The organism is Candidatus Eremiobacteraceae bacterium (genome assembly GCA_035295225.1).
Classification (GTDB): domain Bacteria; phylum Vulcanimicrobiota; class Vulcanimicrobiia; order Eremiobacterales; family Eremiobacteraceae; genus JABCYQ01.
The window spans coordinates 1-57,671 of sequence record DATGJI010000031.1 but is presented as its reverse complement, the minus strand read 5'-3'; the positions used below and the strand labels follow the sequence as shown (position 1 = coordinate 57,671).

48 protein-coding genes (1 of these 48 running past the window's edge) are annotated in these 57,671 nt (G+C 61.6%); 19 read left to right on the top strand and 29 right to left on the bottom strand.

The window, feature by feature from the left end:
• The 6 genes from VKT51_05605 to VKT51_05580 form a co-directional block, all read right to left on the bottom strand.
• Positions 1-1,265, bottom strand: the beginning of a protein-coding gene (locus VKT51_05605) for an adenylate/guanylate cyclase domain-containing protein (GenBank protein HLJ83631.1). 1,447 nt of this gene lie to the left of the window's left edge; 1,265 of the gene's 2,712 nt are visible here — the first part of the coding sequence; the start codon lies at positions 1,263-1,265; its stop codon lies off the left edge, out of view.
• Positions 1,266-1,422: 157 nt separating this feature from the next.
• Positions 1,423-1,863 carry a hypothetical protein gene (locus VKT51_05600; GenBank protein ID HLJ83630.1) on the bottom strand — a complete coding sequence of 147 codons (441 nt, stop codon included), beginning with the start codon at positions 1,861-1,863 and terminating at the stop codon, positions 1,423-1,425.
• 111 nt (positions 1,864-1,974) lie between these two features.
• Positions 1,975-2,799, bottom strand: a complete 825-nt coding sequence (locus VKT51_05595) for a UbiA family prenyltransferase (GenBank protein ID HLJ83629.1) — start codon at positions 2,797-2,799, stop codon at positions 1,975-1,977.
• Positions 2,800-2,804: 5 nt separating this feature from the next.
• The gene (locus VKT51_05590) at positions 2,805-3,167 is read right to left on the bottom strand and encodes a hypothetical protein (GenBank protein ID HLJ83628.1); all 363 of its coding nucleotides are present in this window, start codon (positions 3,165-3,167) and stop codon (positions 2,805-2,807) included.
• Between the two features lie 12 nt (positions 3,168-3,179).
• On the bottom strand, positions 3,180-3,623 hold the full coding sequence (locus tag VKT51_05585) for a hypothetical protein (GenBank protein ID HLJ83627.1): 444 nt from the start codon (positions 3,621-3,623) through the stop codon (positions 3,180-3,182).
• Position 3,624: 1 nt separating this feature from the next.
• Positions 3,625-4,038, bottom strand: coding sequence for a hypothetical protein (locus VKT51_05580; protein HLJ83626.1), 414 nt, complete (start codon positions 4,036-4,038; stop codon positions 3,625-3,627).
• 57 nt (positions 4,039-4,095) lie between these two features.
• Here VKT51_05580 and VKT51_05575 point away from each other — a divergent pair, with 57 nt between their 5' ends.
• The 4 genes from VKT51_05575 (at position 4,096) to VKT51_05560 (ending at position 6,666) form a co-directional block, all read left to right on the top strand.
• Positions 4,096-4,647, top strand: a complete 552-nt coding sequence (locus VKT51_05575) for a PadR family transcriptional regulator (GenBank protein HLJ83625.1) — start codon at positions 4,096-4,098, stop codon at positions 4,645-4,647.
• Positions 4,584-5,597 carry a DUF4346 domain-containing protein gene (locus VKT51_05570; protein HLJ83624.1) on the top strand — a complete coding sequence of 338 codons (1,014 nt, stop codon included), beginning with the start codon at positions 4,584-4,586 and terminating at the stop codon, positions 5,595-5,597. Before VKT51_05575 ends, VKT51_05570 begins: the two co-directional genes overlap by 64 nt.
• 106 nt (positions 5,598-5,703) lie before the next feature.
• Positions 5,704-6,078, top strand: coding sequence for a hypothetical protein (locus VKT51_05565; protein HLJ83623.1), 375 nt, complete (start codon positions 5,704-5,706; stop codon positions 6,076-6,078).
• Positions 6,079-6,168: 90 nt separating this feature from the next.
• Positions 6,169-6,666, top strand: coding sequence for a TQO small subunit DoxD (locus VKT51_05560; GenBank protein ID HLJ83622.1), 498 nt, complete (start codon positions 6,169-6,171; stop codon positions 6,664-6,666).
• Positions 6,667-6,679: 13 nt separating this feature from the next.
• On the opposite strand, the gene VKT51_05555 is transcribed toward VKT51_05560, so the two are convergent.
• From VKT51_05555 to VKT51_05535, 5 genes are all read right to left on the bottom strand, one after another.
• Complete coding sequence (locus VKT51_05555) at positions 6,680-7,621, bottom strand: alkaline phosphatase family protein (protein ID HLJ83621.1); 942 nt, start codon at positions 7,619-7,621, stop codon at positions 6,680-6,682.
• Positions 7,618-8,136: a YqeG family HAD IIIA-type phosphatase gene (locus VKT51_05550; protein HLJ83620.1), complete on the bottom strand. Its 519-nt coding sequence runs from the start codon at positions 8,134-8,136 to the stop codon at positions 7,618-7,620. Before VKT51_05550 ends, VKT51_05555 begins: the two co-directional genes overlap by 4 nt.
• Positions 8,133-9,080 (bottom strand): lipid kinase, encoded by a 948-nt coding sequence (locus VKT51_05545; GenBank protein HLJ83619.1) that lies wholly within the window; start codon positions 9,078-9,080, stop codon positions 8,133-8,135. Before VKT51_05545 ends, VKT51_05550 begins: the two co-directional genes overlap by 4 nt.
• Before the next feature lie 84 nt (positions 9,081-9,164).
• A complete protein-coding gene (locus VKT51_05540) occupies positions 9,165-10,442 on the bottom strand; it encodes a hypothetical protein (protein ID HLJ83618.1) in 1,278 nt (425 codons plus the stop codon).
• A 62-nt stretch (positions 10,443-10,504) separates the two neighbouring features.
• Complete coding sequence (locus VKT51_05535) at positions 10,505-11,719, bottom strand: patatin-like phospholipase family protein (protein ID HLJ83617.1); 1,215 nt, start codon at positions 11,717-11,719, stop codon at positions 10,505-10,507.
• Between the two features lie 73 nt (positions 11,720-11,792).
• Between VKT51_05535 and VKT51_05530 the strand changes: the two genes are divergently transcribed.
• The 4 genes from VKT51_05530 to VKT51_05515 all read left to right on the top strand — a co-directional run bounded on the left by VKT51_05530 (position 11,793) and on the right by VKT51_05515 (position 21,062).
• Positions 11,793-13,448, top strand: a complete 1,656-nt coding sequence (locus VKT51_05530) for a DUF4231 domain-containing protein (GenBank protein HLJ83616.1) — start codon at positions 11,793-11,795, stop codon at positions 13,446-13,448.
• A gap of 79 nt (positions 13,449-13,527) precedes the next feature.
• Positions 13,528-15,048: a toll/interleukin-1 receptor domain-containing protein gene (locus VKT51_05525; GenBank protein HLJ83615.1), complete on the top strand. Its 1,521-nt coding sequence runs from the start codon at positions 13,528-13,530 to the stop codon at positions 15,046-15,048.
• Positions 15,049-15,052: 4 nt separating this feature from the next.
• Positions 15,053-19,366 (top strand): WD40 repeat domain-containing protein, encoded by a 4,314-nt coding sequence (locus VKT51_05520; GenBank protein ID HLJ83614.1) that lies wholly within the window; start codon positions 15,053-15,055, stop codon positions 19,364-19,366.
• Entirely contained in the window at positions 19,356-21,062 is a 1,707-nt protein-coding gene (locus tag VKT51_05515) for a DUF6531 domain-containing protein (protein HLJ83613.1), read from the top strand. The genes VKT51_05520 and VKT51_05515 overlap by 11 nt, the downstream gene beginning before the upstream one ends.
• On the opposite strand, the gene VKT51_05510 is transcribed toward VKT51_05515, so the two are convergent.
• Together VKT51_05510 and VKT51_05505 are read right to left on the bottom strand one after the other, a co-directional pair.
• Positions 21,037-21,486, bottom strand: a complete 450-nt coding sequence (locus VKT51_05510) for a hypothetical protein (GenBank protein HLJ83612.1) — start codon at positions 21,484-21,486, stop codon at positions 21,037-21,039. The genes VKT51_05515 and VKT51_05510 overlap by 26 nt on opposite strands.
• Before the next feature lie 18 nt (positions 21,487-21,504).
• On the bottom strand, positions 21,505-22,080 hold the full coding sequence (locus VKT51_05505; protein ID HLJ83611.1) for a hypothetical protein: 576 nt from the start codon (positions 22,078-22,080) through the stop codon (positions 21,505-21,507).
• 293 nt (positions 22,081-22,373) lie between these two features.
• Between VKT51_05505 and VKT51_05500 the strand changes: the two genes are divergently transcribed.
• The 3 genes from VKT51_05500 to VKT51_05490 all read left to right on the top strand — a co-directional run bounded on the left by VKT51_05500 (position 22,374) and on the right by VKT51_05490 (position 24,996).
• Complete coding sequence (locus tag VKT51_05500; protein HLJ83610.1) at positions 22,374-22,928, top strand: hypothetical protein; 555 nt, start codon at positions 22,374-22,376, stop codon at positions 22,926-22,928.
• A gap of 173 nt (positions 22,929-23,101) precedes the next feature.
• On the top strand, positions 23,102-23,917 hold the full coding sequence (locus VKT51_05495; GenBank protein ID HLJ83609.1) for a class I SAM-dependent methyltransferase: 816 nt from the start codon (positions 23,102-23,104) through the stop codon (positions 23,915-23,917).
• A complete protein-coding gene (locus tag VKT51_05490) occupies positions 23,914-24,996 on the top strand; it encodes an NAD(P)/FAD-dependent oxidoreductase (GenBank protein HLJ83608.1) in 1,083 nt (360 codons plus the stop codon). The genes VKT51_05495 and VKT51_05490 overlap by 4 nt, the downstream gene beginning before the upstream one ends.
• A 55-nt stretch (positions 24,997-25,051) precedes the next feature.
• On the opposite strand, the gene VKT51_05485 is transcribed toward VKT51_05490, so the two are convergent.
• Together VKT51_05485 and VKT51_05480 are read right to left on the bottom strand one after the other, a co-directional pair.
• Positions 25,052-25,663: a general stress protein gene (locus VKT51_05485; protein HLJ83607.1), complete on the bottom strand. Its 612-nt coding sequence runs from the start codon at positions 25,661-25,663 to the stop codon at positions 25,052-25,054.
• Positions 25,664-25,799: 136 nt separating this feature from the next.
• Positions 25,800-26,543, bottom strand: a complete 744-nt coding sequence (locus VKT51_05480) for a hypothetical protein (protein HLJ83606.1) — start codon at positions 26,541-26,543, stop codon at positions 25,800-25,802.
• Between the two features lie 107 nt (positions 26,544-26,650).
• On the opposite strand from VKT51_05480, the gene VKT51_05475 reads away from it, so the two are divergent.
• Entirely contained in the window at positions 26,651-28,771 is a 2,121-nt protein-coding gene (locus VKT51_05475) for a hypothetical protein (protein HLJ83605.1), read from the top strand.
• A 23-nt stretch (positions 28,772-28,794) separates the two neighbouring features.
• Here the strand turns inward: VKT51_05475 and VKT51_05470 are convergent, their stop codons facing one another.
• Positions 28,795-30,426 carry a peptide ABC transporter substrate-binding protein gene (locus tag VKT51_05470; protein HLJ83604.1) on the bottom strand — a complete coding sequence of 544 codons (1,632 nt, stop codon included), beginning with the start codon at positions 30,424-30,426 and terminating at the stop codon, positions 28,795-28,797.
• A 135-nt stretch (positions 30,427-30,561) separates the two neighbouring features.
• Between VKT51_05470 and VKT51_05465 the strand changes: the two genes are divergently transcribed.
• Positions 30,562-30,945, top strand: a complete 384-nt coding sequence (locus VKT51_05465; GenBank protein HLJ83603.1) for a hypothetical protein — start codon at positions 30,562-30,564, stop codon at positions 30,943-30,945.
• Here VKT51_05465 and VKT51_05460 read toward each other — a convergent pair.
• From VKT51_05460 to VKT51_05435, 6 genes are all read right to left on the bottom strand, one after another.
• Complete coding sequence (locus VKT51_05460) at positions 30,931-31,629, bottom strand: DUF4386 domain-containing protein (GenBank protein ID HLJ83602.1); 699 nt, start codon at positions 31,627-31,629, stop codon at positions 30,931-30,933. The two genes, VKT51_05465 and VKT51_05460, sit on opposite strands and share 15 nt — an antisense overlap.
• Entirely contained in the window at positions 31,626-33,452 is a 1,827-nt protein-coding gene (locus VKT51_05455; GenBank protein HLJ83601.1) for a gamma-glutamyltransferase family protein, read from the bottom strand. Before VKT51_05455 ends, VKT51_05460 begins: the two co-directional genes overlap by 4 nt.
• A gap of 14 nt (positions 33,453-33,466) precedes the next feature.
• On the bottom strand, positions 33,467-33,925 hold the full coding sequence (locus tag VKT51_05450) for a hypothetical protein (GenBank protein HLJ83600.1): 459 nt from the start codon (positions 33,923-33,925) through the stop codon (positions 33,467-33,469).
• 67 nt (positions 33,926-33,992) lie between these two features.
• Positions 33,993-34,661, bottom strand: coding sequence for a hypothetical protein (locus tag VKT51_05445; protein ID HLJ83599.1), 669 nt, complete (start codon positions 34,659-34,661; stop codon positions 33,993-33,995).
• Between the two features lie 79 nt (positions 34,662-34,740).
• Positions 34,741-35,754 (bottom strand): transketolase C-terminal domain-containing protein, encoded by a 1,014-nt coding sequence (locus tag VKT51_05440; protein ID HLJ83598.1) that lies wholly within the window; start codon positions 35,752-35,754, stop codon positions 34,741-34,743.
• Positions 35,747-36,625, bottom strand: coding sequence for a transketolase (locus VKT51_05435; GenBank protein HLJ83597.1), 879 nt, complete (start codon positions 36,623-36,625; stop codon positions 35,747-35,749). The genes VKT51_05440 and VKT51_05435 overlap by 8 nt, the downstream gene beginning before the upstream one ends.
• A 112-nt stretch (positions 36,626-36,737) precedes the next feature.
• On the opposite strand from VKT51_05435, the gene VKT51_05430 reads away from it, so the two are divergent.
• Positions 36,738-39,797 (top strand): FAD-binding and (Fe-S)-binding domain-containing protein, encoded by a 3,060-nt coding sequence (locus VKT51_05430; GenBank protein ID HLJ83596.1) that lies wholly within the window; start codon positions 36,738-36,740, stop codon positions 39,795-39,797.
• A gap of 78 nt (positions 39,798-39,875) precedes the next feature.
• Entirely contained in the window at positions 39,876-42,635 is a 2,760-nt protein-coding gene (locus tag VKT51_05425) for a tetratricopeptide repeat protein (GenBank protein HLJ83595.1), read from the top strand.
• Positions 42,636-42,687: 52 nt separating this feature from the next.
• Here the strand turns inward: VKT51_05425 and VKT51_05420 are convergent, their stop codons facing one another.
• Positions 42,688-43,074 (bottom strand): hypothetical protein, encoded by a 387-nt coding sequence (locus tag VKT51_05420; GenBank protein ID HLJ83594.1) that lies wholly within the window; start codon positions 43,072-43,074, stop codon positions 42,688-42,690.
• Between the two features lie 158 nt (positions 43,075-43,232).
• Positions 43,233-43,724: a hypothetical protein gene (locus VKT51_05415; GenBank protein ID HLJ83593.1), complete on the bottom strand. Its 492-nt coding sequence runs from the start codon at positions 43,722-43,724 to the stop codon at positions 43,233-43,235.
• A gap of 511 nt (positions 43,725-44,235) precedes the next feature.
• Here VKT51_05415 and VKT51_05410 point away from each other — a divergent pair.
• Positions 44,236-46,863 (top strand): BTAD domain-containing putative transcriptional regulator, encoded by a 2,628-nt coding sequence (locus VKT51_05410; GenBank protein HLJ83592.1) that lies wholly within the window; start codon positions 44,236-44,238, stop codon positions 46,861-46,863.
• 30 nt (positions 46,864-46,893) lie between these two features.
• Here the strand turns inward: VKT51_05410 and VKT51_05405 are convergent, their stop codons facing one another.
• Positions 46,894-49,635, bottom strand: coding sequence for an adenylate/guanylate cyclase domain-containing protein (locus VKT51_05405; GenBank protein HLJ83591.1), 2,742 nt, complete (start codon positions 49,633-49,635; stop codon positions 46,894-46,896).
• Positions 49,636-49,794: 159 nt separating this feature from the next.
• Here VKT51_05405 and VKT51_05400 point away from each other — a divergent pair, with 159 nt between their 5' ends.
• Positions 49,795-51,471, top strand: a complete 1,677-nt coding sequence (locus VKT51_05400) for an FAD-dependent oxidoreductase (GenBank protein ID HLJ83590.1) — start codon at positions 49,795-49,797, stop codon at positions 51,469-51,471.
• 5 nt (positions 51,472-51,476) lie between these two features.
• Here VKT51_05400 and VKT51_05395 read toward each other — a convergent pair whose 3' ends face one another.
• The 3 genes from VKT51_05395 to VKT51_05385 all read right to left on the bottom strand — a co-directional run bounded on the left by VKT51_05395 (position 51,477) and on the right by VKT51_05385 (position 53,620).
• Complete coding sequence (locus tag VKT51_05395) at positions 51,477-51,761, bottom strand: DUF3175 domain-containing protein (GenBank protein ID HLJ83589.1); 285 nt, start codon at positions 51,759-51,761, stop codon at positions 51,477-51,479.
• Between the two features lie 125 nt (positions 51,762-51,886).
• A complete protein-coding gene (locus tag VKT51_05390) occupies positions 51,887-52,399 on the bottom strand; it encodes a hypothetical protein (protein ID HLJ83588.1) in 513 nt (170 codons plus the stop codon).
• 165 nt (positions 52,400-52,564) lie between these two features.
• On the bottom strand, positions 52,565-53,620 hold the full coding sequence (locus VKT51_05385) for a hypothetical protein (GenBank protein HLJ83587.1): 1,056 nt from the start codon (positions 53,618-53,620) through the stop codon (positions 52,565-52,567).
• A gap of 199 nt (positions 53,621-53,819) precedes the next feature.
• On the opposite strand from VKT51_05385, the gene VKT51_05380 reads away from it, so the two are divergent.
• On the top strand, positions 53,820-54,293 hold the full coding sequence (locus VKT51_05380; protein ID HLJ83586.1) for a hypothetical protein: 474 nt from the start codon (positions 53,820-53,822) through the stop codon (positions 54,291-54,293).
• 87 nt (positions 54,294-54,380) lie between these two features.
• Positions 54,381-54,770 (top strand): DUF4260 domain-containing protein, encoded by a 390-nt coding sequence (locus VKT51_05375; protein HLJ83585.1) that lies wholly within the window; start codon positions 54,381-54,383, stop codon positions 54,768-54,770.
• Between the two features lie 59 nt (positions 54,771-54,829).
• Here VKT51_05375 and VKT51_05370 read toward each other — a convergent pair.
• A partial coding sequence (locus tag VKT51_05370) for a TonB-dependent receptor (protein HLJ83584.1) occupies positions 54,830-57,671 on the bottom strand: 2,842 nt, incomplete at its 5' end.

Genomic DNA, 57,671 nt, shown 5'->3' with positions numbered 1-57,671 from the left:
TCGTCAAGGCGATCCGCGAGCTGGCGCGGGCTGAAGATCTTCACACGGGGAGCAGCGAGCTCGATCGCGAGCGCGATGCCGTCAAGGCTGCGGCAGATCTCCGCGACGGTCGGCGCGTTCTCACTCGTGAGTTGAAAGCGGGGATCAGATGCTCGCGCCCGCTCCGCGAAGAGCGCGATGGCGCTGAACGTCAGCGCATCTTCCAGCGTGAGCTTCACGTCTGCGCTCGGCATCGAGAGAGCCGGCATACGAAAAATGTGCTCGCCGTTTATCGCAAGAGCCTCACGGCTTGTCGCAAGGATCTTCACGTTCGGACAGTGACGTAAAATCGCGTCCGCCACTCGTGCGGCCTCGGCTACGACGTGCTCGCAGTTGTCCAAGATGAGAAGCGTTTTGCGCAGACGGAGGTGGTCCACTACCTCCTCAAGCGTGCTTCGACTCTCGCTCTCGCGGACGCCGAGCGCATTGGCCAACACGCTCGCAACGAGAATCGGATCGGCGATGGGCGCCAGGTCGGCAAACCATACGCCGTCCGGCGCGGATTCAAGCATGTCTGCCGCGACCTCGAGCGCCGCCCTCGTCTTGCCGATACCGCCCGTGCCGACAACCGTCGCGATCCGCGTTTCTTCCATCAACTTCCGCAGCGCAGCGACCTCGGCTTCTCGGCCGACAAAACTCGAGAGTTGGAGCGGGAGATTGTTCGGCAGCGAATCGACCGAACGCAGCGCGGGGAATTGTCCGCGCAGATCATCGGCGACCACCTGATAGACCTGCTCGGCATTTGCGAGATCGCGCAGCCGATGCGGGCCGAGATCGCGAAGCTGCACACGCGCAGACGGTGCACTCTTGATCAGACCGGCCGCCGCGCTCGAGAGGATGATCTGGCCGCCGTGCGCGATTGAAAGCAAACGCGCGACGCGGTTGACCGTGGGGCCGAAATAGTCACCGTCGCGCTCGTCTGCAAGTCCGGCGTGAACCGCCATCCGCACGGTCAATCCCCCGATAGTCTGCCAGTCCTCGGAACTCACCGCGCGCTGTGCGGCCATCGCCGCTGCAACCGCTTCCGGTACGCGGTGGAACGCCGCACAATATGCATCGCCGATCGTCTTGAATATGTGTCCGTCATGCGCAGCGATCGCCGCCTTCATGAGTTCGTCATGGCGGCGAAGCGCGGTCTGCATCGCTTCCGGATGCGACTCCCAGCGCTTCGTGCTGCCCTCGATGTCGGAGAACAGAAACGCGATCGTGCCTGATGGGCGCGGCATTGCTTCGGTTCGTCGTTTTCGGCTCGCGCGCTCTGGCATACGCAGCCACTGTTCGAGCGGCCTAGCGTGTGTTACTCCACATCGCAGATAGGTCCCGACTTTAAAAAAAAGGGCCGACTGGCGTCGGCCCCTTCAGATCAGTCGGCCCATCGATCAATCAATACGAGGACGCGGCTTGCGGCTTTGCGACGAACGAAAACGTACTGGTGAAAGGCGCAGTGCCATCCAAGTTCGTGTCCGGCATCGTCGTGGCGGTGCCGACGAGCGATCCGTCGGTATCGACGCGGCCGTAGATGTGCAGATCGGTCGAACCGGCGATGTCGAGCCAGTACGAACCATTCTGCTCTCCGCCCGTGACCGGCACGAAACTGCCGTCGTATTCCGGGATATAGTATCCGCTGATGATCCCATCCGGCGAGATGCTGAGCTGCAGTTTGCCGTCGTATTCACCAGCCGTCGGACCCGGCTGGACCTGCGTGATCGTCGTCGAGTACGTCGTCGGCGACGCCGCCAGCGCTGGGGTCACGGCCATCGCAAGAACCGCGGCGCACGCGAGGCCCGCTATCGCACCGCCATATTTCGTCAAGATCTTCGTCATGGTATCTAGGCTCCTTTTGAGGCCTATCGCCCCTGATCATGTATACCGTTTCTATCGACGACAGCACTGTACGCCAGATGAGAGGGCGGTAAGAATCTAGGAAGCGCCGGATTAAAGCTTGTGCATCAACCGCGCCGCGGTGAAGATGACGAATGCGCCGATGTAGACCAGTGAAGCTCGCGACAGCAGCCTGTCCGACCACGCCGCTCGAGCGCCGTAGGCGATCGCTGCGACGGCGACGAGCGCGACTGAAGCGCAGAGCGCAGGCCATTGCCGTAGGAGCGCGGTGATCGTCGCCAAGGCTAGCACGACAACGAACAACATCGCTCGCACGTATGCCGGACCGCGCGCGCGGATCAAAACGGGCACTGCCGCGGGATAGCGCAGTGACGATTCGGTGAGGGCGATCGACCACGTGTGGAGCGTCGTCCAGCAAGCGACGAGGAGAAAGATGAGGATCGGCACGGGTGAGAACGGCTTCCCGGATGCGGCCCAGATCGCCAGAACCGGTGCTCCCCACACGGCGCCGCCGAGAATCGTGTGGTACGGCGTGACCGGCTTGATCAGCCGCGTGTACACGATTGCATAGACGATAACGGCGAGAAGGGTGACGATTGTGACCGCAATGCCGGCGAGGAGCAGCAATACGGATGCGCAGGTGAGCAACGCGGCCGAAAAGACAAGCGCCGAAGCAGGCGTCACCGCACCAGTCACAAGCGGTCGCGAACGTGTCGATGCGCACGACGCGTCCAGATCGCGTTCGAAATACATGTTCAAAGCGTTGCCTGCAGCGGCCGCGGCGATGCCGCCGACGAGCGCCAAGACGACGCGCGGCCACTGCAATGCCGTGAGCGGCAACACGACCAACACTCCAAGCCCGGCGCTTGCGAGTAAGCGGTATAGCTTGGCGGGCTTTGCGAGCGCCAGTAGTGCCATCGTCGTCAGCTCGCCCGTATGCGTTTCAATAAGAGTGCAGCGGCGAGCGCGCTAAGCGCGCCGTGAAAGAGCGCGAACGCATCCCACGCTCGCACGATGTCGTATACGACCCAGAGCAAGCCGGCGAAGGTCGCAGCCGTGAGTCCGCCGATCGCAAACGCGGCGGACCGCCGAGTCGCAGCTCCGGCCAGAAGAACGATCGCGAGCACGAGCATCGCGACACCGAGCGCAAGCCGTACATCGTCGGGCATCCCGAGCACGCGCTCCATGGCCTTTGGGGTTGCGATATAGATGATGCCCGACATCAGCCAGGCTCCCGCTAGCCCGACCTGTGCGACCGTGACGAGCCACTTCGGCAGTATTTTCATAGAAGGCGACACCTACAATCCCGGCGCGTTCAGAACGGTATGACCCAGCGCCGTCAACACAAGCCCGATCATCGTCCAGAAATGCGCGCGACGAAGCAGCGGCCGGCGAGCGCACCTCTTTTGGGCAAGAGCAGCACCTATGACGAGCTGACAAAGTGAGAGGACAAGAGCGGCCGCTGCGAGCCAGATACCGGTTCGATCGAGTTGCGAGAACCCGCCGGCGCGCATCGCGTCGAGCGCGTGCATCACGATCACGCAGGCGATACCGTACCCCAACCACATGTGCGGGCGCATGCGCGCGAGCATCGCGCCGCCGCGTTCACCGAGCAGCCCTAGCGCATGCGCGAATCGCGTCGGCCGGAAGAGGTACGGGGTCACGATCGCCGCTGCGATGAGCACCCAGACGAGCCAGGCGCTCGCAACGGATAGGTAGATCAACGCAGAGGCTTCGGTCACGTCAACGAAGCCGAAGGTAGCCGGTGAGGATGACGACGCGGCCGGCTTCGATCGTCGCGCGCGCCGCTGTCCATGTGCCTTTTACGCTCACAAGTGCCCCGGGCCGGATATCCGCAAGCCTTCCCATCCCGAACGAAGTTGAAGTGCTCATCCGGACGAGCACGACGTCCGCCGTCCGCGAGTAGGAACCGTCCGGATCTGCCTTCAGCAGCGTGCCCTCGACGAGACCGTCCGAGCCGGTCGACGCGACGTGCATGACGACGTCGACCGCCGTTCCAGAGTGAGCCGAGCGCAACGTTTCGGCCGAAAATGCGTTTGGCGCGATCTTCATGTCGCGCATCATGAGGGCGGGGATCGCGATTGCCGCGATGACCGCGAGGAAGAAGATAGCGGTGAGCAGCCTTTTAGTCAGCATTGACTTTATGCCCGTCAGTATAGAGGAATTGCATCCCTAAAGTCAATACTGACTATCATGCATAAAGAGCTGCTGATCCTCGGCTTCGTCGGGGACAGCGGTCCGATCAGCGGCTACGATATCCACCGCATCGTGCGGGCGCACGGCGAACTGTTCGCCGACCTCAAGCGTCCGAATATGTATTATCTGCTCGAGCGGCTCGCCGGCGAGAAATACCTTCGCGTGCGCGCCGAAGCCGGCACGCGCGGCAGGCGCGGCGAACGCCTGCTGTACGCGCTGACCGCTGCGGGAAAAAGGCGCTTTCGAGAGCTGCTCGATTCTGAGGTGACGCGCTTCGGCACCGTGCATACCGGTATCGAAGTCGCCGTCATCTTTCTCGCGCAGCTCACGCCGGCGGCCGGTATTGCGCTGCTGCAGAAACGGCTGCAGATCGTCGAGCTTCATCGCAAGCGGGTGGCCGCGGCCTTCGGCGACGTGGGCAAGCGCGGCCCGCATGCGCGCATTGCCGCCGATCACATGCTGACGCTCGTGGACGCCGAGATCGGTTGGATAAAGCGATCCATAGCGACGCTCCAAAGCGAGAGCGCATCAGCGGGCAGCCGGCGTTGAGAGCGGCGTGCCGCCGTTGGTATGCGGCGCTCGAACGATTCGGTGCCCTGATGTTCCGCCGGCTCGACGCGGCGTATAGCGGCGTCTTGCGATTGCGTTCGGGGAGCGCGCCGGGCGACGTGGTTTGGCCCGTCGTACCCGGGGCGTATGTCGTCGGTGATCGCGCGGGATCCGTAGCGGTCTGCACGTTGACGAGCGCCGCACTTGCCTCGGAGGTGGCGGCGCTTCAGGGTGTCGCGATCGCGGGGCGTCTGTACACGTGCAACCTCGGCATCGAGAAAATCGTGACGAACGTCGTCGCGAACGAGCGCATCCGCGCGCTTCTTCTGTGCGGCAAGGACTCACCGTTATTCCAACCGGCGCAGGCTCTTCGGGCACTCGTCGAAGGCGGGTTCGATGCCGAACGCCGCATCAACGGCGCTGCGGGCTACCTTCCTGTGCTCAGCGGCATCGACGCGCACACGATCGAGCGTTTCCGACGCCAAGTCACTCTCGTCGACCGCACCGGTAAGACGGATTTGCGCGACATCGAAGCGGAAGTGCGAAAGCTCGTCGCCGAATTTCCCGCCGCTGCAAGCGTTGCGCTACCGCAAACGTCCGAGCGGCCGAATCTCGCCCAGTCGTCAGAGCATGAGGACGCGCGCTTCAAAACGCTGCTGCCGGGCGGCAGACGCGAGCCTCTTGCGTATGATCCCAAAGGCTTCGTCGTGATCGACGTCGAGCGGGCAGCCGCGCGTATCATCGCCCGGCACTACTTGCCGGACGGGTCGCCTGCTCACATCATGCGCGGCCGATCGGCAGAGGGCATGACGCTTGCGTTCGTACGCGAAGGACTCGTGACGCAGCTCTCGCACGCCGCGTACCTCGGCGCCGAGTTCGAAAAGGCCGAGACCGCGTTACGGTTTGGTCTCGGATACGAGCAGGATAGGCCCCTCGAGCAGAAGCGGTAGGGCGGCACTTCGCGGACAGCCGCTAACAAGCATTGGACGCGCGAACGAGAGGTTCTCGCTTGATGGCACCGTAACGGCTGTCGCAGCTGGAGGAAAGTGAGAAGCGATGAAAACTGCCGCCGTCTTTCTGCAATGGATCGTCAGATTGAGTTTTGCCGGGCTTGTGATCTTAGGAATCGCCTTCTGGACGGGTCACGCCTTCAATATGGTCCCACTGCATATGGCTCTGGGAATAGCGCTCGTCGTCGGATTATGGATCACCGCTATTCTCGGTTTTGCCGCGCGGGTGCCGATCGGCCAGCCACTTCTCGCGATCGTCTGGGGATTCGTCGTCGTCGGCCTTGGGATGGCGCAGACAAGCCTCCTACCCGGTTCATCGCACTGGGTCATACAGTTGCTTCATTTGCTGGTCGGGATGGCGGCGGTCGGGATGAACGAAAGCCTCGCGCGCGCGATCAAATCAAAGAGTGAAGGAACGTAACGCCAATCGCGCCTTCTAGATTACCGATTGGTTAACGAAAATAGGACCGGGTCGACGGGCTAAGAACGGAAATCCGTTCGGAGGCGCGCCATGAACGACGACCGGACGAGAAGCTTGCTCACGGTTCTGCGTATCTATGTCGGCGCGTTATGGCTTGCGTACGGATCGTCGAAGTTAGAGCCCAATTGGGCCGCGCCGAACGGCGAGTTCTACGAGGCCGCGAAGTTCAGCGCCGGCTCGATCCATGGCCCGATGCACGATTTCATCGCGAACGTCGTTCTGCCGCACCAGCAGCTATTTGGGCTGCTCATTGCATACGGCGAGACCCTGGTCGGAATATCGCTCACACTCGGCTTGTTGACGCGTGCCGGCGCCATCGGCGGGATGTTCCTATCGGCAAACTACTTCTTCGCGCAGGGAAAATATCAGGTCTATCTCGGGATCGAATCGATTGAAGCTTTGTTGTTCGTGTGCTGCGCTCTCTTGCTAGCAGGCCGGACGGGCGAATATGCAAGTCTCGACGCGCTTCTCTTCAGACGTCGGCGGGACGAGACTGTCGACGAGAAGCTCGTCGAGAAGGCGTCCTAAGGCGCGGCACGCACTACGATGCCCGCCGCGTCCGCGCTTGGACCACCTTCCAGATATCGTCGATCGGCGCCACGTTCGCGGAATACCCTAAGTATGGTAGTCCGTACAGCTCCTCGATCGTGCGAAGAACCCGGTAGTGGTCCACGCGCTCGGAGTACGTGCCCGGCTTCACCCTGGCTCCGGCGATGATGAGCGGCACGCTGTTGCCGTAGGTCGTATCGCTCTCATCCCAAGCCACGATAACGAGCGAATTGTGAGCATTGGCCCATGTGACGATCGGTTCCACATGCCGGCGCAGCCATGCGTCCGCCTTCTCAATGCTTCCGGAGTGCATGTCGTTTTCGAGATCGGGGATGATGAAACACACCGTCGGAAGCTTGTCGAGAGACGGGAGGCTGCTAAGCGGAATATTCGACGAAGGAGGAACATCCGCGAAGTTCACCCACGGTGCGTGCTTTCGAGCATATTCGTCGTTTCGATCGCCGCCGCTGCACCCGGTGAATCCGGTTCTGGGAAGTGCTTCCGCGTAACCAGAAAATGTGAGCCTGGATCTCATCAGCGCGCCGCCAAGACTGGGTGCGCTCGAGGGCACGGTCTTCTCTGGGCAGCTGTCTGCATCGGAGTTCGTCTGCCCGGCGAAGAGGGCGAGATAATTGGGTTGGCTCGGATGCGCTACGCCGGTCGCATTCACAAAAAGCGCGCTCGCGCGCGCTAGCTGGTTCAGGTACGGCGCTTTTGCATTCCCGATGATCGTGCCGTTCGATTTGTTCTCCTCGACTATTACGATCACGTGAGCGGGTCGAACGCTCCTTAGAATGCTGCTGCGCGTATTGTTCGGGATGAGCGGCGGCACTTCGGTCAGTCGTGTTGTATCTCCGAAGAAGTATCTATAGGTCAGCCATGCCGCGGTCAAGAGCGCGATGACCGCGGCCAGCCATATGAGGGCGCGAATCACGGCGATTTCTTCGTCGAGCTCGCGAGGATGAAACGCTCGAACGCGCGGATGAGCGACATCGCTCGGTGCTCACGCTTCACGATCGGTTCTGTGAGAATCGCCCGGATACCCAGCAGTTTCGCCGCGAGCACGTCGGCAAAAAGCTGATCCCCGACCACCACAGTCTCCGATCGCCGGACGCGCAGTTGCTTGACCGCTTGGATGACCCCGAACGGGAGCGGTTTCAACGCCGTGTGCACAAACGTGACGATCCCGAGCCGCGTCGCAACGGATTTGACCCACGCGCGAACGTTGTTGGAGACGATGGCGACTGCAAAGCCGCGGTCGAGGGCCGCGCGGACCCACGCGGCGACTTCGGGCGTCGGCTCGAGCAGCTTCCAGCCGACGAGCGTATTATCGAGGTCGATCACGATGCCCCGAATGCCCTCGTCTGCGAGCTCCTGCAGCGAGATGCTGCTCACCCCGGCGACAAAACGAAACGGGCGCATCAACTGGCGCGGGTTGCGCAACTTCACGGAGAGGGAGCCTCGACGACCGGCGCGGGCACGAAGACGGAAATCGCATGCGGAACGATTTCGAACACGGCGGGCGTTTGCGTCACGAGTTCTCCGTCGGCTTCGATGCGCTTAGGCTTGCCGGTGCGGATTTCGAAACGCCTTCCATGCAGCGTTCTCACGCTGCGGGCCTCGTCGTATTTCCGCCGCAGCAGGGTGATCATCGCATCGAAGTAGCTCCAACCGTTCTCGAAGCCGACGCTGTAAAGGTCGAGAAGTCGGTCGTCGATGGCGCCGTCGTCAGTGGCGATGAAGCCGCCGAAATTCTGGCTATTTCCGACTGTGAGCTGGGCGGTCCGCAGCGCAAATTCATCTCCGCCATCCATGCGAACCAACGCACGAAAGCGCCTCATCTTGATCAGAAGCCGCACAGCGTTGTAGAGAAGCGCGAGGATGCCGAAGCGCTTTTTCTCCTCGCTTGTGATCTGCCGGCACAGCGTCGCGCTCAATCCGATGCTCGCCTCGTTGAAGTAGTACACGCCGTTGACCCGCCCAACGTCGATTCGAACCTGATGCCCCGCCGCGATGACGTCGCACGCGCCGTCGAGGTCGCTCGGGATCTTCAGCGTCCGCGCGAGATCGTTGGCCGTGCCGAGCGGCAGCAGACCGAGAGGCAGGCCGGTGCCAACCAATCCCTGGAGCACTGCGTTGAGCGTCCCATCGCCGCCGCCGGCTATGACGAAATCCACGTCGTGCTGCCGGGCGCGGATGGCCTCGGCAAGCGCGGATCGCGAAGGAGCCGCCGGACGAACGATTTCGAAGCCGCGGCGCTCGATCGCATCGAGCATCCGCGTCACATTTGGCGCTACCCGCCGTGCCCTGTCGTTGAAAAGCACCAGCGCTCTGCGTAATGCGGGCGCGGCCCTCGGCACTTCGCCGGGCGGTGCAACCAGATCGTCTTTCATCTCACGGACATATTCCCACTCTGCGGATGCGGCAATCGGGGAAGTGCCCGTTTATCGCGACGTGGCTCGCAGCCGAGCTAGCCGCTAGGGTGACGTCGGCAGCTTCAAGGCCTTGCAGATATTCTGCGCTGAGTTCACCTTACAGAACGCGTCAAGCCCATGAGCCAGCGAGGTCGACCAGGCTTCGAACGTGTGACGGAAGGTGAGTCCGGAGGACGGATTGCCGAGGGCCAGCGAGCTTGTGTTGGCTGCAAATGTTCCGAGCGCCACATCTGTTTGATAGTTGATGTACGTGCTGAGCACGCTCGGAGAAGAAGACGGATTTGGCGCGGGCAGCGATGCCTCTTTGGCGGCTGAGTGCGCTGCTATCAGAGTGCCGGCGAGCGCGATCGGGAAGAACGACAACGCCGTCGTCTTATTGCCGTTGGAGATGTTGTCGGACCAAACTGTCGAGAGGAATGGCGCCGAGCCGGAACTGCACTCCACAGCTTGTGCGGAATAGTTCGCTTCGCTGCTGCCGTAGACGGTGAACACCGCGAACGTGCCGTCGGCCGTGACGGTCGAACCATTGAGGACGATCGCGCCGAGCGTGCCATGTCCTGCCGGCGACCGATTGCCCGGGCCGCCGTACGGATTAGCCGGGTCGTTCGCCACATACGGGTCATCGGCGCACTGCGTCCGCAGATCCTCGAGATTCCACGTCGATTCGGGCAAGACAGCGACCGGATGCTGCGCGTCGCAGTCCGCCATCGAGACGCCGCTTCGAGCGCAGATGTCGCGCTCGAGCCGCTGCGCGACGAGGAAGAGCAAGAAGTATGCCGGGTTATCCACGCTGGATCCAGTTGACGTGCTGCCTGTGGCGCCGCCGCCGCCGCCGCCCTTGCCGCCGCCCCCTGACGATTGACCCCCCGGTGGTCCGCCCGGGCCCGCACCGACGCCGAGGACGACATAGAATGTCGGCTCCTGCGCCGAGACGAGCGGCACGCCCGATTTTGAAAGCGGCGTGAGACCGAGCACGCCTTCGCAGAACTTCAATTGCTCCCACAGCGCGTGAGGGTCGGACTCGCGAGGAGCCGGGGAGCACGCGGTCGCGGCGGCGGGTCCGGCGTGTTCCGCGCATGCCTGAAGACGCCCGGTGAGAAGCTGCGCGAGGTACGACTTCACGCCGGCGGGTACGGACGTGGGCGCGCTTCTGTATGTCGGCGAGTCGAAGTCGTAGATCGCGACGACCCCGGCAAGGTCGCCGGTGCCGCAGATCGATGGGGAGAGCGTTTGTGACGAACCTTGCGCTCCCGCTGGACCCACAGCGAGCGAGGCGATCAGGCTGCAGGCGGTAACAAATGCAAAAGCCTTCAGTGGCATAACGCGCACCCTCCCGCGGCAAGCGGTGCTTGCCCTACAACGATGGGCAAGCGATGCCTGCCCTACGCGAATCCCGCGAAATCTTCGGGCGAAACACAACGACGAGCCGCCGTCTTACCCACGGTCTGCAAGTCGTCGAGATGCTCGATGTCAAACGGCTGAACCGCTTTCTCGTCGATGGCGTTCAACCCTAGCCTATCCAAACCTTGCCGCGAGAGGTCGACATTGTAGCGCGCATATGTGAAGAGCTTTTCGGAAAGCGGCGCCCGATTGCCGACGAGATCGCCGACCTCGGCGTCGAGCGCGTCGCCGGCTCTCGTCTTGCCGAAGACGCGGCACAGCAAGTCTTGTTCCACGGTCGCGGCGTGGATCAGCGCAGCGGGAAGAGACTGCACATTGTAGAGCAGATTCATCTCCTGCGCGCGCAGCCGCAAGTTCACGTTTTCGCTCAACCCGGTACCGACTGAAACGAGGAGCAGCTTATCTTCACCCGTCGGCCACTGCAACTCGTAAGGGGGCAGCGTCGCCATGAGAAAGAGCAGAAACGCCGGATTGTGGTAGACGGTCACGGCGCCATCCACGAAGACGAACTGCTGATCGCCGATATTGATCACTTCGGGCGGGAAGAAGACGGGCGCCGCCGTGCTCGCTCGGACGAGTTGCCAGAGCGGCAAGTCTAAGTTGCAGTCCGGCAGCCCGCGGCGATTGAACTTCGCCCGCGGGTTGTTCGAGATCGGCCAGGGAGAGTCGGATGATGCGTTGCGCATGACGATGAGCAGTAACGTACGAAGCTTGCTGGTCCCGAGCGTGGCTTCGACGTCTCCGTCGGTGCCGATGACCGACTTGATCTTCGCCGCAAGCGCTTTCTGCGTGTACATCGCAGACGACGTCAGCATTCCGATCGAATTCAACAGTTTTGCCCAGATCGAGTTTGGGGAGACTTTGCGTTCGAGCCGCAGAAAAACATTCGACGGATCGAACATCGTGTGCGCGCCGGTCACGTAGAATTCGCGGATCTCCTTCGTCGCGAACCCCATTGAGATCAAGGTGGCGACGATCGCCCCAGTGCTTGTGCCGCCGACGTAGTCGAAATAGTCGCCCAGCACCAAGTCGGAGCGGCCTGATCTGTCGCGCAGAATGGCTTCAATGCGGCTGAGGAATTCGATCGCGATCAAGCCGCGAATTCCGCCGCCGTCGATCGAGAGCAGCTTCTTCGGGCCGGCGCCGTCGATGAGCTTGTCGAGATGCGAGTCCATTTGACGCCGGGCTTCGGGCATCGCGCCGCCCGCTCATCTTGCGAGGCGCGGCGCCGCACGGGGTTCGGATGACCGCACACCGAATTTCAAGATCGTGAGCTTGCAGTTTGAACTGCTTCCGCTTGTCGTCGGCGTGACCGGACACCGCGATCTTCCAGCGGAGGCCGAGGAACCGTTGCGCGCGCGATTCGGGGATGTGCTCGAACGACTGCAGCAGCGGTTTCCTTCGATGCAGCTGCTCGTGTTATCGGGACTCGCGGCGGGCGCCGACATTCTCGCGGCAGAGGAAGCGCAGCGACGCGGTATCGCGGTCTTCGCCTGTCTGCCGATGCCGCAATCGGAATACGAGAAAGATTTCTCACCCGACGAGCTCGAGCGTTTCCGGCGCGTGCTGCCGCGTTGCGCGGAGGTCGCGGTCGTCGGAACTTCGTCGCGACGCGAAGGCGGCTACGTCGACGTCGCCGACTTCATCGCCTACTACTGTCACGTGCTGGTAGCGTTTTGGGATGGCTTGGAGGCGCGCGGCCCCGGCGGAACGGCGCAAGTCGTCGAGCTTCGAAAGGGCGGCGTGCCGAGCAGGGTCGGCGACGCGCTCGTCGCGTACGTCCCCGACGTCGGCCCCGTCTTCCAGATCGTGACGCCGCGCCGCGGTCAGACGCCGCCTAGCGAAAACCTTTCCACTCGCGAGATCTACCCCGAGCGTCAAGGCTGGAAAGCGCGCACGCGCACTACTGCTCTCCGGGCTGGGGAGCAAGAATTCGAAGACGCCATCGCACACGTCGAGCGCTTCAACCGCGACCTTTCGCGCGAGCCGGTCTCGGCGGAGCCGAATCGGCTAGCCGCTCTGAGCGATCGCGTGGACGCGGCGTCCAATCGGCAGCAACACTTGACCCTTCGCTCGCTGCGCGGACTGTATATCGCAGCGGCATTGGCCGGTGCAGCGCAATTGGTGCTGCCGACGGATGGATCGTTTCATATCCCGAGTTGGGCCGGTATCGCCGCACGAGTGGGTTTTCTTGCGATCGCGTTCATCGTGTTCGCGGTCGCGAAGCGGAGCGACTACGAGAACCGCTATCAGGACTATCGGGCGATCGCGGAGGCCCTGCGCGTTCAGTACGCGTGGTGCTGCGCCGGTCTGCGCAATCGCCTCGTGGAAGCCTCGTATCTGCAGATGCAGCAGAGCGAACTTGCGTGGATCCGTCTAGCGCTTCGGACCGCCTACTTGATCACCGGCATCGGCGCCGCCCAAGCCGGCGACTCACCGTCTCATCCGGCCAGCGTGCGCTGGGTCGACGGCCAAGTCGAATACTACGAAGCCGCTGGGAAGCGCGAAGAAGCGAACCTGCACCGAACCGAGCGAGCGACCGTCGCGGCAGCCGCCGGCGGCTTTGCCGTCTCTGCGCTCGCATTCATCGTCGGCTGGATGCTGTCGCATCACATCGTCTCCGCGAATTTCGCTCTGCCCGCGTCTTCGCCGGGCGCTCTGGCTTATTGGGAGACGATGCCGCTCGCGCTCGGGAGCATGCTCGCGCTCATCATCCGGTTCTATGCGCAGCAGCGCGGCTTCACCGAAAACGCGCGGCGATACCAGCACATGTTCACGGTGTTCGACGCGGCGAAGCGGCGTCTGCGCGATCAGCATAGCGATCCGAGCAAAGTCTTGGAACAGCTGGGGCACGAAGCTCTCTCCGAACACGCGGCATGGCTGATCTTGCACCGCGAGCGCCCGCTGTCTTTCGTGCACACGTGACGCGAGCGACGGCAGCCCAGGACTCTGCCGAATGCGAGGGAATCTCTCGGTTGGCTACCTGGTCAGCCTTGGGTAGATGATGCCGTTCCAAATCTTCGTGTCATACGCGCGAAACGATGACTTGCCGCCCTTAGACGGTGAAGGCAAGGGCTTTGTCACGACCCTTATCAAGCATTTGGAGTTTCACTTCACGTGCTTCGGCGAGCCGACCCCGGTCATCTGGCGCGACAAACGCGCGATCGCGCGCAGCGAACAGTTCGACCCGATCATCGACAAGGGCATTCGAGATTCCGATCTGCTTCTCGTCGTCCTCTCCAACAATTGGGTCCATCGCGAATTTTGCCTGAGGGAACTTGACCTCTTCAACCAACGCTGGGGCGCTGAGGGCGAAGCAGGCGTCAAAGGGCGGATCATCGTCGCGGGCAAGAATCATATCGAACCCGCCGCGCGGCCGCCGCTGCTTCAGGGCCAAGAAGGCTATCTCTTCTACGCGCCCGACGAAGACAATCCAAATCGATTCCGGGAGTATTTCGTTCGCGGCAAAGCGCGCGAAGAGTTCCACGAACGCACGCAGGAACTCGCAGAAGATATCTGGCGCCGCGCGTGCGAACGCGCGAACGTGCCGCCGCCGGCATCAGGTCCGACCGGGCCGGTTTGGACGCCGGTTCCATCGAGCGGGCGCAAGATCTATCTCGCAAAGCCGGCAGCCGACATGCGCGCCGCCTATGCGCGGCTCGTCGACGAGCTGCGGCAGCGTGGATACATCGTCGCGCCGGCGCCGGAAAGCGAGATACCGTCCGACGGTCGCGCGCCCGACTTTGTCCGGACGGCTCTTGAAGGCGCGGAGCTTTCCATCCACCTGTTGGGCGCGAAACCCGGTTGGGCGCCGGAGGATTGCGAGCCGATCGTTCCGCTTCAGCTCAAGCTTGCAGCGGGCGGAGGCGCCCGCCGGATCATCTGGGCGCCGCGGATACTCGTTGACGATCATGCGCAGACCGCCGCGGCGGAAGCTCGTGATCCGTTCACGATCCTAGAGAAGTTCGACCAAAAACGCGATAGCGATACCGTAGACGGCAGCGAACTGAGCGCGTTCGCGCAGTTCGTGATCCAGCACCTGGACAAAAACGTTCCGCCGGTTCCTGAGATCGACGTCATCGACGCAAACGCACGCGTCTACCTCTATCATCGGCCGGAGGATACGCAGTACGCCGTCGAGATCGCACGAGCGCTCGAAGCTCGCGGGATTCAGCCGGTGTTTCCGGCATTCGAGGGCGACCCCGCAGAGCTCGCCGCGCTCCATCGCAAGGAATTAGCCGAATGCGACGCCGTCATCTTGTGCTGGGCGAAGGCGGCGGAAGTGTGGGTGAAGAGTCAATCTCGCGAATTGAAGAATTGGCGCGACCTCGGGCGCGACAAGCGCTTTGCCGTGCGCGGCCTTGTCGCGGGCCCGCCGCCGGGTGAACGAAAAGATCTGCTCGTCCAGCTGCCGCCGCGCAACGAGATCGACGTGGTCGTCGACCTGACGGCTTATGAGAAGCCGCTGCCGGAAGCGCTCGACCCCTTGATCCGCGCCACGCAAGCGCCGAAGGGCGCGGCATAACTCGATGCGGCCGTTTCCGGGTCTGCGCCCGTTCGGGATCGAGGATCGCGACTTTTTCTTCGGACGCGAAGATCAGGTCTTCTCGCTCTACCGGCTGCTCGAGCACAGCCGATTCATAGCCGTCGTCGGCAGTTCCGGCAGCGGCAAGTCATCGCTGGTCCGCGCCGGCCTGTTGCCGGTGATAGAAGAGGAAAGCGCAGGCTCAGGCGGCCGCATGTGGCGGTTCGTGACGTTTCATCCTGGAGACGCGCCGCTGAACGCGCTCGCCGGAGCAGTCGCAGAATTGGCGCAAACGAGCGCCGAAGACTACGAGATCCGCCGCGACCGGACTGAGTTTGCGCTGAAGCGTTCGAGTTTCGGACTCACGAAAGCGCTCGACGACATTCCCAGTCTCGCGGGCGCTTCGGTCCTGCTCGTCGTCGACCAATTCGAAGAGCTGTTCCGATATGCCGCCACTTCCACGCACGACGGCGCCGCCGATGCGCTGTGGCGCGACCAGGCGACGAATTTCGTGCAGTTGCTCCTTGAAGCGACGCGCAGCCGCTCAAGCTCGGTCTACGTTCTCATCACCATGCGCTCCGACTTCATCGGCGATTGCTCGCAGTTCCACGGGTTGCCCGAAGCGGTGAGCGCCGCGCAGTTCCTCGTGCCGTCGTTGACGCGCGACCAGCGCGAGGACGTCATCCGCAAACCGGTCGAGAAAGTCGGCGCAACGATCGATCCGACGCTCGTTGAGCTTCTATTGAACGATGCCGGGAGCGAGATCGATCAGCTGCCCGTGCTGCAGCATTGCCTTGCGCGACTATGGGACCGCGCGGAAGCAGAGGCTCCAGCCGGCACGGCTCCGCGGCTCGGCATCGATCAGTATCGAGAGATCGGCACGATGTCGGGTGCGCTCTCCCAACACGCCGATGAAGTGATGGCGTCGTTGCCCGGGCTAGAGTTGGCCGTGGAGCAAGTCTTTCGTGCGCTGAGCGAGGTCGACAAAGAAGGCCGCGCCACCCGAAGAGCGCTCGTGTTCTCGCGGCTCTTAGCCGAGTGCGGCGTACCGCGGACCGCACTCCTTCGCGTGCTCGATCGATTCCGCGCCGACGACTGCTCGTTCATACTCCCGCCGCCGTCCGCCGTGCCGGTGCTCCGGGACGATTCGCGCATCGACGTCGTGCACGAAGCGCTCCTGCGCCGCTGGACGCGGATCAGTGCAGAACAGGTCCACGTCTTCGACGGGCGTACGCAGACGGGATGGCTCGCAGCGGAAGCGGGCGATGGCCGACTCTATCGCGCGTTGCTGGCACTGCTCGAGGCCGAATCCGCAACCGGCGCTGTGACTCTTCCTCTCGACCAGGTCGAGGCTCGCTGGCGATGGTGGCAGTCGCGTCCGAGAACGCAAGCGTGGGCCGAACGGTACGGCGGCAACCTCGCGAACGTCGAAAAACTGTTCCAAAGCAGCCTCGCAGCGCTTACCGCGGAACGCGTGCGCGAAGAGGAAGCCGATCGGCGCGAACGCGAGCAAGAGCGACGCAAGATCGAGGCCGATGAGGCGGCGAAGCGCGAGCGCATTCAGCATCAAGCGGAAGTCGACCGGATGCGCGCCGAGTCCGCACAGCGGCTGTCGGATCGCACGCGTAAAGCGGCGATCGCGATGTCGATCGTCGCCCTGCTCGCCCTGGCTCTCGCGGGTGTCGCGTCGTATGCGTTCGTCAGAGCGGTAGCCGCCACGAACGCCGCCAACAAAGCGACGATCACCGCTCAGACGATGGCCGGGCGAGCCAACACCGCGCAAAAGAATGAATCCATCGCCGCGCTGCACGAGCGGCAAGCCGCTGTGCGTGCGGCCGGAGAAGCCGTCCTCGCGCGCTCTGAGGCGAAAGTCGCGCAAGATCAGAGCGCGGAGGCGAAGCGGCAGCGCGCCTCCGCGTACCGTCAGCAGATGCAGGCTCTGAGCGAGCGCTCGCAAGTCTTCCTTCAAGTAGGCCGCCAAAAACTGCTCGACGGGGACGACGAGTCGGCCGGTCTGCTGTTGGCCGCGGCGTACAGCGACGATTCGCACGACGCCGTTCTGCAGTTGTTGCTGCGGCAAGCTCTCGAGAATCTTTCGATTCGCGCTCGATCGATTCAAGCTCACGACGATCTTATCACGGCGATCGCGTTCAACCCGGCGGCATCCAAGCAGCAGATCGCGACTGCGAGCGCCGACGGGTCCGCAAAGCTTTGGACCACATCTGGTCAGTTGGTCCACGAATTCCGCGATCAAGGTGATCTGATCACCGCTCTTGCGTTCGATCCCGCCGGACGGAAGTTGGTGACCGTCGGCCGCGATGGATCGGCAAAACTTTACGACCTGCACGGGATCGGTCCGAACACGGATGCATCGCCCATCGCGCTGCGCGATAAGAGGGATGATCTGGAAGGACACGCCGGACGCGTGAATTCGGTCACGTTCAGTCACGGCGGAACGCGCATCCTGACGTCCGGCAGCGATGGGAAGATCAAAGTTTGGAGTGCCGCGAACGGCGCAATGCTCCTGGCATGGAACGGTGCGGCACCGGGTGTCGCCATCAATGCCGCGCAGTTCGGTCCCGATGATCGAACGGTCGTTTCATGCGCGGCCGACGGCTCGCTCGGCATCTGGAATTCGTCGACCGGCGCGGTCATCGGCTCCAGCAGCGACTCATCGAAGAGTCCGCTGGTGCGCCTCGCCGTATCGCCCGACGGGAAAAGTATCGTGGCCGGCGCCATCGACGGAACGGTGTTGCTGTACCACGTCGACACGAAGCAGGCGATCGAGCGGCATGATCAGACCGCGGCGATCAATGCGCTCGCATTTGATCCGACGGGCACGCGCGGCTTGAGCGCAAGCGAAGACGGAACGGCGATGATCTTCGACGCAAGCAGCGGCAGCACGGAGAAAACGCTGCCCGCAAAGGCGAGCGCGCCCGCGGCTCTGACGGGAACGTTCAATCCTTCGGGCAACGGAATAGAGACGACCTACGCCGACGGATCGGTGAACTTCTGGACGCAAGACGGCGACCCGGTCGCCGTTCTGAGCGCACACACCGGCGCGGCGCCTGTCGCCGGCTATTCTTCGGACGGCAGCCTGCTTGCGACCGGCGGCGACGACGGAAAGGTTCTTCTCTGGCACACCTCGTCGCAGCTGGAGCGCGCGGGCGCGTCTCACCGCGACATCGTCGATTCGATCGAATTCGATCGCCGCAGCGGGCGCATGCTCACGGCGAGCAGAGACGGCACGGCGGACCTTTGGCGCATCGAGGGCGAACCGCGACTCGAGCGGGTCTTGCCGCAATCGCCCGGCAGATCTTGGGTTGTCGCCGCGCATTTCAGCGCCGACGGCCAGCGGATAGTCACCGCCGGCGGCGACACCGTGAAAGTTTGGAGCGTAGCCTCAAGTCGGGCGACGCCGCTAGCCACGATCCATTCCACGGCGCTGCGCAAACGGTTCACGCAAGCCGCATTCGTGGGTCGCGGCTACGATGTCATCGCGGCGCAGACGGACGCGAACTTCGAAAATCCAGACTACAAGACGAACGGCTGGATGGTGTGGAGCGCCGACGGCGTCAGGCAGCTCGCGAAGGAGCCCGGCTGGCAGACGAGCATCCGCGAGCTTCAACTCACCGCCGACGGCGCCACCGTGCTTGCGATCAGCACGTCGGGTTATGCATCGTTCGCTTCGTCAGACGACAGGCACAGCTACGGCGCATGGTCCGACGTGGCCGAAGGCATCCAGGCGCGATCCGGTTTTGCGCTGGGCGGTGTCGGAGGCACGATTCACCTCGTCAATGCAAAGGGCACAGAAATAAGCCGCTGGCCGAGCGACGACAAGCGCGTGCTCGCGTTTGCCTCTACGCCTGACGGCAAATTCTTGGCATCCGGCGGCATCGGCGGTACTCCGGGCGCGATTTGGAACCTCGATGAGCCCGGACGACCTCAGGTTACCCTGCAAGGTACGACCGGGGAGATCGAGTCGGCCGCATTCTCGCCCGGCGATGCGACGTTTCTTCTGGCCACGGTCTCCGACGGAACATTCAAGCTCTGGGATCGAGCTTCGGGCGATCTCGTCGCATCGGTGTCGGTTCCCGCTTCGCGCGCGACGGCTGCAGCCTTCACTCCGGATGGTTCGGCGGTTGTGATCGGCGCAGAGAACGGCGGGATATTCCTCTGGCCTATCCTCGGGGATCTCCCGGATCCGCGCGCCGCCGCGGGCCTCGTGCTTCGCGAAAGCGATGTGGCGCGAGTCTCCGATCCTTTGGTCGGTCAAGCGATAGACGTCTTGCGCAAGGTGCCCGCAAGTGGCAAATAGGCGCAGAACGGATGCGATCATCCGCTTCGTTTTCGCGGCTGTCGCCGCGCTTCTCATCCTCACGCCCGTGCGCGCGGCCGCATCGTACGAGGTGACTCACTACGGCGATTTCTATCTCGACCACACGGACTTTCACGCGCCCGGCGGTCTAGGCATGGACGTGACGCGCATCTACAACTCGTTCGACGGCGACAGAAAGGGCATCTTCGGCACCGGATGGGGCTCGCGGGCTGAGGATTATTTGAAGCTCCAAGACGATGGCTCGATCGTCGTCCACGAATATGGGGGCGGTGCCAACAACACGTTCACGCCCACGACGTCCACTATGCGACCTCGAGCGCAGATCATCGACGAGATCATGAGCGCAGCCGAACAGGCCGGACAGTTCGGCAGCCAAGCCGATCGGAGCGCGTATCGCGATTGGCTGAGCCGGAATCGCGATAACGAAGAGCAGGCTTGGGAGACCTTCGTCAGCCTCGGTCTGCTCAAGTCTCCAGAGCCGGCCGTGGGAGAGACGTTTTTTAGCGGACGATTCGCGACGGAGTTCCTCACCCGCGTGCCCGAGGGCTATCAGCGCGTATCCACGTATAACGGCCAGACGATCTACGAGGCATTCGACCTTTCGGGGCGCTTGACTCGCCTTTGGGATGCCGACCATGACTACGTCGAGCTTCTGTATGGGTCGGACGGCCGGTTGAGTCAGACGTTGGATAATGAAGGTCACCGCTTTGTGTTCTCGTTCACGTCCGACGGCTTCGTCCGCAGCATCGACGATTCGGAAGGCCGCATAGTCCGCTATCAGTACAACAACGACAATCTCGTATCGGTCGACGAAGACGGCGCCATAACCCGTTACCGTTACGACTCGGAACACCGGCTGACAGCGGTGATCGTCGGCGGCCGCACTTCCACGCAGGTGGCATACAACGACGCAGGTCTGGCAACGCGGCTACGCGACCCCGATGGCACCGTCACGACGTACGGCTACTCGACGACGCTGACGCAGACGTCGAGGATCGATACCGTGAAGACCGATATCCGGAAGTCAAACGGAGAAAGTCATCACAAGATATCGCAGTATTTCTTCGATCTCGATTCACTTGTGTATCATCTGGCGCGAGAGATCGATACCGATGACGGCGTCGCCACCGATACGACCTTCGACCGCAACCTGTCGCCGCTAACCGTCACCACGCCGCAAGGCACCACGTCGTACACATACGACTCTCTCGGTCGGCTGATGAAGAAGCAGATGCCATCGGGAACCGTCTATCAATGGCAATACGATCCGGCGAGCGGCAAGGTATCGATCGCCACGACGACAGACAAGGACGCCGTTCTGACCGAACATTTCCAGTACGATCCGAAGGGCAATCTCGTGCATGCATACGACAACGACCAACACGACTTCTCGATCGGCTACGATCAGTACGGTCGTGTCGCTGCCGTCACTGGCAGCGCAATGGCCCTACGGTTCAACTATGCCGACAGCGCCGCGAATCACCCATCCTCGGTCGACCTCGCCGGCACCGGCTCCGTTCAGGTGACTTACCTTGCCGACGGCACCGTCAAGGCTGCCACGAGCGCCGGCGGCGCCGCGATCGTGAACAAGGTCGGAGCGTCGTTGAAGACGGTCGATGACCTCTTTCGGGCGGCGGGAATGGACGTGATCACGCTCCCGGCGCCGAGCTCGTAGCGGGCGACGGCGAGCTCTGCACCTGCCTCTGCGCCGTGAATTTCCCGGACATACCGGTGACGGCGGAATGCGTCCACGTTCCGCTGATACTTCCATCGGTGCCCATGACGCCGGTGAATACAGCTTCGCCGGAGAGACCGGTCTTGGTCTTCGCGACCGCGTGCCAATGCCAGACGATCGTCGTGCCATCCACCACGCCGTCCGCCGTTCCTTTTGAGCCTGGGCCTTCGCAGGCGCCCGAAATCGTGTCGCCGTCCTGCTTGAATGTGCAATTCGGCGTAGCGAGGGCGATCACCGGATTTCCAATCGTGCCGCTCACAGCCCACGTGCCGGCGAAGTTGGCCGCTGCTGCGGCATTTGCAGAAATAAGAATGGCAAGGCCCGAAAGGGCGCTGGCCATGCAGGCTGTCGCAGCCGGTCTCATGTCACACTCCTCAAAAAATCATGGCTTTTGATGGTCGAGAATGTCTATGACCTCGGCCGCCGTCGCGAAATCGCAGCCGCTCGCTTTCTGATATGCCTTGGCCGCACCGAACGTGTCGCCCCGCAAGAGCAGCTTGTCGATCTGCGCGAGCAGCGTGCCGTGCACTGCAGAAGCGAGCTGCTTCAACCTCGCTTGCTGACGATCGTCGCGAGCCTGCAGCTCATGCATAAAGGCGAGTCCAAACGCATTCGGACACGGCATGACCAAGTACCACGATGATCCGCTCGGCGCGACCTCGAGAACGTCGGTGAGCAAGCCGTCCACCGGCGACTGGAAGTCGAGTTGGATGGTGTAGGTCGGCATCACGGGAAACGGAAATCCTTTGGCTGGGATGAAAGCCCAGATGATCGGCTGGTACTTCGGCCCGAGTTTCGTGATCGTGATCTTCGTGTAGTCGCTGCTTGGCATGCCTTGAAGTTGCTGGGCGACGATGGAGTTGTAGAAACCTCGAGTCTTCGCATCGATGCACGCGCGCACCGAGGGATGGAAAAAGCTCATCACCCGGGCGTAGTCCTTTGAATGAAGCGCAGCCACGAAACCCTTCGCAAGGACGACCTGTTCGTCCCTTACCAAAGGTCCTTGGCCAGACGCCGCGCAGCAAGCGAGCATTACAAGCGAACAGGCGGCGATTGCGGTAAGCCGATTCATCCGTACTTGAGTTCCGCGCGGGGCGACGCTTCGACCTGTAGAGGAAATCCTCGTGAAATCGGGCAAAAACGCGTCGCCGTCGGCAATAGGATCTATGGAGCCTATTGCACTTGACCGTCTGAAAGACGGTCGCATTTCGTGTGTTCATTGTTCGCGCGATCATTCTAAGGGAGAAGATCATGACGAGTAAGATGTGCGGTCTCATGCTGGTTTTTGCGTTGTTCGCGCCGTCGATCGCGACCGCCGCTACGGTTGTCACGGTTCCGGGCGGAACGCAGGTTCCGGTGCAGGTCGTCGAGCCTATATCGTCCAGCAATGCAAACGTGGGTGATGTCTTTCAGATCACCACCGCGAAGGATATCGTCGTCAACAACTGGATCGTGATACCCAAGGGTTCCCCCGGACAGGGCGAAGTCATCTCGGTCGATCGAGCGGGCAGCCACGGCCACCCGGGCAGCTTGGGTCTGCAAGTCGACTACGTCTATAGCGCCGACGGCGGCAAAGTCAAGTTGTCGAACATCAGCCACGCGAATCAAGCTGAAGGCAATTCAGGCGCCGCCAGCACCGCCACGATCGCGAGCTACGTCGTGCTCGGCCCGCTTGGACTGTTCGCGCACAACTTTGTGAAAGGTAAAGATCTCACGATCGATTCATCGAAAACGATATTGGTCTTTGTCGATTACACGGTGCACATCAAAGCCACGGCGCATCCCACCAACGATTACGAACATTAAAACGGCGTTTCGTCGCTGTGATCTTCCTGATAGTCCACGGACATCTTAAGCTCTGACGACGAACAGAGAACAGGGCAACACGACGACAGCCCGCCACAAAGAGACCGCGCCGTTCGGCGCGGTCTCTTTTCAGAAACGGGACCAAACCCGGTCTCGAAGAATCAAAATGCGGTATGGATGAGACGAATCCACACGCACAGCAGATGGCCGACGAGTCCATGGTGCGCAACCTTCGCGCGCAGGCGGAGGCCATATGGCCCCAAGAGGCGCTGCTTTTCGGGCGGTACGCATTGCCCCCCGATCCCCGGATCTTAGATGCAGGCTGCGGCACCGGCGAGATAACATCTCGACTTGCTGAGCGCTATCCGCGCGCGAACGTGCTTGGTGTGGACATCATCGACTCTCATCTCGATCTGGCGCGATCGCGATTCGCGGCGCTAGCACCGCGGGTATCGTTCGCGCATCAGAGCATTTACGCGCTCGACGCACGGGATGCGAGTTTCGATCTTACGGTATGCCGCCACGTCCTCCACTCGATTCCGGATCCCGGCAAAGCCGTCGCGGAGCTCGCGCGCGTGACCCGGCCGGGCGGTTATCTTCATCTCATTCCCGAGGACTACGGCATGCTGCACTTTCAGCGCGCGGCGCTCGACCCGGGAGATTTCTGGCACGACGCGCCGAGGAGCTTCGAAGCCGCGACCAATACCGATCTGTTCATAGGCCGCAACACATATAGCATCCTCAAAGCGCTAGACCTGACGGAAATCGCCATCGAATACGTCGTGGTCGACACGCTGCGTTCGCGCGAGCTTTTCGCGGCCATCCTCGGCGCCTGGCGCGACGGCTATGCGGACTCGATCGGCGAGCTCACGCGATTTTCGCGGCAAACAGCGATCGACTATTTCAATCAGATGATCGCGAACGTTCGCGACCCCGACGGATACGCAGTGTGGATGGTACCGGTGGTCAGCGCGCGAATCGCCGCGTGACATCCGATGTTCTGATCGTCGGCGCTCGCTGCGCGGGAGCGCCGCTCGCGATGCTGCTGGCACGCAAGGGCTTCTCGGTCGCCGCGTTCGATCGAAGCACATTTCCCAGCGACACGATCTCCACCCACTTCATCTGGCCCGAAGGCGTCGCGGCTCTTCACCGCTGGTCCGTTCTCGATATGATCTTGGCGGCAGGTCCAGCGAAATGCACGCAGTGGTTCGCGAGCACCCCGGACGGCGATCGGCGCGAAGCTCTCCAAGCCGTGGACGGGATCGCATATGCCATCAGCCTCCGCCGGTTCAAGCTCGATGCGCTGCTCGTGCGCGCGGCTCGGGAGGCTGGGGCGGACGTCCGCGAGCACGCCGTTTTCGACCAATTGATTTTCGACGACGATCGCGTGATCGGGATTCGAGCTCACGACGCGATATCAGGAAAGCGATTTGAAGCGCGGGGTTCGATCGTCGTCGGCGCTGACGGAAGAGATTCGCCGCTTGCGCGCGCCGCAGGTGCCGCCGAGTACAATTCGGCTCCATCCATGACCGCAAGCTACTACACCTATACGATCGACGGTGAGACGGACCGCGAAACCCTCGAGCTGTACACGAGGCCGCCGCGCGAGTTCCTCGTCACGCCGACGGATGACGGGTTGACGATGGTCAATCTTGTGATAGGCAGCGCACTGATCCCCGAATTTCGTAAGTCCGTGAAGAGCAATTTCTTTGCGGCTTTCGATCACTGCTCTCAGCTTGCCGGCCGAGTCCGAACATCGCGGCACGTCGGGTGCATAAAGGGTACCGTGAACTTGCCGAATTTCTACCGGCAGTCTCACGGACCTGGTTGGGCGCTGGTCGGCGATGCCGGCTATCACCGCGACCCAGTCCGGGCGCAGGGCATCCACGACGCCTTTCTTGATGCGGAAGATATGGCCGCCGCAATAGAGCGGGGCCTTCGAACAAGCTCGCTTCAGGCGGAGTTGCGCGCGCATCAGGCAAGAAGAGACGATCGCACGGCCGGCTCATTCGAGCGCTCGCTTCGCGCAGCCAGATTCGAATCGCCGGGGTCGTTCACTGGGATGTAAGGCGGCCGATCCGAGGGATCGGCCGCCTTACGTCCTGGTACTGTGCGCCGTGAGGTCAGGGAGTCGTGTCGGGCCCCACGTTTGACGAACTTCCAACCGAGGCGCCGACGCGCGCATTCATGTCGTTGCCGTTTGCAGCCGCGACTTTCTGCCGCGCTTTTGTCTCATCGTCGCTCGCCTGAGCGGTAGCGAGAATCGTCCGCGCGTTCGCCGCATCGACGGGAGTCGATGCGCGCACTCCGACCAAAATCCCGCCGTCGCGAAGCTTTTGCTCGTATTCCTTGGCGCGCACCTCGGGAATGCCCAGACCGATGAGGCCGCCCACGATTCCGCCGCCTACCGCTCCAGCTCCAAGGCCTGCTAAGGCGGCTGCCAGCGGACCGACCACAAGAGGCGCCGCCGCACCGCCTGTCGCCGCGATCGCGGCGATACTGCCCGTGGCCGTGACCCCGGCCAATATCGCGCCTATGGCTCCGCCCACGACGCCGCCGGCCGCGGCGCCTTCAGGAGCTTTCGTGCCTTTTTCAGCGGCGAACTTTTTCGTGCGCGTGTCGTCCGTCATCATGACGCTGATGTCGTTCATCCCGTAGCCTGCTTTTTGCAGGTCGTCGACTGCGTCATCGGCGGCTCCCTTATCTCGAAAAATCCCGGTTACCCATTCGTCCATGAGGTTCTCTCCTTGTTGGCTTCTTAGGTGAGACGCCGGCATGACGCGTGTACCCGCTCCTCGCATCTATCAATCCACCTTGCCTTAATGGGCAGCCGAGACGCTGGACGAACGGTCGTCTGGTAACATTGGCTAGTCAGGAATTGGCCATCTCGCGGATTGCGCCAGTCACGCGGTCGGCCAGCTTCGCGTCGACGCACCGGATCTCGTTCAGCAAGGCGTCGCACCCGACGCGGAACGCGCGCGAAAGTTCGGCGATGTCGAGGGAGCGGACGAGCGCGCCCGACAGCGCGGTCGTCACCTCGGCCGGAAGACTATCGATGCCGCGGGCCTCGGTCGCGGGAACTCCGCTGCGCAAGCACGCCAACGCGAAGACGTGGTCGCGGAGTCCGCTGACCATATATTCCGCTTGCCAGACTCGATCGCGCTTTATGCTCGAGCGAGCGTGAAGCGCATACAGCCAGCCCATACCGATGAGTCTAGCCGCGTCGGGAGGTTTCGCTGCCGGCGGGTCGCCAGCTGTGCCGAATATCAATCGAAAACTGGGAGCGATAGCGCCGAACTCTGGGGCGGGGGAGAAGGCGAGGTCGACCTGAAGCGTGTTGGCGAGTAAGAAAACACGGTATACCGTAGCGCCGCGAAAGACATCGAGATGATGGACGGCGTCGTGCGCGGCATACATCCGGCCGGTCCAGTCCGCGATCGTGGCGTCCAGATCCGCATCCGCGGCCACGCCGAAAGCGAGATCGATGTCGGACCAGCGGTCTTCTCGGTCGGCGGCCGCCGAGCCGGTGAGCGCGGCGCCGATGATCCGAGCGTCCGCGCGCGCCGATGCGATGAGGTCGTCGCGCAGGTCAGCGCGCTCCGCGGGCGTGAACATCTTCCTCGAATACCGCGGTCGGCGTACGGCGACCTTCGTATCAAACGATTGACACAGTCTCGCGTACCCGCTAGAATAACTATGAAATTAGTAGTGGAGGTGCATGTTTGCTCACGACGCATCGCTTGCTACTGCGATGTCTGCTGATCGCGTCCGTCATCTCTTCGTCGGCAGCCGGGGTACGCGGCGAAACGGTCCACCTCGGGTCGCTCGTCGTTCCGCATGCGGCGGCCGTTCCGCCGATCGACGGCACGCTCGACAACCCGGCGTGGAAAGCGGCCGCCGTCGCGCATCTCTCGTACGACTTGCGCGATCACGCGGCGGCCAAAGAAGACACCGCCGCGTACACCTTGACGGACGGAGTCTTTTTGTACGTGGGGATCGAGGCCAGACAGAGCATCCCCGTGCGCACGACGGAGCATACGAACGGCGTCGGTCTGGATACCGACGACGAAGTGCAAGTGGACCTCTGGCCGAACGGCACCCGCGGCTTTCGCTACAAGTTCACGTCCACTGCCATCGGCACGCACTATCAATACTCCACGGAGAACAACTCGTTCGAACCGGAATGGTGGAGCGCTGGTAAAGTCGTACCGGGCGGCTACACGATCACGATGAAGATCCCATTGGCGGTAATGCACGGAACGGGCTCGGGCGATTGGCGCATCCAGTTCATCCGCTATATGCCGGTGACGAACCACCCGTTTGTCTGGAGTTTCGGTCCTGCCCAGACCGATTTCAACGACGTCAACTATTCCGGTTCGCTCTCCGGCCTGCCCCGTCTCGCGGCGCTGCGTGAAAAGCCGCGCTTCGGAATTTACGCCCTGGGAAAGGCAGCGTCCGCAGCCGCCGGCGGCTCTGCGATTCGTGAAGGCGCCGATATTTCGATTCCGCTGATCTCAGGAACATCGTTTGTGGGCACTCTGTATCCAGACTATTCAAACGTCGAAACCGACCAGCAGACGATCGCGCCCACCGTCTTTCCGCGCATCTACCAAGAAGTGCGGCCGTTCTTCACGCAGGGCGCGAATTTCTACAGCTATCCAAACGGAATCTGTTCGGCATGCCCGGGCATCATCGAATTCTACACGCCGATCATTCCCACGCCGCGCGAGGGGTATGCTGTCGAAGGGCAGCGAGGTCTTTTCAGTTATGGCATGCTGCACACGACGGGCATCCAGCGCGATGATACGGCTGAAGCGGTGAACTACGTCACGCCAAATCAAAAGACCGCGCTCAATTTTCAAGGAAGCATGGTCGATACGCCCGATCTGCACGACGTCGCCGACGGGATGACGTTCACGCATAGCAATCTTACGGATCTCGAAGAATTCGCGCGCTTCGGGAACAATTCGGGCTCCCAAGTGCTCGACGGATCGCAAGCGCAGCGCTACGAAGCCGGCGCGGGTGTCTTCAGCCCGAACGGCTCAAGCCTCTTCGCCGTGTTGCGCAAAGTCGGACTGTATTTCGATCCCACCGACGGTCTCGTGCAGCATCCGGATATCGCGGGTTATGACGTCAATTTCTCTAAGCCGTTCAAATTCGCGCCGACGGCGCGCTTTATTGAGTTCGATGTGAACGGGGACCTCGACCGGTATCACGATCACACGGGCGCGATGGATCAATCCGTGACCAACGTGTCGGGGTCCCTCACCACGCGCACGCTCTTCAACGTGCAGGTCTCAACGGGTTCGTCGTACGTGCGCTTGCAGATGCCGCATGGAGAAGGTGAGTTCATGCCGGTCACCCAGCAAGGCGGCCAACTTGGATACAATTTGAACAGCGCAATGCCTAGTTTCGTCGCCTTCAATTCGGGTCGATTTGGTCCGGGCCGCCTCGACACATGGACGCGCAGCGCCACGGTTCGCTTAGGAACGCGCGGTGCTCTTTCGCTGGAGGCCGACGACACCGATCAGGCAGTGGACGACAAGAGCCAGTTCGCGGATGCCGGCGAGCATTTGACCCAGTGGCTGGAGCGCGCGAGCTTTTCGTACCAGTCGGGACCGAATCAATCTCTTGCGCTCGGCGTTCGACGCATCATCGGCACGCCGCCCGAATTCACCACCGCTCCAACGGCGCAAAGCGCATGGAACATCTCGGCGGCGTTTCACCAAAAAGTTGTGGGCGGCGAGATTTTTCTCGCGTACGGCGACGCGTCTTTGCTCTCCACAGCGCCCCAGTTCATCCTCAAGTTCATACGCTACGTCGGCGCCGAAAAAGGCACCTGATTTGGGCGGCCCAACCGCGTCCGTCAGATGTCGACGTTCATCATATTGTCGAACGGCGTCAGATTATTCGGATGATAGTTCTTGAGGTTCTTGTCGTACGCGAAAAGATCCACCCTCAGGAACGACACGATGGAAGGCGTGTCCTGGATAAACGCGTGCATCATGACCGCGAGGTCCGCTTTGCGTTGTGCCAGATCGTAGTGCCCGAAGACTGCGTCCATCGCCCGCTGAGCAGTCTTGTTGCACCAGCGCGCGTCGTTCTGGCCGGCAGGCGGGAATGCGTCGCAGCCATAGATGCCTGAATAGTCGCCGAGCGGGTCGGCCGCCCACGCGAACGTGACCACATCCCAGTCGTTCCCAAACACGACGCCGCCCTTCTGGGGCAGCGCGAACATCAGGTCCGGCGGGTAGTGGCGTACGCGCAGTGAGACGCCTATCTTTTTCCAGTCGTCGCCGATGAGCGCGACTTGCGCATCGGTGTCTGGCCTTCCGGATTGGACCGCCACGCGCAGTTCGAGCCTGATTCCGTTCTTCGAACGGATGCCGTCGGCGCCGCGCACCCATCCATCCTGATCGAGCATGGCATTTGCTTTCGCGAGATCGAACGGCGTCACGCCCATGTCGACGAAATACGGAGCGGTCGCCGGCGTCACCGAGTCCTGCACGACGCCGACCCCGTGTTCGAGTTTCTCGACGAGCGCGGGGCGGTTGAACGCGAGCCGCAACGCCCGGCGTACGATAGGATCTGCGACTGCCGGATGGGTGAGGTTGAAGTCGTAGTGGTTGTACGCGTAACTCGGCTGACGGTAGATCGTGTAACCATCCAAGGCTTGGATGCGCGTCAGGTATGCGCCGCTGAACTGATACCACATGTCCACGTTGTGTGCGGCTAGCTGCGACAGCAGATCATCCCTGTCCGGGATTATCTTGTAGATGATCTTGTCGAGCCTCGGGCGGCCGCGCCAATAGAGCGGATTTGCGACAAGCACGACTTGCTTGCCGCGATCCCAGCGTGCGAATTTGAATGGTCCGATTCCGACCGGCAGCGAGTTGTACGGGGCATTGTTGATGTCCGGATATCGCGCCAACAGGTGTTTGGGAAGGAGGCTCGGGTTTGCGCAGCAGCTCGAGAAGAACGTGGCGATGGCGGGCGAGTACGGCTTCTTGAGGTGAAAGACGATCGTGAACTTGTCAGGCTCGTCCACTTTGATGATTTGATCGAGGCGGCTCACCTCGTTGTTGGCTCGATTGTTCACGACCGCCGTGCTGAACGCGACATCATCGGCATCGAACGGCGCGCCGTCCGACCACTTGACGCCCTTACGGATGTGATAGGTGATCGTGAGGCCGTCGCCGCTGACGCCGCCGTTCGCACGCGTCGGAACCTGCGTTGCGAGCTCCGGGTACGGCTGGTTGTGTTCGTCCCACTTGATCAGCCACGCCATCGTCATCTCCGAGAGATTTGCGACGGCTGCGGTCGACCCGAAATGCGGATTGAGGGTGTTGACGTCGCCTGCGTCCGAGATCGTCAGGACATGCGGCGTCGCCGCGGTACCGGTGCGCACAGCCGAACCATGCGCGCCGTCCGCTTTCGCGCACAGCAAAACGAGCATTGCCGCCCCAAGCGCAAATGTCAGACGATTGCTGCGAACCATAGGTGGGCCACCCTCGCAAAATAGCAAGAGCCGGTGGCACCCTCGGCGCACCGGCTCGCGAAATAGTCTTTACCGATATAATGCACGAGCGGTCGCTCATTGTCAAGTTACAATCGGAAAAGGCGTCCTCGTGCGGTGCGTCCAACCGCTTCCGGTATGACGCATACCGGCATCATCAAAGGGATCCTGGCGGCGGCTTTGACGCTGGCGATCCCGACCGTCGCAGCGGCGCAGGTGAAATGTCAGCAGTCCAAGATTTCCGCGATCCATTCGCCCACGGGCTCGGCGGAATCGCAAGCGGGGGAGATGCGCTTTTCAGATGGGCGCAGCGCTCGCCTCGACGATAGCACCATGTCGGACATGCAATATATGGCAAAACGCGCGATGCGGGTCGGCGATCACGTGACGACCTGCATCGACGCTCCCTACTATAGCTACCGCGGAGGTCCGCCGGTCAGCCAGATCGCCGTGATGGACGGCGACGCCGACTTCATCTTCGTATCGCTAGACATCCCTTGAGCCGGCTTGTTCTTTCCAGCGTTCCACGTTCACACCCATAAAAATCAGCCAGAGCATCAGGCACAGCTCCGCGACGAAGCCGAGACTTTCGATGAGCGGCGCCGCGTGGCTCGCGAATGCCGGTGAGAGAAACGTCAACCAGCCTATTCCGGCAAGCACCATCAGTATGCCCAAGAAGCGCGGCAAAAACGTGGATCTCACGATGAGGTAGCCGATCACGAGGTCGAAAAGTCCAAAGAACATGATCTCGATATATCCGGACTGTGCGTGGAGCGTGAGAAAAAGCATCGCCAGAGCCTGCGACTGCTCCACGGAAAATGAATTGAGATAGCGGCCGCTTCCCAGAACGTCCAACGCAGCGAGTTGGAGGACGTTGCTCGCACCCTGCATCGCACATCCCACAAGGCTGAAGAGCAGCGCGAGGCGCGCAAGCGTCTCGTTCACCGGCTTGAACAGACCGTAGAAGAGGGCCGTCACCGCTACGTACAGTGCGGTTCCGATGAGCCCGATTGCGGATCCCGCTCGAAAGAGAGTCTCGTGCGCGACGATATTGTGCGCCGTTGACGCGGCATCGCCGGCGATGACAAGCCCACGGACAAGCACGACGGCGATTATCGCCATAAGAAAATACAGTAGATAGATAGCGCCGGTGACTCGTGGGCTGGGCGACGGCCCGCCGTTCACCACCCGACAGCCTCGCCATCTTTGCCGAAATCGGACCCGCCCGCATAGGCGCCGCTCGGCAGCACCATGATCGCCTGGTATCCGCCCATCGGCGCGCGGTTCGACGAACGCACGTCGTGGCCCATCGCTTTGAGCCGCTCCCCGAGCAGGTCGTAGAGCGGCGATTCCAAGTACAGCCTGTTGGTCACTTCGAAATGGCGGAAGCGCGCCATGTCACCCGCCTGCTGCACGTTCGCGCCGAGGTCGATGATATCGACGAGGATCTGCTCGTGCCCCTGCGCTTGCATGTCTCCACCCATCAAGCCGAGCGTCATGAACGGCCGACCGTCACGCATCACAAAGCCGGCCATGAGCGTGTTGAACGGACGCTTTTGCGGTGCGATGACATTTGGGCTCTTGGGGTCAAGCGTGAAGAGCCCGCCTCGATCGTGTAAGATAAAACCGTAACCCGGCACCGTGATGCCGGAGCCGAACCCGTCATAGTTGCTGTTGACCAACGAGACCATGTTGCCGAAGCGATCGGCGGTCGACAAGACGATCGTGTCGCCTTTGCCGCTGGATTCGCCCGGCGGTCCTGTGTTCGCCGCATGGGCCGGATCGATCTTCGCGCACAGCGAGCGCGCGTAGTCTTGCGACAGGAGCTTATCTGTCGGAACGACGGCATGGTCGGGATCGGCGTTGTAGTCGTAAAGGTCGGCATACGCGAGTTTCTTCGCTTCGACGAGCATGTGCCAGTAGAGCGGATTCGTAGGACCGAGGGACGCGAGCGACCGTCCTGGCAGAAGTTTGGGAACGCACTGCGCGAGTATGTCGAGCGCTTCAAGCGTCGCATAGCCTTGCGATGGAGGCGGGAGTTCCATGACGTCGTAGCCGTGATAGTCGGCGCGCAAAGGCGCAACCCATTCGCCGTGGTACCGCGCAAGGTCGGCCAACGTCATCGTGCCGCCGAGCGCATTCGACTTGGCGACGATGGCGCGGGCGATCTCTCCTTTGTAGAACACGTCGCGACCGTATCGCTGCATCAGCCGCAACGTGTGCGCGAGCTGCTGATTGCGAAAGATCTGCCCGGTCTCCGGCTGCCGGCCGTTGACGTACCAGGTCATCACAGAGTCGGGATCGAGTCGCGAGCAGCAACCGCGCAGGGGAAGTGCGTCGGGCAGCTGCCAATCGCGCGCGATGCGCTCGGAAATCGGAAAACCGTTCTCTGCATAGTCGACCGCCGGCGCCAATACGCGATCCAGACCCATCGTGCCGTAGCGCCGGAGCAGTTCGTCCCAACCCCACGCAGCGCCGGGAACGGTGACGTCGAGAATTCCGCCGGACGGCATGCCGGAACCCGGCCCCCAGTCGTGCCGGTCGTATCTGTAGCCGAGAGCGTTGAAATGCGCGACCGTGGCGCCCGTCGGCGCGGTGCCGCTCGCGTTGAGCACGTAGACTTTGCGGTCGCGCGCGATGTAGACGATCGCGAAGAGATCGCCGCCCAGTCCGACGTTCATCGGTTCGGTGACGTTGAGCGCCGCAGCGGTTGCGACCGCGGCGTCAACCGCGTTCCCGCCGGCCATGAGTATGCGCAGTCCGGCTTGTGCGGCAAGGGGTTGACTCGTGACGACCATGCCGTTGCGCGCCAACACCGGCGAGCGGGTTTGCGCGAGCCACCCCTCAGCGCGATCTCCACGAAGTGCGCCGCACGCCATAGCCTGCGGCGTCGAATTGCAATCGGCCGGAGATGAAGGCGTCGGAGCGGGCACGGCGCCGGCAGAAGAAGCCCCCACTAGGAGGGCTGCGGCGCAACACAGCGCGCCTCGAATCTTCAGCGTGCCCATGGGAACGTGACTCCTTAGGAGGGCCTCACGACCATCACCACGATCAACAAGATCCAAAGTATGCCGCTGACTGGCCCTGCGATACGGACCAGACGATCGCCGATCACGGCGGACAATTCCGGTGACGCGCTCTCATCGCTGCTCGCTGCGGCTGCCCGAGCGAGCCTGCCAAACCAGGTCTTGTGCACGCCGACTCCGACGATCAAGAGCAACGCGAGGAGCACATATGCTTCGACGAGCCACGTCGATGTGAGGTTGAATCCCGCGCTCGCCGCCGATGCGAATCCAAAGACGACGCCGACCAGCATGATGACGAGGCCGGCTGTCTGCAGCGGACCCCCGATCCGTACTGCTGTCCTGATTGCTCGAACATCGCGCGTATCTGCGATCGCGCTTACGAGGATGCCTATCCCGTTTGTGAACCCAAACGCGATGAACATCGCCAAGACGTGCAAGACGATCCAAATGGCCATGAGTTCGCCGTTCGAAGAGTGACGAGAAGAACCCTAGAGCATGTCTTCCCGTTGCGCTTGTCGCGTTCTACGGCGTCACTGTCGGATTTTTGTAGGCAAATGCCCCGTCGGGATTTGTCTTCACCCAGACGATGAGATCCCAAATCGTGGGAAATTCAAAGATGGTGACGACGTCTGCGGCGCTCTTCGCCTTGCCGAGACGCACGACGGTGTCGGCTGACGGGTTTGTGAGGCTGCCGCCGGCCGCGACGAAGTCGCTATTCCAAATCCAGTGGTCGTAACTCAATGCTCCGGTGGCGGGATCCTTCAGCACGTAGTGGATGTGCCCCTCAAACTCCACCCAGCGCCCTGGGTCGATGCCCCACAGATGCGGACGCGCTTCACCGTTCGGCCGGGGCACGGAGAAGTCGGCGCCGAGAATGTTGCCGTCCTTATCGTACCAGAGCTGACTGGGGTGGGTGGGGTCGGAGATCCATTGCCGGTTCGCGTAGCTGATGGCGCCCGTTTCGTCAACGCCCGTATAGCGGACGTAGCCCGCCTTCTCGGCATCGCTCGCGTGCTTGAAACGGTTGTACAAATCGTTTTGGATCGACTGGATGAATTGTGCTTCGGGCGGCGATATCGGTCCGTCGTACGTCGGACCCTCGTCGGCTCGGGCGCGTGCGTTATAGCCGAACGCGGCTGCCAGCACGAAGATGGCGAGAACCGCGGCCCCAGCCTTTCTATGCTTGTTCATAGGCATAAGTATACCCCGGTCACCGTCTGCCCATCGCGGACATTCGGCCAGAAAAAGGGCGATTCGGTCGGACTCACGATTAGCGTTTACGCTTGAGGACGCGCCGGACGGCGTCCTTGATGGACTCGGTGCCCATGCCGTAGTGCTCGATCAATTCGGCCGGCGTTCCCGATTGTCCGAACTGATCTTGCACGCCGATGAATTCGATCGGTATCGGATGATGCTGCGCGGTGATCTCCGCCACCCGCGAGCCCATGCCCGCGTGCACTTGATGCTCTTCGACGGTCACGAAGGCGCCGCACTCACGCGCGGCTGCGACGATCGCTTCCTCATCCATCGGCTTGATGGTGTGGTTGTTGATGACGCGACACTCGATTCCGTCGTGCTCCGCCAATTCTCGCGCGGCTTGCAGCGCGTTGTAGACGAGGATTCCGCAGGCCACGATGGCGACGTCGTCGCCGCCGCGAAACGTCTGGGCCGTGCCTATTTCAAACGGCGTGTCGTCGGTCGTGACGATCGCGGATTTTTCGCGTCCGAAACGCAAATACGTCGGTCCGAAGCGTTCGGCGACCGCGACCGTGGCCTTGTGCGTCTGGATCGAGTCGCACGGCACGACGACGAGCATGTTCGGGATGACCCGCATGATCGCGATGTCCTCGATGGCTTGGTGCGTGGCACCATCCGGTCCGACAGAGACGCCCGCGTGAGCGCCCGCGATCTTCACGTTCATCTCGTTCAGCGCCATCGTCGTCCGGACTTGCTCCCACGAGCGGCCCGGGTCGAACATCGCGTAGCTCGCGATAAATGGGATCTTGCCGATCGCGGCCAGACCCGCCGCCATCGCTACGAGCATCTGTTCCGCCACGCCGATCTCGATATAGCGCTGGGGGAACGCGGTTTTGAAACCCTCCATGCGCGTCGATTCCGACAAGTCTGCGCATATCCCGATGACCTGCGGGTTTGCCCGCCCCGCCGCGATCAAACCCTCGCCGAATCCATCGCGTGTCGGAACGAGCTGAATTTTCGCGGTTTCGAGGTCGACGAGATGCATCGGCTGGGTCTGAGCGGTCTGCGTGCGGCGTGCGTTACTCATCGTGTTTCACCAGCGCCTCTCGCTGCGCCGACAATTCGCTCAGCGCCTCATCGGCTTGCTGTCGATTGGGCGGCTTGCCGTGCCAACGATAATCCCCTTCCATGTACGCGACGCCTTTGCCGGGCAGCGTGTGCGCGACGACGACTTGCGGTTTGCCGCGGACGCTTTTGGCCTTTTCCATCGTGGTGATGAACTCCGCGATGTCGTTGCCGTCGCACTGGAAGACTTCCCAATTGAACGCGCGATATTTGTCCGCGAGCGGTTCGAGCGGCATGACGTCTTCGGTGCCGCCGTCTATTTGAATGAAGTTCCGGTCGATGATGCAGGTGAGATTGTCGAGTTTGAATTTAGCTGCCGTCATCGCGGCTTCCCAGTGCAGCCCGCATTGGTGTTCAGCGTCGGATGTGACGACGTACGTGCGCCATTGCGCCTCGTCCATTTTCGCCGCCAACGCCATTCCTGTGCCTTGCGCGAGTCCTTCGCCGAGCGGCCCCGAGGTGGTTTCCAGCGCGGGAAGGCGCATACGCTCCGGATGTCCTTGCAAGCGCGAACCAAATTTGCGCAGCGTGGTCAATTCTTCGACTGGAAAATACCCGGCGTACGCCATCGCGCTGTAGCGAACCGGCGCGATGTGTCCGCAGGAAAGCAGCAATCTGTCGCGATCCGCCCATTCGGGTTCAGACGGCTTATTGCGCAGGATGTGAAAGTAGAGGGCTGCGAAAACGTCCGCCATATCGAGCGGCCCGGCCGAATGGCCCGAACCGGCCGCGACGAGCGATCGAATGATGCCTTGCCGGATGTCATTGGCGTGCAGCTTCAGAGCGCGCACTGTCTCGGAAGATAACGACTCCACTATGCTTATGTACCCCATGTCTGATAGCAAAAGTGCCGCAAGGAGCGACCGATTTGCGGAATGTACACGGATTGCGTGAAAGCGTGCCCGGAAACGTTCTTTTCCTAGCGCCTGAAATCATGTCCGCGTCGTGACGCCGGCCGAACGTCGCGAATCGAACGGCTCCAACGCAGTCGATGCGGCGGGTCTGGAAGCCGAACTTCGCAGGCGCGTACGCGGTGAGGTCCGCTTTGACGCCGGAACTCGCGCGATGTACTCGACCGACGCCTCGAACTATCGTCAGATACCGATCGGACTTGTCCTTCCGGTGGACGCAAAGGACGTGGAACAAGCACTCGCAGCCTGCCGCGCCTTTGGCGCGCCGGTCTGTTCGCGCGGCGGCGGCACCAGCTTAGCAGGCGAGACGTGCAACGTGGCCGTGATCCTCGATTTCAGCAAGTATATGAACCGGATAGTGGAGATCGATTGGGAAGCAAGACGTGCGCGCGTGCAACCCGGTTGCGTGAACGATGATCTGCGCAATCGCGCCGAACAGCGGCATCTCACCTTCGGCCCCGATCCGGCAACGCACAACCGAAATACGTTCGGCGGGATGATCGGCAATAATTCGTGCGGCATGCACGCGCAAATGGCCGGCAAGACGCAAGAGAACGTCGAGGCACTCGACATCGTCACGTACGACGGTCTGCGCCTGCGCGTCGGCCCGACCTCCGGGGGCGAGCTCGAGCGCATCATCGCCGACGGCGGCCGGAAAGGCAAGATCTACGCCGACCTCAAGGCGCTGCGCGACCGGTACGCCGGCACGATCCGTGCGCGCTTTCCCAAGATCCCGCGCCGGGTTTCCGGCTTCGCGCTCGACGAGCTCTTGCCTGAGAACGGGTTCAACGTGGCCCGCGCGCTCGTCGGAACCGAGGGGACGTGCGTCACGATCCTCGAGGCCACCGTTCGACTCGTGCACAGTCCGCCGCATCGCGTCTTGCTGATCCTAGGTTTCGCGGATCTTGCAACGGCCGGCGACTACGTTCCGTTTTGCGACGAGCATGCGCCCATCGCGCTCGAGGGGATCGCAGACTCCATGTTCCGCTTCCTCGAATTGAAAGGCAAGACCGAGACCGGACGTTCGATGTTTCCGGAAGGCAACGGATGGTTGATCTGCGAGTTCGGCGGCGAGACAAAAGGCGAAGCGATGGCGGCCGCGCACGCATTGATGCAGGCCGTCACGTCCCTGCCCGAACCGCCGGCGATGAAGCTCATGGAGGATAGCGCGCAGCAATCGCAACTGTGGGCCTTTCGCGACGAAGCGCTCGGATCGACGTCGAAGATCCCCAACCAACCCGACTTTTATCCCGGCTGGGAAGATTCAGCTGTAGACCCAAAGCGGCTCGGCGACTATTTGCGGGCGTTGCAGAAAATGCTCGATGACTATGATTACACGGGTTCGATCTACGGGCATTTCGGCCAGGCGTGCGTGCACGTGAGCATCGACTTCGATCTCTTCACGGCGCAAGGCATCGCCAAATATCGCGAGTTCGTGACGAAGATGGCGCGCATCTGCGTCGAGCACGGCGGATCGCTGTCGGGCGAACACGGCGACGGGCAAGCACGCGGCGAACTCCTGCCGATCATGTTCGGCGATGACCTTGTCCACGCGTTCTGGGAGTTCAAGTCGATCTGGGATCCGCGCAACATGATGAACCCCGGCAAAGTCGTGCACCCGTACAAGCTCGACGAGAATCTTCGCTGGGGACCGGACTACAAACCCTGGGAGCCCAAGACGCATTTCACTTTTGAATCCGACCACGGGAGCTTTGCAGTCGCGGCAAACCGTTGCGTCGGCACCGGCAAATGCCGTAAGCACGACGCGGGAACCATGTGCCCAAGCTATATGGTGACAAAAGAAGAGGCGTATTCGACGCGCGGCCGAGCTCGTTTGCTCTTCGAGATGCTCGAAGGCGATCCGATGAAAAACGGCTGGCAGGACGAAGCGGTGAAAGACGCGCTCGATCTCTGCCTTTCGTGCAAGGGGTGTAAGGGCGAATGCCCGGTCAACGTCGACATGGCGACGTACAAAGCCGAATTCCTCGCCCACTACTACGAGCGCAAACCGCGCCCGCTCGCAGCATATGCTTTCGGACTCATGTTCTGGTGGGCGCGCATCGCATCGCTCGCACCTGCATTGGTCAACGCGCTGACGCACGCGCCGGTGGTGGGCGACATCGCAAAACGCATCGTTTCGATCGCGCGCAAGCGAGAGATTCCGTTGTTCGCGCCGCAGTCGTTCCGCGCGTGGTTCGCCGCGCGGCCGCCCCGGGATCGTGCGGCACCAAAAGGCGACGTGCTGCTGTGGCCGGACACCTGGAACAACCACTTCCATCCGTCAACAGCGCAGGCGGCCGTCGAAGTGCTGGAAGATGCGGGCTACCGCGTCGTGATTCCGGCCGTTCCGCTGTGCTGCGGACGTCCGCTGTACGATTTCGGCATGCTCGACCGGGCTAAGACGATGCTGCACCGCATCCTCGAGGCGCTGCGTCCCCAGATTCGGGCTGGAGTCTGTGTCGTCGTCCTGGAACCGAGCTGCCTTTCGATATTTCGCGACGAGATGCTCAATCTTCTCGGGCCGGACGAAGACGCGAGGCGGCTCAAGGAGAGCACTTTTCTGCTCACGGAATTTCTCGCCAAGAGAGCGCCGGAATACGCGCCGCCGCGATTGCGCCGCAAAGCGCTCGTCCAGCAGCACTGTCACCAAAAAGCAATTCTCGACGCATCGAGCGAGCGAAAGCTGTTCGACGCGATCGGCCTTGAATCGGAATATCCGGACAGCGGCTGCTGCGGCATGGCGGGTCCGTTCGGCTTCGAGGCGCGGCACTACGATGTGTCCATCGCTGTGGGCGAGCGAGTGCTTTTGCCCAAGGTGCGACAGGCCGACGAACGCGCGCTCATCGTCGCGAATGGTTTCAGCTGTAGAGAACAGATCGCCCAGACGACCGGACGGCAGGCGCTTCACCCGGCACAGGTGCTGAAGATGGCCATCGACGATCGCAGCAGGCCGAGCGACGACGCATTCCCGGAACGACGGTTCATGCCGGACGTTCGCGTCGAGTCGAACAACGCCGCGCGAAGCGGAACGATCGGCCTTGCGCTGTTCGCGGCAGTGGCGGCTTTCTTACTCCTTCGGCGCCGACGGAAATGATTTGGGCGGACGTCTGTGGTGCCGAGGGCAGAGCCAGGTTGCGACAGAAGCGCACTGCCAATGTCTTCCGAAGGTGTAATGCCGGCCAAAAAGGTGGAGCGAGCCCACCTCCCCACGGGCGAAGTGGCATTTCTCTTCACGGATATCGAAGGCTCGACACGCCGCTGGGAAGCGCAACCCGACCAGATGAAGGCGGCGGTCGCACGCCATGAACAGATCGTATCCAGTGCGATCGACGCACACGGCGGTCACGTCTTCAAATCGCTAGGCGACGCGTTCTGTGTCGCATTTCAAACGCCGCGTGACGCGATCGCAGCCGCGTCACATGCGCAGCGCACGTTAGAAGAAGAAGATTTCTCGGCTGTCGGCGGCCTGCGCGTCCGCATGGGGGTGCACACCGGTACTGCGGAGGAGCGCGGCGGCGACTATTACGGAACCTCCGTCAACCGGGCGGCGCGGATCATGTCCATCGGTCACGGCGGTCAGGTCTTGGTCTCCGGCGCGACGGCGCATGCGGTCAGCCGCGTACTGCCGCCGGGCGCCACGCTCATCGACCTCGGGCTGCGGCGGCTGAAAGACCTCACGCAACCTGAACACGTCTGGCAGCTGGCTACGGCGGGTCTGCAGCGGGAGTTTCCGCCGCTCAACTCGCTTGACGCACGAGCGAACAATCTGCCGATTCAGCTCACGACCCTTCTCGGCCGAGCGGAAGAGCTCGAAGAAGTCAAAGCACTCGTAAGTAACCACCGATTGCTCACAATATCCGGTGCGGGTGGCATCGGCAAGACGCGGCTTGCGTTACAGGCAGCCGCTGATCTCATCGACAGTTTTGCAGACGGCGTCTGGTTCGCCGATCTCGCCCCCGTCGCGGACGCGGAGCTCGTGACGAGCGTGGTCGCAAAGGTAGTCGGCATGACGCAGGCCGAGGGCAGCAGTATCGACGAGGCGATTCCGCAGTGGCTCAAGCGCAAACAGTTGTTGCTCGTGCTGGACAACTGCGAGCACGTGATCGACGCCGCCGCGGCAATCGCCGCTGCTATTTTAGGTGCCGCAAGTCAAGTGCAGATCGTCGCCACGTCACGGCAGATGCTCGGCATTCCCGGCGAGGTTCTCTATCGCTTGCCTTCGCTTGCAGTGCCTGAAACGACCGTGGGACTCACGGCGCAGCGCGCGTCAGATTTCGGCGCCATAGCCCTGTTCGTCGACCGGGCCACAGCGTCAGATGTGCGCTTTGTTCTGAACAGCGACAACGCGCCCATCATCGCGGAAATATGCCGGCGACTGGACGGCATCCCGCTCGCGATCGAACTTGCGGCGGCGAGAGTAAAGGTGCTCAGCATACCTAATCTCGCCCAACGGCTAAACGAGCGCTTTAAGGTTCTCACCGGCGGAAGCCGGACTGCGCTGCCTCGACAGAAGACCCTGACAGCACTCATAAGCTGGAGCTACGATCTGCTCGCGCCGCAAGAGCAGACGCTCTTCAATCGGTTGAGCATCTTTGCCGGCGGGTTCAGCCTCGATGCCGCCGCGGCGGTGTGCGGCGGCGACGGTCTCGACGAAAGCGATATCGTCGACTTGCTGTCGATGTTGGGCGACAAATCGCTCCTCGTGGCAGACACGAGCGGCGAGCAGGAGCGTTACAGGCTGCTCGAGTCCACTCGCGCGTACGCCATTGCGAAACTTGCTGCAGCTGGCGAACATGACCGGCTGGCGCGACGCCATGCAGAATATTTTCGCGATCAGGCGCAAGCAGCAGACGTCCTCCGCGGCGCAGGTTCGACATCTAAGTGGCTCGCGGCAATGGAATTGGACTTGGACAACTATCGCGCCGCAATGGATTGGGCGCTCACCGGCGGGCGCGACGCTGCACTGGGCGCATCTATGGCCGGAGGGCTAGGCTGGCTATGGTTCGTCGGCGGCCTTTCACTTGAAGGGCGGCGTTGGATCGACCGCGCGCAAGCCGATCTCGACGAATCTGCGTTCCCCAACGTGGCGGCCGGGTTGTGGCTTGCGCGCTGCAGGCTTTCCGTCGGTAGCCGCTTGCACGATTTCGCGCAACGTGCCGTCGCTCTCTATGGATCGACGCGAGATGCGCGCGGGTCGGCATGGGCGCTCTACTATCTCGCCGTCGGTCTTTTCGACATGGGGCGCTTCGAGGAGGCAAGCGAGATCTTCGACAGCGCTCTTGCAGCGATGCGGACGCTAGGAGATAAACGCGGAGAGGCCGACTGTCTGAACTTGCTGGCGGGCAATCAGTGGAATCGAGGCGATGCCGCTGCGGCCCGTGCGTTGTACGCGCAGGCGCTTGACGTCAATAAATCACTCGGCGACGATGACGGCACGGCCATCGTGCTGGCAAATCTCGCGGAGTTGGCCTTTGCGGCCAGTCAGCCTGACGAGGCGATCCACCTCATGACTGAAGCGCTAGACATCCTAACACCCGGGAAGAACATCACGCACTTGGCCACGGACAACATAAACATGGCCGCGTACCGCTTCGCGTTGGGCGACGTCGACGGTGCGTATGAATCCGCACAGACGGGGTTGCGTTGGGCCCGGCAAGCGCAATACCCCTTGTTGATCGTCATCGCGTTGCAACATCTCGCGCTGCTAGCGACCCAGCGGAAAGGCATTCACAGGGCGGCGCAGCTCATCGGTTATGTCGACGCGCGGTTTCGGGAACTCGGGTACGAACGACAACCGACTGAAAGGTGGGGCTATGAAAAGGTCACCGCGATCTTGCGCGAGCGGCTGAGCGATGCCGAGATCGAAACGCTCGCGGCCGAAGGTGCGGCATGGCCGGAAGAACGCGCGCTCGAGGAAGCACAGAATATCTGAGCTACGTGCCTACGGCGCCGACCATCGGCCCCCTTTACGGGTGACCGCTGGACTATCCGCAGATGTGAAATCCAGTGGTGACGGTCGCCGTAGCCTGCAGTCCGCCGCCGCCGGTGACCGTAATCGTCGTTGCCGGAGGGGGAACGCCCGCACCCTCTTGTTGCAGAAGGAACGTGCCGGGCGCTGACGCGAGCGTGACTTGAACTAAGCGTGTGTCAGCGCTCACGGCCGAGAAGTTTCCTGGATAATTTGCCTGCGACGCTGTGAACGTCGCCGAAGTGGGCCCACCGCACCCGGCAAGATCAAACGAATTCTGGCTGAGCAGAACTTGTCCGAACGGTGCACGATCTTCCGTGCTTGGACCACCGACGCTGCAGCCGATCAGCAGCGCGGCACTGAAGAAGACGGCGAACGCCGTCGCCGTTATCAAGATGTTCAAGGACGGGTTCCAACGCACTGTGATTTCCTCCAAAATTTTGAAAGAAGAGTTCTCACATCATAGTTGCTGAGGCTAAATGCAGCCTAAAGGCGGGCCTGCAGCGGTCTGCCACGTCGCTGCAGGCCTTGATCGTGCTGAGTTGGCGGGCTTCGCGGTTGCTATCGGCCTTCGCGATCTATTCTTTTTCCGTCTATGGTGATGACAACCGGTAGGATCGAATTGTCCGGTAACACGACTTTTTCAAAGATCCCCAAGACTTCGGTTGCGTTATTTTCATACTGTAGGTGGATATAGCTTGTGCGAACGAGCATTCCGCCCGAATAGACTTTGGCGACGAGCGCACCAGAGCAATCGTGCTTTACGGTGATGGTCCCCTGAATGGTTTCAGCCACAGAATTGCCGCCGGTGTTGTTCGATTCGCTCCCAATGAAATTCCCGGCCGCGTCTGTTCGGAAGCTTCCCACCGAAGAAACAGGAACGGTACTCGAAGGCAGTACGGCAAGTCCGGTATACGTGAATCCGTATGCTCCGGCTACGCCGGCGAGTGAACAGCCGGCGCCTTCATCAGCACGCGCAGCAGGGATCGGGCCGACGTAGAGCATCCCAAAAAGAATAGCCGCGAAGATCGCTATCGAGAGGGTGCGCTTCATGATCGTTCTCCTCACGTTGATTCGCTCTCACCCGCCGCCAACGCGAACATATGTCCTCGTCAATCGGTGAACAAGTGACAGCACCAGCCGAGTGTAACCATCTTGAATAAACGCACGCTAAATTTCGCAAGCTGCCGAGGCCGGAATGTGTAAAATCCGGGCGCGTTTAAGAGGAAGGGACAACTCGAGGCACGCGTAACAGCGTCCTGGAGGCCCGTAGTTCCTCGCCATGGGGTTGACGTAAGCGATGCAATCGTCAAGCCTTGTCACACTTGGCGGATTCGCCTTTAGTGTGAACGGACTCTTACCACCGAACCCGGCCACTCGTAAAGCCCGGGCTTTGATGGCTTTTCTTGTGATGAACCGGGGAACCGATTCAGCCCGCGAACGGCTTCTCGAGATATTCTGGCCCGACGTAGAGCCCGAGAACGCTCGCAACAGTCTCAATACCGCGCTTCATTCGATACGAAGCTGCCTTCGAAGGGCAGGCGCCGATGCCGATGGGTTCCTGGTGGCAACCAAGTCTGTGATCCGATGGTCTGCCGACACGACGGTAGATGCTGTGCGTTTCGCGGCGCTTGCGGGTCGAGATGAAGCCGCCGCGCTCCAAGAAGCGCTCCAGCTGTATCGAGGTGATTTCCTCGAGGGAGACTATGACCCATGGGCCGCCGCTGAACGAGAGCGGCTCACCATGCTCTACGAAAGCGTACTCGCGAAAATGGTGGCCACGACAAGAGATCCCGAAGCGGCCCGCACGCTCATCGCGCGCAATCCATACGCTGAAGACGCATACGCGGCCCTTATCGAGGCGGAACTGGAGGCCGGACGAAGCGCAAGCGCAATAGACCAAGTCGATCGCTGCCGAAAAGCTCTCGCCGAAGTCGGCGAAGCGCCCTCTCAGGCTTTCGACGATAGATTCGGTCATATCGCGGCGCGTGCGCTGGACGTACCGCGCAGTAATCTGCCTGTCCAGGTGACGAGTTTCGTGGCGCGGGAAACCGAAGTGAGCAAGGTCAAGTCGCTATTAGCGAAATCGCGTTTGGTCACGATTACGGGAACCGGAGGCGTAGGAAAGACGCGCGTGGCGCTGCGTGTGGGCGCCGATGTGCTGAACGGTTCGGGAAATGGGGTCTGGTTCGCAGACCTTGCGAAAGTCTCATCACCCGAGTACGTCGTTTCGCAGATCGCAACTGTCCTCGACGTGCGCGCGTTCGGCAATCGTCCGCTGCTGGATCAAGTGCTGTCCTACTTGCGAGACAAACGATTGCTCCTTATCCTTGACAATTGCGAGCATGTGATAGCGGAGGCGTCGCGCGTCGCGATCGCGATCATCAAAGATTGCCCGCGCGTCTCGGTACTGGCCACGAGCCGGGAAGTGCTCAACGTCGGCGGCGAGCAAGTCTATCGGCTCCCTTCGCTGTCCCTCCCGCCGAGTGAAGGCAATCTCAACGCCGCTGAATCACTTCAGTACGAAGCCGTTGCCTTGTTCGTGACGCGAGCGTCTGCCGCCGACGAACAGTTCAGCTTCGGCGACGGCAAGGCGTCGAAAGTCGGCGACATATGTCGTCGATTGGACGGTATCGCGCTCGCGATAGAACTTGCGGCCGCCCGAGTAAGAATGTTCAGCGTCGATCATCTCGCCCAACGGCTCGATGAGCGTTTCGATCTCCTTTCGGGCGCTGACCGAACAGTGTTGCCGCGTCAACAAACCATGCGCGCCACGATCGATTGGAGCTACGGATTGCTCTCGGCAGAAGCCAAGGCGCTTTTCCGGCGATTGTCGATCTTCCAGGGCGGATGGAGTCTCGACGCGGCGCTAACCGTGTGCGCAGATGATCGTGTAGAGAAACCCGCGATTCTTGAGACACTTTCCTCGCTCGTCGACAAATCGCTCGTCGCTGTCGACTTTGGTCCTGAGCAGCAGCGATACCGTCTGCTGGAGACGCTGCGAGAATACGGCGTAGAGCGCCTCAATGAGCACGGCGAATTCGCGGCTGTCGCTGAGCGACACGCCGGATATTTCGCGAAATTCGGCAATCTCGCAAAAGAGCGGGCACATTCGACCGCGATGCCGAAATGGTTGCCGAGTGTCGAAGCGGAGTTAGACAACATACGAGCGGTGTTGGAGTGGAGTCTCGTTCAGAAAAACGATCCGGTTCTGGGAGCGCGACTCGCGGAATGTCTCTGGGTGTTTTGGCTCAGCCGACCGTATCACGACGAAGGCGTACGGTGGCTCGAGCTTGCGCTCGGCGCTACCAGCACGGAAACCGACTCTGACCTTAACGTCGCGGTCGCGCTTGCGCTAACGGGGATGCTCATGACCCTTGCCATGCGGCCGGAGGCGCTCCAGGCGGCAGAGCGCGCGGTCGCTGCCGCTCGAACGCTGGGCGACGATAGAACACTTGCACGCGCGTGTTACTACGCTGGCCAAATGCTGAGCTTCGAAAATCGACTCGATGAATCGCAAGCGGTACTGGAGGAGGCGCTCGCTTTGGCGGAACGGGTCGGCGACCGCCATCGCGTGTCAGTCACACTCCAAGAGCTCGGTCGACTGCATCGCAAGCGCGGCGAACTCGGCGTAGCCGCCGCGCTTCTATCTCGAGCCGAGGAATTGCAACGCGACAATCCGACACAGTACCCGTGGGCACTCATCGAGCGCGCTTGCCTAGAAAAGCGATCGGGTGAACTGTCGCGAGCCATTGAGCTAGCGCGCGAGGCGCTCGCCGCGGGGCACGCATTCGGCGAGGCACGGGTGCAGGCGGTCGCGGGTACAGCGCTCACGATGTACCTTGCGGTTCGGGGCGACATCGATCCGGCAGTGGAGAGCGCTCGCTTCGTGCTTCAGGAGACCATCAACATGCGCTACGAGTTCTGGTTTCCGTTTATCGCCGAAGCGATCGCCGCAGTGGCGATACGACAGAATCGCCTGGAATCCGCAGCCTACCTCGTCGGCTGGGCGGAGCAAGAATTCGGTAAGCGGGCGTTCGGCCGTGACGCATTTGTGGATGCCGAGATCGGCTGGTTCTTGAAACCGCTTCGGTCGCTGTTCGGCGAAGAACAACTTGCCAAGCTCCTGAACATCGGCGCTTCGTGGGGACTAGACCAAGCGATCGAAGAATTGCGTGCGGTGCTAGCCTAACCGAGCCGACGAAAGAGATTCTGCTGACCCCTAGGCCTTATAGGCTTCTTCGACGGCGCGGTTCTCGGGCCACGCGGCGCCCTCGGACTCCAATCGCTCGATCTCGGCCGCATCGAATCGGTCCATGAGCCATTTCGTCAACCACTTCGCCGGTGTAAAAAGGCCCACCCTATTCGGAAGACCGGCCGATTCGTATTGGCGGCGACAAAATCCGAGCAGACGAGCAGCCTCTGCCATCCGGTCACTGCGGGCCGCGACGCACGCCAAGTATATCGTCGCGTCCGCGATGTACATCTCGTCGCGCGTCGCGATCGCGTGGCCTATCGCGGCTCGAGCCGCCTCGCGCGCTCCCGCGATGTCATCGAGGGCGATCAGCGTCATCGCCATGTTGCCGCGGACGATCGCCAGATCCACGGCATTTCTCCGATGCGAGAGGATCTCGAACGCTTCGACAAAACAGCGCTGCGCCTCCAAGAGATCGCCCGCAAGGAATTCGGTCCCTCCCAGATTTGTGAGGACGCCGCCAACCCGCCGGTCGTCGCCAAGGTTACGAAATCTTGCCAGCGCTTCGCGGAGAAGCGAGCGAGCGGTGTCGTAGTCCTCGCGAGTCTGGGCGACGACTCCTTGCATAGAGAGGCATCGCGCAAGCAAGAGTTCCGGACCGCACCTTCGGTAGATCTCGAGCGCTCTTGCGGCGGCGCCATCCGCTTCATCAATGTGATCGATCACGACGCCCTGCCACGCGACCGAGTAGAGCGCGTCCGCAATACCAGCCTCGTCCTGTTCTTGCTCGAACCCATCCCGCGCTCGCACGGCCATTTCGTAGAATTTCTCGCCGGTTCCGAGTGTCGAGCCCGCAAGCCACAATGTAGCCGCGACACGGCCGCGGGCGTTCGGGCCGATTCGCTCGAGCGCCAAGGTGATCCAACTGCGCGCCTCCGCCGCAAGACCGGCGGCGGACCACAGCTGAACGCAAGCGCCCGCGATATCCGCCCCCAACTCCGCGTTTCGACCCATTTGAAGCGCCCAACCTAAAGCCGAGCGGAGGTTGTCGAGATCGGGTTCTTGATCGGGCAGCCACATATCAGACGGCCGCGTCCGGTGGTTCGCGTACGCCGCTCGGGCGAATTGGCGAAAGAATTCGGCGTGGCGCGAACTGAGCGTCTCATATTGGTTGAAAGCCCGAAGTTTCTCGATAGCGTAGGCGCGAGTGGATTCCAGCAAACGATATCGTTCATGATCGCGGCTCGTATCGGCAGAGACGAGCGACTTATCGATCAACGACGAAAGGAGGTCCAGCACGTCTGCAGCGTCTACGAAATCATCGCTGCAGATCGCGGTTGCCGCGTCCAAGCCGAATCCGCCCGCGAAGATGCCGAGCCGATTGAAAAGCGCCTGCTCTCGCGCATCGAGTAAGCCGTAGCTCCAGTCGATGAGCGCGCTCAGCGTCTTCTGGCGTGGCAATGCCGTCCTGTTTCCGCCGGTGAGGATCTTGAATCGCTCGTCCACGCGGACGGCGAGGTTGCGCAATGAGAGCACTTTGACGCGCGCCGCGGCGAGCTCGATCGCAAGCGGGATGCCGTCGAGGCGACGACAGATATCGGCAACGATGGGCGCCGTGTCGGCGGTCAGGACAAATCGGTTATCTGCGGCCGCGGCGCGTTCGGCGAAGAGGGCGGTCGCGCCGAAGCGCAGCACGTCGTCGGCGCCGATGGTCGTCGAAGCGTCGGGCACTTCGAGCGACGGCAACCGGTGCACGAATTCACCGGCGATGCCCAGCGGCTGGCGCGACGTGGCCAGCACCTGGATCTGCGGACAGTTCTTGAGAATCGCGTCCGCAAACGGCGCCGTTGACTCGAGTAGGTGCTCGCAGTTGTCGAGTATCAGCAGCAGCTGTTTGCGCTTGAGCGATTTCAAGACGGAGGCTTCGACCGAATCGCCCGACTGGTTGATTTCGAGGGCTTGCGCGATGACGCTGGGCACGAGGCCAGCGTCGGATATCGGCGCCAAGTCCGCAAACCATACGCCGTGCTCGAAGTGGTCGATGAGGTCGGCGCCTACTTGAACCGCACATCGCGTCTTGCCCACCCCGCCTGCGCCGCAGATCGTCACGAACTGTCGAGACGTCATGAGCTGCTTTATGGCGCCGAGCTGGTCGTCTCGGCCGAGCAACGCCGTCGTTTGGACCGGCAGGTTATTGGGCCGCGCATCCAGGGACGTCAGCGGCGCAAACTCCGACGGGAGCCCGGCTACCGTCACTCCCCAGACGCGCTCGGGCCGCATCAAGTCCTTGAGTCGTCGCAGACCTAAATCGGTCAGCGTTGCGTCAAGAGGAACTTGGGCTCGTATCTGCTCTCGAACCGCGTCCGAAACGAGCACCTGGCCGCCGTGCCCAATCGACATCAAGCGGGCGACGCGGTTTACGGTCGGACCGAAATAGTCACCGTCGCGCTCTTCCGCCTGCCCGACATGGATACCGATCCTCACTTTAAGGCCGTCGACCGCGGAAAAATCTTCAGCGTGGAGCGCCCGTTGCGCCGCGAGTGCCGCGCGAACCGCTTGGTGCGGGCTATGGAAGGCGGCGCAGAATGCATCTCCGACCGTCTTGAAGACATAGCCGTCGCTTTGCATGACTGCTTGGCGGATCAAGACCTCGTGGCGGGCCACCGCTGTCTTCATCGCATCCGGCTTCTGTTCCCAACGTTTGGTCGAGCCTTCAATGTCGGTGAAGAGAAACGCGACGAAACCCGTCGGCATGGCCGCGGGTTGCAAGCGGGACCGCCGAGCCTCCGGGGTCTTCGTCATACTGTCTGACGGCGTGTTCTGGGTAGTCCGGTCCAACTCCGGTTCGAGGGCGCACGGTGCCGGCATCTTTAGAGGCGGCTCTGGAAAAGGGTCCGACGGAACTTTGGACTATTGGTTCGATTGACGATGTTCAAGCGCACTGAACTCCGCGCGATCCAGCTCTTCTCGGAGCTTGCCGACAAAGAGCTCGATTATCTGGCCAAGACGAGCGCCGACATCCGCGTGCTTCCGGGCGAGTACGTCGTGCACGAGGGTGAATCGCGACGCTCGGTTTTCGTCTTGGTAGATGGGCTTCTCGAAGTGACGAAGTTCATGGACGGAGCGGAGCGAGTGATCGGCACCCGCGAAGCCGGTCATCTGTTTGGAGAAGTTCCGGTCGTACTCGACTCACCGTTCCTCGTAAGTTTTCGCGCCACTGAAAACTCGCGAGTGATGCGTATCGACTCGAAGGAGTTCCATGTGGTGGCCACGGCGTCGCCGAAATTCTTCAAAGCAGTCGTGGCTGCGGCACTGGAGAGAGTTGAAGGCCTTCAGGAGCTTGCGACCGAGTCGGCCCATCCCACAATCACGCTCATCGCACCCCAATGGGATAACGCCGGACACGAAGTGCGCGAGTTCTTAGAACGCAACTCCGTAGAGTTCGATTGGTTCACACCCGAGGATCCAAGCGCTCCGTCGTGGTCGCGCGAGTCGGTCGAAGAACAACGATATCCCGTAGCGTTGCTTCGTGACGGCACATCGCTCGTCAACCCAAGCGCTCGGGATATCGCCAAGACAATAGGATTGTGCGTTTCACCAACAGGCACGACGTTCGACGTGGCCATCATCGGCGGCGGACCGGCGGGGCTTGCTGCCGCAGTGTACGGTGCTTCCGAGGGGCTGTCCACGGTGCTCCTCGAGAGAGAAGCTCCGGGCGGGCAGGCTGGAACGTCTTCGCGGATTGAGAACTATTTGGGTTTTCCGTTCGGCATTTCGGGCAAAGAACTAGCCACGCGCGCGCTTCAGCAGGCGAGGCGACTAGGCGCGGATATCGCTGTGACTCGGACCGTCCAACGCCTTGACGTCCCATCGCGCACCTTGTTCCTCGACGGAGGCGACACACTCCACGCAAAGACGGTCATCGTCGCGATCGGAGTGTCCTGGCGGCAGCTGGATATCCCGTCGCTCGATCGATTGCGAGGTCGAGGCGTCTACTACGGTGCCGCTCCCGGCGAAGCGAACTCGGTGCAAGGGAAGAACATCTATCTGGTGGGCGGTGGAAACTCTGCGGGTCAAGCGGCTCTGAACTACTCCAATTTCGCCGATTGCGTCACCCTGCTCGTGCGGGGCGACGCGTTGTCAAAAAGCATGTCGTACTATCTCATCGAGCAGCTGAAGACGAAAGCCAACGTGCACGTCGAAACGTGCTCCCAAGTCGTCGACGCGTTCGGCGGCGACCATCTCGAAGCAATCGCGGTCGCCAATAGCACGACTGGGGAGACGACTCGAAGAGATGCGGACGCGCTCCTTATCTTGATCGGAGCGGACGCCGAGACGGGGTGGCTGCCGCCGGAGATCCATCGAGATGAACAAGGTTATATAGTGACTGGCGCCGGCGCGATGCGAAGCGGTCTTTGGTCGGGCGACCGCGATCCGTTTCTGCTCGAAACGAGCGTACCCGGGTTTTTCGCCGCCGGCGATGTCCGAGCGGGATCAACAAAGCGCGTTGCAGCCAGTGTCGGCGAAGGCAGCATGGCGATCGCATTCGTGCATCAGCATCTGGCGCAAGCCGCTCGTTCGCCGCTGCCGATGTCGCGGACCTGACAAGTTCAATCCACCCGCGGTCTGCCAAAGGCGGCACGTAATTCGTCCTTCGCCCGCTCGAGCGTCGAGCGTCTTGATTTCGGTAGATTCTTACCTGCTCGGTTGATGAAAAAATTGAGCATCGACATCGCGGAGCGGAACGGCTCAGATTTCCTCCGCGTACTGTGCTCGGCCGATCGCTTGAGCGAGCGCGCGATTTTCTTGGGATCATCCCCGGCGAAGACGTTTTGTTCGAGGTCGAGCGCGTTACTTTTCTTGGTCACTCGCTGGGACCATTTGCGCGGTGACATCGTGGATCGTACCTCTCTGAGTGATGGTTGCCGCCACCTTATACCCGGTACGCCGGCGTTTGCGCAATCGCCGCCTGGGAACAAACTGTTTGCGACACTCGCGCACCATGCCAGCAAAAAGAAGATCAGCTGCCGATTACGTGCCGAACGCTTCGACGCTCAAGGGTTTGCGTGCGGCGGCGGCGCGCTGTCGAGGATGCGACCTGTACAAAGCGGCGACGCAAACGGTTTTCGGCGATGGCGCGGCGCGCGCGCGAGTCATGTTCGTCGGGGAGCAGCCGGGCGACCACGAAGATAAAGAGGGTCGGACATTCGTCGGTCCTGCCGGAAAGTTCTTGCGCGCGCTCCTCCGCGAAGCGGGGATTGCCGAGAGCCGAGTCTATTTCACGAACGCCGTAAAACACTTCAAGTATATCTGGCGCGGGAAACACCGAATTCATTCCAAGCCGAAGCGGCTTGAGGTTCAAGCGTGCCGACCGTGGCTGGAGGCCGAAATCGCTCTGATCCGGCCCGAAGTGATCGTTACGCTCGGGGCCACCGCTTCCCAAGCACTCATGGGCCCAAGCTTTCGGCTGACAAAGCATCGAGGCGAGTTTCTTCCGTCGCCGCATGCGGCCCACGTCATGGCCATGATCCACCCGTCGGCGATACTTCGCACACCCGCCGCGGCCGCACGGGCCGAAGAGACAGCTCGCTTTCTCTCAGAGCTGCGGATAGTCGCAAGAACATTGCGCGACAGGCCAAAACGCAAGACGTCAAACCGGTGAAGCCGCCGCGCGCACGTTCCCGCCCGAGTGCCGCTTCTATTTCGTGCAGGTCAAGTCTATACGGAAGTTCGCCGGCAAGCGCTTGTAGTGCGGTGCGTTGGGCAGCGCATTTTGCGCCTTTGTATCGAACGTCGCCAAGAAACGGACGGGTTTATCGCTTGGATCGAACGGCGACCAGTAGAAGCCTTGTTGGAACGACCACGTGGCTCCTTGGTCAAAGACGTGATTCCAGAGCGCTCCAAGATCGCCGACCGAATTGGCGGATGAAGCGTTGTTGCCGCTTTGCGTCACGAGATATTCGTCAGTCACGTTGCTTTGGTAAACCGGCCCGCCGACGTGAGCCATATCGGGCAGCCCTCCCGGATAGAGCCGCCGGTTCGAGACGTTCTGCCATTCCTGAACGACAAACCAGCCGAATTGACCGGTGGGTTGATTTGGGTTGACCGCAGTCACGCGCATTTTCCATACGCCGTTTGAGACCCATTGGTTCATGCAGCCGGCAATGGCGGCGATTTGTGTCGATCCGCCTTGCGCCTGAGCCGCCGCCCCGGTCGCCGTGCAATCGAGTTTGAAGCGAAAATCGTATTTCGACGACGTGAATTGCGGTTTGTCCTTCATCTGTGACAGCAGCGAGCCGTTGAAGAGGATGTCGGCGGCCTTGGGCTTATTGCTCGGATCGAGGTTGTCGACGAGAAAGATCTGTTTGTACGTGTACTGGCCGGCCGGCGCGAATGAATTGTTCGCCACGCTGCCGAGGGAAAGCGTTCCCGACGTCGAGCCTCTCGCAGCGACGGTCGTGCCGTTGCTCAGCTCAAGCTGCTGATCCTGGAGCTGGCTCTCACTCGGAGCTAGTCCTTGACTTGTGCCGTTGCGCCAGACCTCGGTGACTTGCCAGCCCGTTTGCTGCGCGCCGTTCATGTAAGGCTCGAAGCCCGTCACTTCCACGCGCCACACGCCGTTGAACAACCACTGGCTGAGACAGCCTTGGTTCACGTTCGATGCGCCCAGACTCGGCGTGCGGGTGCACATAAGCGACGCCGACACGCTTGCGAGAACGACCAAAACGAAAGGCCTCGAAAGGTAGCGAACCATGAAGATCCTCCTCGACGGTGCGTTGAAGCTAGGTACAGTCGAAGTATAGCGTGGGCGCGTCCAATTCTCGTCCGCTGTCCGTAAAGGGACTCGCACGACGACGGATTGAAGTCGATTCACAAATGCCCAACGGTGCGTCATTCGTCTCCGTCGTGATTCCGTCGTCATTGATCACACTGAACGTCCTTGGAGAAAGCCTATGAACGCTCGTGTTGCAGCCTGCGCGTTGTCTGTTCTTGCACTTTTCACCATAGCGCGAGCGGACGCCGCACCGGGCGCCCTCACCGCGAAGATGAGTCGGGATAACTACCTCTTGGCCGGAAAATGGAGTTGCTCGGGTGGCGGAGGGACGTATTTCGCCGAGTATTCCGTCGCGCCCGGGAACTCTCTGCACGGACACTTGTATTCGGCCCAAGGGTCTGAAGACGTATACCTCGGTTACAGCGACGCGGCGCACCGATACTGGACGGCGAGCGTCGATTCGGCGGGAGCGATTGAATCGCAGACGTCCGCCGACGGCGTCACCTATGTAGGTACACTCTTCGATGGTAAGACGACCTCGAAGGCGACAAACGTGTACACCGTGGTCAACTCGCGGCGATGGACAGTGCACGCGCGCGGCACGGCCTCGGGGCAGCCGTATGACCTGATCGCTACCTGCGTGCGCATGTGACACCCGTGCTTACAGCGCGTTAGAAAGGCCGTAGGGCAAGCGTTGCTTGCCCTACGACTATCGTGAACTTGCCTGAGGTCTCGATAGATGAACGATACTCCGAGTGTGAGCGGCAGCCCAAAGTATCTCCTCCGCGCTGAAGGACTGGTCGCGCTTGGCCTCATCCTTGTATTGTATTGGCACGGCGGCTTCTCGTGGCTTCTTTTCGCGGTGTTGTTTCTTGCCCCCGATATCTCGATGCTCGGGTATCTGAAGAGCCCGAGTATTGGGGCTCTCAGCTATAACGCCGTCCACAGCTACGTCGGTCCCGTTTTGCTCGCTCTCGTCGGAGTCGCCGACGATATCAGAATGTGCCTGACTATCTCGCTGATTTGGACGGCGCACATCGCGTTCGATCGAATGCTCGGCTACGGGCTCAAATACCCCACGGCGTTCTCCGACACGCATCTCGGAAAGATCGGGCGCCGAGCCGCATAAGAAATGGGCCCCAGCACGATGCGGGGGCCCCGATTCCTCGGTCGATGGTCTATTGGCGTCTAGAGCTTGATCTTCACGCCGAGGAACGCGTTGAACGGCTGGATCGTCGGATTTTCTTGGTACGGGTATTGCAGCATCGGCTGGAACGTCGCTCCTGGATTGTAGAAGTTCGAGCCGTAGGCGAGCGGCGCGCCGTAACCCGGCAGCGTGTAACCGCATACCGAGTGGCTGGCGAGGCGCGTCCACGGTTCCGAAGTTCCGCCGGTGCATGTGTTGATGATGTTCGCCAGGTTAAACGTCAGCGCGACGCGCGGACTGACGTCGTACGAGATCTGTGCGTGCATCAGGAACTGGTTCGGAGCCTTGAACGCGCCCAGATTGTCGAAGTTGCCAGTGAACGGATCAGGGGTCGGAATCCGGCCGGTGCAGGTGAGTGCATCGAAAGGAGTGCCCGTTCCGCCGAACCTGTAGCGTGGATCTCCGGCGACAGATCCGGAGAGCGACGCGCACGAGGCCGGGTCAACTCCCCACCCCGTCAACGGATCTCCGTAAGGTACGCCCTGGAAGTATTGGAACTGCGGCGAGATGGCGAGTTTGTTGGCTTTGAAGTTGAGCACGACCGTCGCAGCCAACGGTGTTTCGTAGGAGAACGCGGACGCCTCAACGGCACCCGGGATCGTGCTGAACGGTACGTATGCACCACCGAGGTCAAACAGCGGGCGTACCGGTGCGTTGAAGTACGGATTGGCGACGCCGCTGGCTTCGGTCGCAAGGGCGTTAGTGTTCCCGAACGTTCCGCAAAGGGCGTTCGGATTCGTCGAGGGTGCCGCGCTCGCGCACGCGCGCGTGTACGAGTTGTACTGCTGTATGGCGAGGTTCACCGTGCTGAGCACGCTGCCGCCGTTTGACGTTGGGCTGTACTTGATCAAGCTGCGCGTGAACGTCAGCGAGAACAATCCCGAGAGACCGTTGTGGTTGAAGTCGCCCTTCGACAGTTCGAACTCGACGCCGTCTGACGTCTGCCGGCCGACGTTGAGTCCTGAGATGAACCCCGTCTTCTGGTTGAGGAAGAAGTTCTGTATCTGGTCCTTCGTCTGCCGCAAGAACGGCGTCACCTTGAAACTCGTGTCGCCCGTCTGGTGTTCCCACGAGAAATCGTAGTTGCTCGACGTCGGCGGACGGATCTGGTGCGTCGTGGTCGTGAAACCGATGGGCCAGAAGTTTGTGGCGTCGTACGACGCGAGATCCTGCTGCAGCAAGTTGTACTGCTCGTACGCCGTGTTCGGCGCCTGCGTATACTTGCCGTAGCTGAAGCGTAGCACGTTGTCCGAATTGATGGTGTATGTGCCGCCGATGCGGGGCTCGAACTCATTGTACTGCGTCGTGTCGTTCGGCAAGTTTGTCATGGTCGCCGGAACGTACTGGACTCCGCCGACATTCTGACAGGCCGATCCCAGACCGGTGTCGCCGGCCGGGTTGTACACCGGTACCTGACCAGCGCCGGGGATGACGCAATACGAATTGTTCCACGCGTTGAACCAGAAGTTGCGCGCGGCTCCGCCGGTGTCGGACAATTTGTAGCGGAAGCTGTCGAATCGAACACCGTAGTTGAACAGCAGTTGCGTGGTTGGCTTCCACTGATCCGTGATCGATCCGGAGAGGAACGTCGGATCCGCTTGGTTGCCGCCGCCATACTGGCCATTCTCCGCTGCGAACCATGCGCAGGGGCCGCCGCCGCACGAAGCGGGAAGCGCGGGAAGCGCGGCGCCTGTCGCTGCGTTCGCTAGTCCGACGGTCACCGCATTGCCGCTATAGCAGCTGACGGCCGTGCCCGCAGGGTTATAGCAAATACCAGCCGACGGATGGGTCGCGTTGACCGCGTAGAGGAACGAGTCGGCTCCCGTGTTGTGGTTGAGTCCGACCAGTTCGCTGATCATCGTGTCGTCGTTCGCGCGGTAGTCGTGTGCGAACGTGTCGCCGACTTCGATGTTGATGAGGTTCTTATCGTTGAGCTGGCTCGCAAACGATGCGCTGAAGCCGTTCGTTGTCGTCCGTACGAAGTAGTTGAGCGGACAATACCCGATGAACGAGGTCGCAAACGTATTCGGGCACGTCTGCGGCCAGACCGAGTAGTTCGTGTAGCCGTAGATGCGGAAATACGATGAGGTGCCGATGTTCTTCTGGTACTGCAGTTTGATGATCGAATTGGGGTTGGCTGTGCCGTCGCGCAGATTCGCGGGAATAGCAGCCAGCGTATTGCCGAAATACGGCGATGGCTTGGTGCTGTCCGGGTTATACGCGAAGTACACGGGATTGACCATGCCTTGTAGTTGGGCTTCGGTGAGGCCGGCGGGGAGCACGCCGCCGACGCGGCCGAGGTATTGCCAGCCTATGCCGTTTGTTCCCAATCCGGTGAACGGTCCGCTCCCGTACGGGAAAACCGGAGCACCGTTGAGATTCTGTAGTAATCCCGGAGTTGTGACACCCCAGTCCGACGCGGAACCGTAGTAGTTGTTGTGCAGATACGAGTTGTCGTACAGCAGCTGGATGTCGTCCTTGCCGGCGTCGTTGCGGTGCGGCAGGCCGAAATGCAGGTTGACGATGTTCTCGTAGTCCCATACGTCTGACGTGTTGAGACTATCGACTGGGGAGGCGAGAGCGATGCCGCCTGGCCCGATACGCGTGCCAGGCGCGGCCCCGGCGATTTGTGAGTAGCACGATTCGAAATTCATGTCCGTGGCGTTGCCTGGACACGGCAGTCGCGCCGCGGGTGTTCCCCACTGCTGCGTGATACCGGCGCCGTTGCTCTCGTCGAAGTAGCGGAACGATTGATGATACGTGCCGACACCGACGAAGTAGGTGAAGTTGCGATCCGGCGTGGCGCCGCCGACTTCAAGAGAC

Bases quoted from the DNA above. Each gene is read 5' to 3' on its own strand.
- VKT51_05600 (HLJ83630.1), bottom strand. From the start codon at position 1,863: ATGACGAAGATCTTGACGAAATATGGCGGTGCGATAGCGGGCCTCGCG.
- VKT51_05595 (HLJ83629.1), bottom strand. From the start codon at position 2,799: ATGGCACTACTGGCGCTCGCAAAGCCCGCCAAGCTATACCGCTTACTC.
- VKT51_05590 (HLJ83628.1), bottom strand. From the start codon at position 3,167: ATGAAAATACTGCCGAAGTGGCTCGTCACGGTCGCACAGGTCGGGCTA.
- VKT51_05580 (HLJ83626.1), bottom strand. From the start codon at position 4,038: ATGCTGACTAAAAGGCTGCTCACCGCTATCTTCTTCCTCGCGGTCATC.
- VKT51_05575 (HLJ83625.1), top strand. From the start codon at position 4,096: ATGCATAAAGAGCTGCTGATCCTCGGCTTCGTCGGGGACAGCGGTCCG.
- VKT51_05565 (HLJ83623.1), top strand. From the start codon at position 5,704: ATGAAAACTGCCGCCGTCTTTCTGCAATGGATCGTCAGATTGAGTTTT.
- VKT51_05560 (HLJ83622.1), top strand. From the start codon at position 6,169: ATGAACGACGACCGGACGAGAAGCTTGCTCACGGTTCTGCGTATCTAT.
- VKT51_05545 (HLJ83619.1), bottom strand. From the start codon at position 9,080: ATGAAAGACGATCTGGTTGCACCGCCCGGCGAAGTGCCGAGGGCCGCG.
- VKT51_05540 (HLJ83618.1), bottom strand. From the start codon at position 10,442: ATGCCACTGAAGGCTTTTGCATTTGTTACCGCCTGCAGCCTGATCGCC.
- VKT51_05535 (HLJ83617.1), bottom strand. From the start codon at position 11,719: ATGCCCGAAGCCCGGCGTCAAATGGACTCGCATCTCGACAAGCTCATC.
- VKT51_05525 (HLJ83615.1), top strand. From the start codon at position 13,528: ATGCCGTTCCAAATCTTCGTGTCATACGCGCGAAACGATGACTTGCCG.
- VKT51_05520 (HLJ83614.1), top strand. From the start codon at position 15,053: ATGCGGCCGTTTCCGGGTCTGCGCCCGTTCGGGATCGAGGATCGCGAC.
- VKT51_05510 (HLJ83612.1), bottom strand. From the start codon at position 21,486: ATGAGACCGGCTGCGACAGCCTGCATGGCCAGCGCCCTTTCGGGCCTT.
- VKT51_05500 (HLJ83610.1), top strand. From the start codon at position 22,374: ATGACGAGTAAGATGTGCGGTCTCATGCTGGTTTTTGCGTTGTTCGCG.
- VKT51_05495 (HLJ83609.1), top strand. From the start codon at position 23,102: ATGGATGAGACGAATCCACACGCACAGCAGATGGCCGACGAGTCCATG.
- VKT51_05485 (HLJ83607.1), bottom strand. From the start codon at position 25,663: ATGGACGAATGGGTAACCGGGATTTTTCGAGATAAGGGAGCCGCCGAT.
- VKT51_05480 (HLJ83606.1), bottom strand. From the start codon at position 26,543: ATGTTCACGCCCGCGGAGCGCGCTGACCTGCGCGACGACCTCATCGCA.
- VKT51_05470 (HLJ83604.1), bottom strand. From the start codon at position 30,426: ATGGTTCGCAGCAATCGTCTGACATTTGCGCTTGGGGCGGCAATGCTC.
- VKT51_05455 (HLJ83601.1), bottom strand. From the start codon at position 33,452: ATGGGCACGCTGAAGATTCGAGGCGCGCTGTGTTGCGCCGCAGCCCTC.
- VKT51_05450 (HLJ83600.1), bottom strand. From the start codon at position 33,925: ATGGCCATTTGGATCGTCTTGCACGTCTTGGCGATGTTCATCGCGTTT.
- VKT51_05445 (HLJ83599.1), bottom strand. From the start codon at position 34,661: ATGAACAAGCATAGAAAGGCTGGGGCCGCGGTTCTCGCCATCTTCGTG.
- VKT51_05440 (HLJ83598.1), bottom strand. From the start codon at position 35,754: ATGAGTAACGCACGCCGCACGCAGACCGCTCAGACCCAGCCGATGCAT.
- VKT51_05435 (HLJ83597.1), bottom strand. From the start codon at position 36,625: ATGGGGTACATAAGCATAGTGGAGTCGTTATCTTCCGAGACAGTGCGC.
- VKT51_05425 (HLJ83595.1), top strand. From the start codon at position 39,876: ATGCCGGCCAAAAAGGTGGAGCGAGCCCACCTCCCCACGGGCGAAGTG.
- VKT51_05415 (HLJ83593.1), bottom strand. From the start codon at position 43,724: ATGAAGCGCACCCTCTCGATAGCGATCTTCGCGGCTATTCTTTTTGGG.
- VKT51_05400 (HLJ83590.1), top strand. From the start codon at position 49,795: ATGTTCAAGCGCACTGAACTCCGCGCGATCCAGCTCTTCTCGGAGCTT.
- VKT51_05395 (HLJ83589.1), bottom strand. From the start codon at position 51,761: ATGTCACCGCGCAAATGGTCCCAGCGAGTGACCAAGAAAAGTAACGCG.
- VKT51_05385 (HLJ83587.1), bottom strand. From the start codon at position 53,620: ATGGTTCGCTACCTTTCGAGGCCTTTCGTTTTGGTCGTTCTCGCAAGC.
- VKT51_05380 (HLJ83586.1), top strand. From the start codon at position 53,820: ATGAACGCTCGTGTTGCAGCCTGCGCGTTGTCTGTTCTTGCACTTTTC.
- VKT51_05375 (HLJ83585.1), top strand. From the start codon at position 54,381: ATGAACGATACTCCGAGTGTGAGCGGCAGCCCAAAGTATCTCCTCCGC.